The 55910-nt window shown below is 64.2% G+C and carries 54 protein-coding genes and 3 pseudogenes (1 of these 57 only partly in view); 22 read left to right on the forward strand and 35 right to left on the reverse strand.

Features of this window, described 5'->3' with window-relative positions; all coding sequences use genetic code 11:
• Positions 1-77: 77 nt before the first annotated feature.
• Together QTI17_RS29590 and QTI17_RS35255 are read left to right on the forward strand one after the other, a co-directional pair.
• Positions 78-926: a phosphoadenosine phosphosulfate reductase domain-containing protein gene (locus QTI17_RS29590; protein ID WP_286537286.1), complete on the forward strand. Its 849-nt coding sequence runs from the start codon at positions 78-80 to the stop codon at positions 924-926.
• Positions 927-1315: 389 nt separating this feature from the next.
• Positions 1316-1456 (forward strand): annotated as a pseudogene (locus tag QTI17_RS35255) (IS91 family transposase); the annotation flags it as partial.
• Positions 1457-1686: 230 nt separating this feature from the next.
• Here QTI17_RS35255 and QTI17_RS29600 read toward each other — a convergent pair.
• Positions 1687-3369, reverse strand: a complete 1683-nt coding sequence (locus QTI17_RS29600; protein ID WP_286537436.1) for an AMP-binding protein — start codon at positions 3367-3369, stop codon at positions 1687-1689.
• Positions 3370-3521: 152 nt separating this feature from the next.
• On the opposite strand from QTI17_RS29600, the gene QTI17_RS29605 reads away from it, so the two are divergent.
• On the forward strand, positions 3522-3761 hold the full coding sequence (locus QTI17_RS29605) for a fatty acid desaturase family protein (RefSeq protein WP_286537288.1): 240 nt from the start codon (positions 3522-3524) through the stop codon (positions 3759-3761).
• A 21-nt stretch (positions 3762-3782) separates the two neighbouring features.
• Here QTI17_RS29605 and QTI17_RS29610 read toward each other — a convergent pair whose 3' ends face one another.
• The 5 genes from QTI17_RS29610 to QTI17_RS29630 form a co-directional block, all read right to left on the reverse strand.
• A complete protein-coding gene (locus tag QTI17_RS29610) occupies positions 3783-4208 on the reverse strand; it encodes a Bug family tripartite tricarboxylate transporter substrate binding protein (protein ID WP_286537290.1) in 426 nt (141 codons plus the stop codon).
• A 103-nt stretch (positions 4209-4311) separates the two neighbouring features.
• On the reverse strand, positions 4312-4944 hold the full coding sequence (locus QTI17_RS29615) for a class I SAM-dependent methyltransferase (protein ID WP_286537292.1): 633 nt from the start codon (positions 4942-4944) through the stop codon (positions 4312-4314).
• A gap of 127 nt (positions 4945-5071) precedes the next feature.
• Entirely contained in the window at positions 5072-5485 is a 414-nt protein-coding gene (locus QTI17_RS29620) for a nuclear transport factor 2 family protein (RefSeq protein WP_286537295.1), read from the reverse strand.
• A gap of 125 nt (positions 5486-5610) precedes the next feature.
• Complete coding sequence (locus tag QTI17_RS29625; RefSeq protein ID WP_286537298.1) at positions 5611-6213, reverse strand: NADPH-dependent F420 reductase; 603 nt, start codon at positions 6211-6213, stop codon at positions 5611-5613.
• Positions 6214-6282: 69 nt separating this feature from the next.
• Positions 6283-7017, reverse strand: a complete 735-nt coding sequence (locus tag QTI17_RS29630) for an SDR family NAD(P)-dependent oxidoreductase (RefSeq protein WP_286537299.1) — start codon at positions 7015-7017, stop codon at positions 6283-6285.
• 110 nt (positions 7018-7127) lie between these two features.
• Here QTI17_RS29630 and QTI17_RS29635 point away from each other — a divergent pair, with 110 nt between their 5' ends.
• Positions 7128-7490: a winged helix-turn-helix transcriptional regulator gene (locus QTI17_RS29635; protein ID WP_286537300.1), complete on the forward strand. Its 363-nt coding sequence runs from the start codon at positions 7128-7130 to the stop codon at positions 7488-7490.
• A gap of 714 nt (positions 7491-8204) precedes the next feature.
• Here QTI17_RS29635 and QTI17_RS29640 read toward each other — a convergent pair.
• The 5 genes from QTI17_RS29640 to QTI17_RS29660 form a co-directional block, all read right to left on the reverse strand.
• Complete coding sequence (locus tag QTI17_RS29640) at positions 8205-8630, reverse strand: hypothetical protein (RefSeq protein WP_286537302.1); 426 nt, start codon at positions 8628-8630, stop codon at positions 8205-8207.
• An 800-nt stretch (positions 8631-9430) separates the two neighbouring features.
• Entirely contained in the window at positions 9431-11827 is a 2397-nt protein-coding gene (locus QTI17_RS29645; protein ID WP_286537303.1) for a xanthine dehydrogenase family protein molybdopterin-binding subunit, read from the reverse strand.
• Positions 11824-12894, reverse strand: coding sequence for an FAD binding domain-containing protein (locus tag QTI17_RS29650; RefSeq protein ID WP_286537306.1), 1071 nt, complete (start codon positions 12892-12894; stop codon positions 11824-11826). Before QTI17_RS29650 ends, QTI17_RS29645 begins: the two co-directional genes overlap by 4 nt.
• Complete coding sequence (locus QTI17_RS29655; RefSeq protein WP_286537309.1) at positions 12813-13310, reverse strand: (2Fe-2S)-binding protein; 498 nt, start codon at positions 13308-13310, stop codon at positions 12813-12815. The genes QTI17_RS29650 and QTI17_RS29655 overlap by 82 nt, the downstream gene beginning before the upstream one ends.
• On the reverse strand, positions 13307-14434 hold the full coding sequence (locus QTI17_RS29660) for an NADH:flavin oxidoreductase/NADH oxidase (RefSeq protein ID WP_286537311.1): 1128 nt from the start codon (positions 14432-14434) through the stop codon (positions 13307-13309). Before QTI17_RS29660 ends, QTI17_RS29655 begins: the two co-directional genes overlap by 4 nt.
• Before the next feature lie 92 nt (positions 14435-14526).
• Here QTI17_RS29660 and QTI17_RS29665 point away from each other — a divergent pair, with 92 nt between their 5' ends.
• Positions 14527-15423, forward strand: coding sequence for a LysR family transcriptional regulator (locus QTI17_RS29665; RefSeq protein ID WP_286537313.1), 897 nt, complete (start codon positions 14527-14529; stop codon positions 15421-15423).
• A 493-nt stretch (positions 15424-15916) separates the two neighbouring features.
• Here the strand turns inward: QTI17_RS29665 and QTI17_RS29670 are convergent, their stop codons facing one another.
• From QTI17_RS29670 to QTI17_RS29710, 9 genes are all read right to left on the reverse strand, one after another.
• Entirely contained in the window at positions 15917-17107 is a 1191-nt protein-coding gene (locus QTI17_RS29670) for an NHL repeat-containing protein (protein ID WP_286537437.1), read from the reverse strand.
• Between the two features lie 525 nt (positions 17108-17632).
• On the reverse strand, positions 17633-19354 hold the full coding sequence (locus QTI17_RS29675) for a serine hydrolase (RefSeq protein ID WP_286537315.1): 1722 nt from the start codon (positions 19352-19354) through the stop codon (positions 17633-17635).
• A 508-nt stretch (positions 19355-19862) separates the two neighbouring features.
• Entirely contained in the window at positions 19863-21056 is a 1194-nt protein-coding gene (locus tag QTI17_RS29680) for an IS91 family transposase (RefSeq protein ID WP_286537317.1), read from the reverse strand.
• A gap of 10 nt (positions 21057-21066) precedes the next feature.
• A complete protein-coding gene (locus QTI17_RS29685; protein ID WP_286537319.1) occupies positions 21067-21942 on the reverse strand; it encodes a tyrosine-type recombinase/integrase in 876 nt (291 codons plus the stop codon).
• A gap of 577 nt (positions 21943-22519) precedes the next feature.
• Complete coding sequence (locus QTI17_RS29690) at positions 22520-23011, reverse strand: amino acid kinase family protein (RefSeq protein ID WP_503011140.1); 492 nt, start codon at positions 23009-23011, stop codon at positions 22520-22522.
• Positions 23012-23042: 31 nt separating this feature from the next.
• On the reverse strand, positions 23043-24020 hold the full coding sequence (locus tag QTI17_RS29695) for a tripartite tricarboxylate transporter substrate binding protein (RefSeq protein WP_286537321.1): 978 nt from the start codon (positions 24018-24020) through the stop codon (positions 23043-23045).
• Between the two features lie 41 nt (positions 24021-24061).
• Positions 24062-24853 carry a class II aldolase/adducin family protein gene (locus QTI17_RS29700; protein ID WP_286537323.1) on the reverse strand — a complete coding sequence of 264 codons (792 nt, stop codon included), beginning with the start codon at positions 24851-24853 and terminating at the stop codon, positions 24062-24064.
• Positions 24854-24878: 25 nt separating this feature from the next.
• Entirely contained in the window at positions 24879-25361 is a 483-nt protein-coding gene (locus QTI17_RS29705; RefSeq protein WP_286537325.1) for a MaoC family dehydratase, read from the reverse strand.
• Positions 25358-26560: a CaiB/BaiF CoA transferase family protein gene (locus QTI17_RS29710; RefSeq protein ID WP_286537328.1), complete on the reverse strand. Its 1203-nt coding sequence runs from the start codon at positions 26558-26560 to the stop codon at positions 25358-25360. The genes QTI17_RS29705 and QTI17_RS29710 overlap by 4 nt, the downstream gene beginning before the upstream one ends.
• Before the next feature lie 116 nt (positions 26561-26676).
• Between QTI17_RS29710 and QTI17_RS29715 the strand changes: the two genes are divergently transcribed.
• Complete coding sequence (locus QTI17_RS29715; protein ID WP_286537330.1) at positions 26677-27603, forward strand: LysR family transcriptional regulator; 927 nt, start codon at positions 26677-26679, stop codon at positions 27601-27603.
• Between the two features lie 371 nt (positions 27604-27974).
• Here QTI17_RS29715 and QTI17_RS29720 read toward each other — a convergent pair whose 3' ends face one another.
• Positions 27975-28826, reverse strand: a complete 852-nt coding sequence (locus tag QTI17_RS29720; RefSeq protein WP_286537332.1) for a helix-turn-helix domain-containing protein — start codon at positions 28824-28826, stop codon at positions 27975-27977.
• A gap of 151 nt (positions 28827-28977) precedes the next feature.
• Between QTI17_RS29720 and QTI17_RS29725 the strand changes: the two genes are divergently transcribed.
• Positions 28978-30063, forward strand: coding sequence for an IS630 family transposase (locus QTI17_RS29725; protein WP_286537334.1), 1086 nt, complete (start codon positions 28978-28980; stop codon positions 30061-30063).
• A gap of 169 nt (positions 30064-30232) precedes the next feature.
• Here QTI17_RS29725 and QTI17_RS29730 read toward each other — a convergent pair whose 3' ends face one another.
• Positions 30233-30484, reverse strand: coding sequence for a DUF6429 family protein (locus QTI17_RS29730; RefSeq protein WP_286537335.1), 252 nt, complete (start codon positions 30482-30484; stop codon positions 30233-30235).
• 146 nt (positions 30485-30630) lie between these two features.
• Between QTI17_RS29730 and QTI17_RS29735 the strand changes: the two genes are divergently transcribed.
• A complete protein-coding gene (locus QTI17_RS29735) occupies positions 30631-31182 on the forward strand; it encodes a hypothetical protein (protein WP_286537336.1) in 552 nt (183 codons plus the stop codon).
• A 282-nt stretch (positions 31183-31464) separates the two neighbouring features.
• Here the strand turns inward: QTI17_RS29735 and QTI17_RS29740 are convergent, their stop codons facing one another.
• The gene (locus QTI17_RS29740) at positions 31465-31857 is read right to left on the reverse strand and encodes a hypothetical protein (RefSeq protein WP_286537337.1); all 393 of its coding nucleotides are present in this window, start codon (positions 31855-31857) and stop codon (positions 31465-31467) included.
• 515 nt (positions 31858-32372) lie between these two features.
• Between QTI17_RS29740 and QTI17_RS29745 the strand changes: the two are divergent.
• Positions 32373-33394, forward strand: a pseudogene (locus QTI17_RS29745) (IS110 family RNA-guided transposase).
• Between the two features lie 284 nt (positions 33395-33678).
• On the opposite strand, the pseudogene QTI17_RS29750 reads toward QTI17_RS29745, so the two are convergent.
• Positions 33679-33915: pseudogene (locus QTI17_RS29750) on the reverse strand (transposase); the annotation flags it as partial.
• Between the two features lie 95 nt (positions 33916-34010).
• On the reverse strand, positions 34011-35360 hold the full coding sequence (locus tag QTI17_RS29755) for a TAXI family TRAP transporter solute-binding subunit (protein ID WP_286537338.1): 1350 nt from the start codon (positions 35358-35360) through the stop codon (positions 34011-34013).
• A 226-nt stretch (positions 35361-35586) separates the two neighbouring features.
• Between QTI17_RS29755 and QTI17_RS29760 the strand changes: the two genes are divergently transcribed.
• The 5 genes from QTI17_RS29760 to QTI17_RS29780 all read left to right on the forward strand — a co-directional run bounded on the left by QTI17_RS29760 (position 35587) and on the right by QTI17_RS29780 (position 38014).
• Positions 35587-36018: a hypothetical protein gene (locus QTI17_RS29760; protein WP_286537340.1), complete on the forward strand. Its 432-nt coding sequence runs from the start codon at positions 35587-35589 to the stop codon at positions 36016-36018.
• 176 nt (positions 36019-36194) lie between these two features.
• Complete coding sequence (locus QTI17_RS29765) at positions 36195-36548, forward strand: hypothetical protein (RefSeq protein ID WP_286505169.1); 354 nt, start codon at positions 36195-36197, stop codon at positions 36546-36548.
• A 37-nt stretch (positions 36549-36585) separates the two neighbouring features.
• On the forward strand, positions 36586-36894 hold the full coding sequence (locus QTI17_RS29770) for a hypothetical protein (RefSeq protein ID WP_286537343.1): 309 nt from the start codon (positions 36586-36588) through the stop codon (positions 36892-36894).
• An 82-nt stretch (positions 36895-36976) separates the two neighbouring features.
• Complete coding sequence (locus tag QTI17_RS29775; RefSeq protein WP_286519389.1) at positions 36977-37246, forward strand: hypothetical protein; 270 nt, start codon at positions 36977-36979, stop codon at positions 37244-37246.
• Between the two features lie 27 nt (positions 37247-37273).
• Positions 37274-38014 (forward strand): DUF3047 domain-containing protein, encoded by a 741-nt coding sequence (locus QTI17_RS29780; RefSeq protein WP_286537345.1) that lies wholly within the window; start codon positions 37274-37276, stop codon positions 38012-38014.
• 101 nt (positions 38015-38115) lie between these two features.
• Here QTI17_RS29780 and QTI17_RS29785 read toward each other — a convergent pair whose 3' ends face one another.
• Together QTI17_RS29785 and QTI17_RS29790 are read right to left on the reverse strand one after the other, a co-directional pair.
• The gene (locus QTI17_RS29785; RefSeq protein ID WP_286537347.1) at positions 38116-38475 is read right to left on the reverse strand and encodes a hypothetical protein; all 360 of its coding nucleotides are present in this window, start codon (positions 38473-38475) and stop codon (positions 38116-38118) included.
• 51 nt (positions 38476-38526) lie between these two features.
• Positions 38527-39636 carry an OmpA family protein gene (locus QTI17_RS29790; protein ID WP_286537348.1) on the reverse strand — a complete coding sequence of 370 codons (1110 nt, stop codon included), beginning with the start codon at positions 39634-39636 and terminating at the stop codon, positions 38527-38529.
• A gap of 386 nt (positions 39637-40022) precedes the next feature.
• Between QTI17_RS29790 and QTI17_RS29795 the strand changes: the two genes are divergently transcribed.
• Positions 40023-40433, forward strand: coding sequence for a DUF2541 family protein (locus tag QTI17_RS29795; RefSeq protein ID WP_286505163.1), 411 nt, complete (start codon positions 40023-40025; stop codon positions 40431-40433).
• A 34-nt stretch (positions 40434-40467) separates the two neighbouring features.
• Here the strand turns inward: QTI17_RS29795 and QTI17_RS29800 are convergent, their stop codons facing one another.
• The 6 genes from QTI17_RS29800 to QTI17_RS29825 form a co-directional block, all read right to left on the reverse strand.
• Positions 40468-40905 carry an ion channel gene (locus tag QTI17_RS29800; RefSeq protein WP_286505162.1) on the reverse strand — a complete coding sequence of 146 codons (438 nt, stop codon included), beginning with the start codon at positions 40903-40905 and terminating at the stop codon, positions 40468-40470.
• 17 nt (positions 40906-40922) lie between these two features.
• The gene (locus tag QTI17_RS29805) at positions 40923-41978 is read right to left on the reverse strand and encodes a DUF2955 domain-containing protein (protein ID WP_286537351.1); all 1056 of its coding nucleotides are present in this window, start codon (positions 41976-41978) and stop codon (positions 40923-40925) included.
• Positions 41968-43083 carry an HlyD family secretion protein gene (locus tag QTI17_RS29810; RefSeq protein WP_286537354.1) on the reverse strand — a complete coding sequence of 372 codons (1116 nt, stop codon included), beginning with the start codon at positions 43081-43083 and terminating at the stop codon, positions 41968-41970. The genes QTI17_RS29805 and QTI17_RS29810 overlap by 11 nt, the downstream gene beginning before the upstream one ends.
• Positions 43080-44615: an efflux transporter outer membrane subunit gene (locus QTI17_RS29815; RefSeq protein WP_286537356.1), complete on the reverse strand. Its 1536-nt coding sequence runs from the start codon at positions 44613-44615 to the stop codon at positions 43080-43082. The genes QTI17_RS29810 and QTI17_RS29815 overlap by 4 nt, the downstream gene beginning before the upstream one ends.
• 34 nt (positions 44616-44649) lie before the next feature.
• The gene (locus QTI17_RS29820) at positions 44650-45726 is read right to left on the reverse strand and encodes an AI-2E family transporter (RefSeq protein WP_286537357.1); all 1077 of its coding nucleotides are present in this window, start codon (positions 45724-45726) and stop codon (positions 44650-44652) included.
• 112 nt (positions 45727-45838) lie between these two features.
• The gene (locus QTI17_RS29825; RefSeq protein ID WP_286537359.1) at positions 45839-46432 is read right to left on the reverse strand and encodes a hypothetical protein; all 594 of its coding nucleotides are present in this window, start codon (positions 46430-46432) and stop codon (positions 45839-45841) included.
• A 187-nt stretch (positions 46433-46619) separates the two neighbouring features.
• On the opposite strand from QTI17_RS29825, the gene QTI17_RS29830 reads away from it, so the two are divergent.
• The 4 genes from QTI17_RS29830 (at position 46620) to arcC (ending at position 49563) form a co-directional block, all read left to right on the forward strand.
• Complete coding sequence (locus QTI17_RS29830) at positions 46620-47351, forward strand: DUF2092 domain-containing protein (RefSeq protein ID WP_286537439.1); 732 nt, start codon at positions 46620-46622, stop codon at positions 47349-47351.
• A 12-nt stretch (positions 47352-47363) separates the two neighbouring features.
• The gene (locus QTI17_RS29835; protein WP_286537360.1) at positions 47364-48029 is read left to right on the forward strand and encodes a hypothetical protein; all 666 of its coding nucleotides are present in this window, start codon (positions 47364-47366) and stop codon (positions 48027-48029) included.
• Positions 48030-48097: 68 nt separating this feature from the next.
• Positions 48098-48628 (forward strand): hypothetical protein, encoded by a 531-nt coding sequence (locus QTI17_RS29840; protein ID WP_286537362.1) that lies wholly within the window; start codon positions 48098-48100, stop codon positions 48626-48628.
• A complete protein-coding gene (gene arcC / locus QTI17_RS29845) occupies positions 48622-49563 on the forward strand; it encodes a carbamate kinase (RefSeq protein WP_286537363.1) in 942 nt (313 codons plus the stop codon). The genes QTI17_RS29840 and arcC overlap by 7 nt, the downstream gene beginning before the upstream one ends.
• Here arcC and QTI17_RS29850 read toward each other — a convergent pair.
• On the reverse strand, positions 49548-52586 hold the full coding sequence (locus QTI17_RS29850) for a PAS domain-containing protein (RefSeq protein WP_286537364.1): 3039 nt from the start codon (positions 52584-52586) through the stop codon (positions 49548-49550). The genes arcC and QTI17_RS29850 overlap by 16 nt on opposite strands.
• On the opposite strand from QTI17_RS29850, the gene QTI17_RS29855 reads away from it, so the two are divergent.
• Entirely contained in the window at positions 52585-53193 is a 609-nt protein-coding gene (locus tag QTI17_RS29855; RefSeq protein ID WP_286537365.1) for a response regulator, read from the forward strand. The genes QTI17_RS29850 and QTI17_RS29855 overlap by 2 nt on opposite strands.
• Before the next feature lie 19 nt (positions 53194-53212).
• On the opposite strand, the gene QTI17_RS29860 is transcribed toward QTI17_RS29855, so the two are convergent.
• A complete protein-coding gene (locus tag QTI17_RS29860) occupies positions 53213-54049 on the reverse strand; it encodes a Crp/Fnr family transcriptional regulator (protein ID WP_286537366.1) in 837 nt (278 codons plus the stop codon).
• A gap of 270 nt (positions 54050-54319) precedes the next feature.
• Here QTI17_RS29860 and QTI17_RS29865 point away from each other — a divergent pair, with 270 nt between their 5' ends.
• Positions 54320-54982 (forward strand): response regulator, encoded by a 663-nt coding sequence (locus QTI17_RS29865; RefSeq protein WP_286537367.1) that lies wholly within the window; start codon positions 54320-54322, stop codon positions 54980-54982.
• Between the two features lie 859 nt (positions 54983-55841).
• On the forward strand, positions 55842-55910 hold the beginning of the coding sequence (locus QTI17_RS29870) for a P-loop NTPase family protein (RefSeq protein ID WP_286537369.1). It continues 795 nt past the right edge of the window; 69 of the gene's 864 nt are visible here — the first part of the coding sequence; it begins with the start codon at positions 55842-55844; its stop codon lies beyond the right edge, outside the window.

The following is a 55910-nucleotide window of genomic DNA, read 5'->3' on the forward strand; positions in this document are numbered from 1 at the left end:
GCGGCAGGAGCATGTCGCGGGCATATTTTTTCAATCTGCACTAGCGCGAGTTCGGATGCGGTCCGTATGCTGATTGCATGACCTCGCTCGCCATCGAATCCGCTGCCACCGCCGAAGACGACCTCGCCTACATCAACGATGAGGGAACTCCGGACCTCGCGTCCTACGACCGGTTCGTCTGCTTCTTCTCTACGGGCAAGGACAGCCTGGCCATGGTGCTCCACCTGCTGGAACTGGGCGTGCCGGCGAACAAGATCGAGCTGCACCACCACAACGTCGACGGCGACCCGGCAGCGGGCGAAGGCCTCATGGACTGGCCTGTGACGCTGGCCTATGGTGAGGCCGTCGCGCGTCACCTGGGCATGGGGTTCCAGACCTCCTGGAGGGAGGGCGGGATCGAGCGCGAGATGTGCAGGCAGGAGACCCGAACAGCACCGGTGGTCTTCTACAAGGACGGCCAGCGCATCCAGACCGGCGGCGTGAACGGCCCGCTCGGCACCCGGCGCAAGTTCCCGCAGAAGGCGGCCTCGTTATCGGTCAGATGGTGTTCAAGTGCTTCGAAGATAGACGTCGGAGTGGCATACCTGCGCAACGATCCCAAGTTTCAAAACCAGCGCACGCTCGTGGTCACGGGTGAGCGGGCCGAGGAATCTAGCTCGCGTGCGCGGTACGCCACGTTCGAGCAGCACCGCGCGGACGGCCGCGGCGGGAAGTTTGCCCGGCACATCGACCACTGGCGCGCAGTTCACAGCTGGTCCGAAGCGCAGGTGTGGCAGATCATCCAACGGTTTTCTCTGCAATTTCATCCCGCATATGAGTTAGGTTACGGACGCGTTTCGTGTCTTTTGTGTGTTCGGATCGAGGAACCAATGGGCGACGAATCGCGCGATCGCGCCGCGTGCCTTCGGCCGGGTCGCTGCCTATGAGCACGACTTTGGGGTGACGATCGACCGCAAGCTCACGGTCGGTGAGATGGCCGATCTGGGGGTGCCCTACCCCGCAGCGGTGGGCCTATGGGTTGAGCGCGCGATGGCTTACCTTTAGATGACTAAGGTTGTGGAAATTTTCGACTAAGGCCGTGCGAGTCATGGGTTTTTGGCGAACTTTGACATCGTGAATGTTGCTCGGGAGCCAAAGAGACATGCTGGGGCCACCCGGCGGTCTCGTAGGGTTGCCCGAAGCTTCTCCTTTCCAGCTTCAGATTGCTGGTCACAACTGCTTCGACACCGTCACCGAAAGGTGGGAAGTCCCTTCGTATTCGCGGTAGGCGCTTCGCGCACCCCCTGGACACAAGCGGTACGCGCTGGGTGGCTTGCCGGGCTTCTTCCTGCCTGTGCGGGTGCTCTCGCGTCTGTTACGACGCCCCTTCGTAGAAGAACTGCAGCGCCGACACGTCAGAGGTCATCTGCGCTACTTCGGCGAGCAGGCCCCCTTGGCCGATGCGCAGGCATTCAAGACGCACACCAGCGTCGAGTGCCGAATGCGCCAGAGTCAGGAAAGGCTCGCCAGCCCAGCATGGCCAGCATCTGGTAGCGGTAGGCTCTTGTGCTGCCGCCTGCGCGAAGGCGTCGATGCGGTCCTGGTCCACGTCATCCAGTTCGAACTGCCGAGCTCCTTACCGATTCAATCGGCAAGGACGGCCATGCCATAGGTGTTCTCGCTCATCGCTTTGTCTGCGGCGGGGCTTCATGCCACGTCGCGCAGTTCGCGGCGCAAGATCTTTCCGACCGTGGACTTGGGCAAGGCCTCGACGAAGCGCACGATCCTGGGCACCTTGTAGGCGGTGAGCTGCTCGCGGCAATGGGCGATCAGCTCGATCTCGCCGAGGGCGGCGTTCGCCGCCTTGACCACGAACAGCTTGACAGCCTCGCCCGTCTTCTCGTCCGGCACGCCCACGCATGCGCATTCGGCGACACCGGGGCAACCGGTGGCCACGGCTTCGACCTCGTTGGGGTAGACGTTGAACCCGGAGACGATGACCATGTCTTTCTTGCGGTCGACAATCTTCAGGAACCCTTGCGCGTCGAAGATGCCGATGTCGCCGGTGCGGAAGTAGCCGTCGGCGGTGAAGGCGGCCGCATTGGCCTCAGGCTGCTGCCAGTACCCGCTCATCACCTGCGGGCCCCTGGCGCAGATCTCGCCGGCCTCGCCGATGCCGACTTCGCACCCGTTGCCATCCAGCAGCTTGATGTCCGTCGAGGGCATCGGCAACCCGGTGGTGCCGGTGAATTCGTTCACTGCGGCCGGGTTGAAGGTCAGGATCGGAGAGGTTTCCGACAGGCCATAGCCTTCGCGGATGAAGGTTCCGGTGAGCGCTCTCCACTTGTCGGACACCGCACCGATCACGGCCGCGCCGCCGCCGGCGGCCAGGCGCAGGTTGGACCAGTCGACTTCCTTGCCTCGGGGGTGGGCGACAAGCCCCGCGTAGAGCGTGTTGACGCCGATGAAGATGCTCGGACGCGCTTTCTTGAGCGTGTCGAGGAAGCTGTCGAAATCGCGGGGATTGGGCACCAGCCAGTTGTCGGCGCCGACCGAGAAGTAGCTGATGAAGTTCACCATCAGCGCGAAGATGTGATACAGGGGAATCGCCGTGACGACGACCTCCTCCCCCGGGCGCAGGACGGAGGGCATGAAGGCCTTGAATTGCTCGGTGTTGGCCACCAGGTTGCGGTGCGACAGCGCCGCCCCCTTGGACAGGCCGGTTGTACCGCCGGTGTACTGCAGGAACAGCAGGTCGTCGCCATCGACATCGACCGGCGTGAAGGGCAGCCCCGCACCTTCGGCCAGCGCATCGGTGAAGGCAACGGCGCCCGTCAGGCGCCCGTCCACCGGCGGGCTCGGCAAGGAGACGCCGCTGCCGTCGCCGAGGCCGACGGTGACGATGGTCTTGAGCCGGGTCCTGGCCACGACCTCGGCCACGGTAGCGGTGACGCCGCTGAAGACCACAAGGGTCTCGACACCGGCATCGTTGAGCTGGTGCTCGAGTTCGCGCGGCGTGTACAAGGGATTGACGTTGGCCTGCGCGGCACCGGCGCGGATAATGCCGAGGAAAGCGATCGGGAAGGCCAGCAGGTTGGGGGTCATTACGGCGACGCGGTCGCCCTTCTTCACACCGAGCTTGCTCTGCAGGTAGGCTGCGAAGTCACGCGAGAGCCGATCGAGGTCGGCGTAGTTGAGCGTCTGGCCTGCGCAGCGCATCGCCGGCCGGTCGGCAAAGCGCTTCATGGCCTGGTCCATCATGTCCACCACCGAGCGATAGGCGTCGGGATTGATTTCGTTCGGCGTGCTGCCGTAGCTGGCCTGCCAATGCCGTTGGGTCGTCGTCGCGTCCTGATACGAGGGCGGTAACGAGGATGCGGCGGCGTGCACGGTGTTCTGGATGGCGTTCACCAGGTTGTCTCCTTGGCTGCAATTTCGCGGGCCGGGTCCTGTGTGTGAACGCCGGGACTCTGTGAGGTGCGATTGTTCCGGCGGGGACCGATTGAGTCCAATGCATAGTTGACCCAGAATCAATGCACTGGATGCAATTGAAGGAGAGGCTGCAGTCGAACACGCGCATGGGCGTCGCGGCGTGGTGGGAGCGCCTGCTGTTCGCACCGAACTTCGTCAACTTCCACATCGACCAGCACTTGGCGCCGACCGTTCCCGCCTACAACCTGCGGCGGATACACCAGTTGTTGAGGGACAAGGAAGTCTTTCAGCAGGCCCACGTCACCGGAGGATATGTCCAGGTCATACGGAGCCTCGCCAGCAAGCGTTGAGGGCGATAGGCCGGCCCGTCTCTATTCGGCCTGAAAGCCGGACAATTTGATGATGGGCGCCCAGCGGGCCACGTCTGCCTCGACGATGGCCGCGAACTCGTCGGGCGACGTGCCGGTCGGCTCGACCCCCAGGTTGATCAGCCTCTGCTGTGACGCCGCCGACCGCACCGTCGTGACGAGCGCCGCCGACCATTCGTCGATGATCGGCCGCGGTGTATCGGCTGGCGCGAAGATGCCAACCCAGCCGCTGGCCACGATGTGCGGAAAACCTTGCTCGGCAAACGTCGCCACTTCAGGAAGTTGGGAAAGCCGCTTCCCGCCGGATGTTGCAAGGATGCGGATGCGCCCAGCGCGGTGCAATCGATGAGATCGGAAACCACTGAGATACCGCAAGGGATGGTGCCCTCGACGAGATCCACCTTCAGCGCTGCGGCACCCTGAACTCATCCATTCGCCAACTTCAGGACCGCAAGCAGGGTTGTCTCGATGTCTTCGACGGGGCTGTTTGCACCCATCGAGGAGGTCGACTCGAAGGCGGCGCCGGAACCCGTCAGCGCTTCACGAACCGGTAGGCGAAACGATCGGTCTCGCCCTTGATCGAGGGGTCGAACACCTTGATCGAGTGCGTATCTTCCTTGTCCGCGAGCAAGGTGCTTTCCGCGTCCAGTACGAAGCCGGCCGCCTCCACCTCCTCGCGGACGGATACCGGCTCAATCCGATGCAGCGACTCAGCGTCGTTCGTGCCTACGCCGACGGCGGCGGCGTGGTCTACGATGACGTAGAACCCACCGGGCTTCAGCCTCTCAAAGACAGCTTGATTGAAGAGGGCCGCTGTCGCGCCTCTGGCCTGAATCAGGGAGGTGTGGAGGTCGTGATAGAACAGGTGCAGCCACAGGACGTCCGCTGGTTGCGTGGCCTCCGGCAGCGCCATGAGGTCCGCGGAGACGACCTCGACGTTCTCGCGGCCCGGCTCCTTCGCAAGCCTGCGCATGCGGCCGACAGGATCGTTGTTGAAGTGGGCGACCTCGGCCGGCACAAAGCTGTAGACCCGTCCTTCGGGTCCCACGATGTCGGAAAAGAGACGGGTCCAGTCGCCGTCACCTGGGTAAACATCGATGACAGTGGAGCCTGCATCTACGCATGCGAACCGAATCAACTCGGATAGCTTGGATTGGTCGTACATCGGGATCTCCGTTGCGGTTTGGGGTTTGGGGTTTGGGGTTTGGGGTTTGAAGAGTGCGCGGCGTGCGAGGGGAAATCCGCGGCTGATCCGCCGTCTAACCCCTCCCGAGTGCCGTGTATTGCGAGCACTACGCCAAGCCGGCCGCGTCCACCTGCGAGGCCCGCGCCAGTGCCTGCGTGTCGATGTACTCCCGGATGCTCGTCAGTCGGCCGTCCCGGACCGTGATGGCGAAGATCCAGTCATCCTCGAACGTTTTGTTCGTTGCTTTGATCTTGCCGCTGGCGAAGCCGATGACCAGGACCCTGTCTCCTTGCGCTACGAACTCCCGGGGTTCCGTGGACGTTTCTATCGACCTGGATGCGGTCTCAAGCAAATCCGCCAGCCCCGCGTGACCGTGGCGCGTTCCGGCCAATGGCCAGCCCTCGCCCGGGATGATCCACTCGATGTCTTCGGCGACCAGCGCCAGCAGACGTTCCCTGTCGCCGCGGCCGATCGCGGCGAAGAAATTCTTCACCGTCTGGACATTCGCTTCGATGCTCATCGTGCTCTCCGTTTCCACTAGATCGGACCTCATCCAATCTCACCGCATAGGCTGCGGACCTGCCGCCGACAACGTCGCGGCTGCCATTCGGCCGAGATCGAGTCAAGGCGGTATCTGGTGATCCATCAGTCGAACTTGATCAAGTCCTTAAAGATCAGTTGACCCCAGCTATTGCCGCGCGCCTGGACCAGCAGCCCACCTTCGGAAAGGCCGCCAAGATTGATCGGCGCGAAACCAAGTTCTTCCGCGAGCGCACTGATCTCCGCTGCTGCACCATCCTCGTCGCTCGCCAGGAACACGACTCTCCTGCCACCATGTACGGCCGGATCTTGGTCAAGGACGGCAGCGACCAAATGGTTGAAGCCCTTGACCAGTCTTCCACCAGCAAAGGCCTGCGCGACGACCTTGGCAGAAGAAGGCTGTCCTCCCAGTTGCTCAAGGGGCACGCCGTAGGCATTTGTCGCATCAACGATCGTCTTTCCCTGCCAGGTCGGCAGCGCCTTCGCGACATCCTGGTGCGACTCGAAACGGACAGCCAAAAAGATGATGTCCGCCTTGACGGCTTCCGCCAGTGTTTTGGGAATGATCGTGGGTCCGATCGCGGCCGCATCGGACGCAAAGCTCTCCGGGTCGCGCCTGGTTGCAACGGAAACTTCGATGCCCCTGCGGGCAAACGCCTTGGCAAGAGCGTGACCGATCTTACCGAAGCCGATAATTGCATAGCTCATATGTTTTCCTTTTGGCTTACCGCGCCCTGCGGGCTCCTACCGAATGGAGTGCCCGCCGGCCGTAGCGCGTTAAAGTTGCGCCAGGCCGCCGTCGACAGCGACCTCGCTGGCGGTCATGAAGCTGCTGTCCGATGACGCGAGAAAGGCCGCCGCCGCCGCGATCTCAGACGGATCGGCCATGCGCTGGAGCGGAGTCATCGCGCCGTAGGCCTTCTGTCCCTCCTCGCCCAGCGCTTCCTTCGCCAGTTCGGTCGCAGTCGCCCCAGGCGACAACACGTTGACTCGGATGCCGGTGCCCTTCAGGTCCTCCGCCCATGTGCGCGCGAGGTTGCGTACGGCCGCCTTGCTCGCGCTGTAGGCGGTGAAGCCAGGGGCACCCGTGGTGCCGGCGCTCGATCCGGTCAGGATGATCGAACCGCCTTTGCCCATCAGCGGCAGCGCCTGCTGGACAGTGAAGATCGTTCCCTTCACATTGGTGTCGAAGGCTTCGTCAATATGCTCGGCGGTGATCTTGCCAAGTGGAAGCGGGCTTCCCGCCCCGGCATTGGCGAAGACGATGTCGAGGGTCCCCCGCTCGGCCTTCACCGCTGCATAGAGTCTGTCGAGGTCGCCCAGATCGGAGACCGAGCCTTTCACCCCGCGGGCATTCGGCCCGAGGTCGGCGATAGCGGCATCGAGCGCTTCTTGCCTGCGCCCGAAGATGAAGACGAAGGCGCCCTCCTCGATGAAGCGCTTTGCCGCGGCGCGGCCGATGCCGGTCGCGCCGCCGGTGATCACGGCGGTCTTTCCATTCAGTCTGGTCATGTCCTGGTTCCTTGGTTGGAGTTGTACGGAAGCAGGCAACTGCTTACTCGAGGACAAATGCAGCTCTGATAACCTAAGGACAAGTATGCACTTTTAGGTAAGTACCAAAAATGACGACCCCCCCTGAAATCTGCGATACCGGCTGCGGGCTCAACGCCACGCTCCGCATCATCTCGGGCAAGTGGAAACCGTTGGTCCTGTTCTTCCTGCGCGACGGCCCGAGGCGCTACGGCGAGCTCAAGCGCTTGATCCCGGGCGTCAGCGACAAGGTGCTGATCCAGCAATTGAAAGATCTGGAGGCCGATCGCGTGCTGGCGCGGACCGACTACAAGGAAGTGCCGCCGCGTGTCGACTACGCGCTGACCCCGCTCGGCCGCAGCCTGGCAGATGCGATCGTCCCGTTGTGTACTTGGGGAACCGAGAACGCGGCGGAAATGGCAATCATCTTCGCCAAGCGAGACATGTTGCCCTAGCATGCGCACGGCAACCGCCGCTTCTGCTTTTCAGTCGCACACATCGTTTTGACCATCGCAGCCTCCACGCCAGACCACTCTTGACCACTCTTGGCCACTCTTGACCGGAAGATAGGGTGAACCAAGCCGGTCGTCTGTGCGGCAGCGAACGCTCGGTGCTTAAGGAAGGCGGCGAGCCATGCGGTCATCTCCCTCATTGCATCGACAGCCGGCACCCGCTGCCGTCCCAGTTCGGCATCAGCAGGGCGTATGGCGCAGCTCGCGGCCTCGTGACTGCTCGACAGCAAGAATGTCAGCTAGCAGGCGCTCAATCTCGAGATGTCGACTACCGCTTTGGGCCCGGACTACCACTTCGGCGACGTCGTTCGATCGGGCTTCGAAATTCGCTTGGTGCACCCGTGAGGGGGTGGAGCATGGGCGATGTCTGAAATACCTTGGGACCGGTCGTTGGTCCCGGGATCTTCTTGGCACCTGGGTGACCGGAATCGGCGTCACAGCGTGAGTTCGCCCTGCGGAAGGGGAGGACAGCAATCGCCTAGGAGCCGCACGATGGGCGCTCGTGGAGGGCAGGCTAGGGCCCGTTGCCGTCGTTCGAAGTTCAGGATTGCCCGACCCAAAGCTGCCATTGCGAAGTGCAAACGCAAGCGCTGAATCGCCGGCATCAGCTGATCCAGACGCAGTGAGGCGCGGCTCGGATCGACGCGCGGCATCCGATCAGTTCGACCCGGCTCCTGGCGAGAGGGTGCGCTCCGCCTGGTCCGCAGTTACGACGCTCACGGGCACGCCGAACCGCTCGATGCGGTGGGCAAGGTCGAGGTGCAACCACCGTGAGATCCGCTCTGGCAGCGTCGAGATGATGACCTCGTCGTATTTCTCGCGCTCGAGTGTCTGGCGCACGGCCTCGTACGGGTCGGTAGCCCCGACGATCCCTTGCACATGTGAGCCCGCGGCCGTGTCGAGCAGCGGAATCGCGAGCTCGAGCGTGATGGCCGCCTCCTCGGTGTCCGGGTCCCAATACGGCCGGGGAACCAAGAGCGTGAACTCGCACGGCTCGCGTGCGGCCCGCTCGGCGACCGCGGCGAGCAGTTTGGGCGAGGCCGCGGTCCGATGCGCCACGATGAGGATGCGCCGGTCACTCATGATGTGAGCCTTGCACCATGGAACTGCTCCGCACCGGAAGCATTGTTAGCTCTGCTGTGTGGATTGAGCCAAGCGGTGACCTTTGGGCGTGGCCGCACTCGCGTGAGCGACCCCAGAGCGAACGCCAATGGCAATCCGACGGACAAGTTGCGTTGAGTAATCACGGTTCTCCAGCTCTTGGCCGCTCTCAACTCTCATCGAACCCACACCGAGTCAAGTGAAACAGCCTGCCGAGCGCAACGGCTGACACCCCCGGGCGGTCAGCAACATGGTAGCCCTGTCATTCGCTTGGTGCAAACCGAGGGAACCGAGCTGCCGGACAGTTGCCGTTCACAGATACCCGCTCCTGGCCGGCAGGTTCAGTTCGAGGTCCAAGCCCGAACGTGTGCTCCAGACTGCCTGCTGCCTTTCGAAATTTGCTGTCGAATGACGGCGGTCGCCGAAACCTGACCTTGGTTCTTTTCTTAACGAACGGCCGGTGCAATCTAGAACTTGACCTCGCCGACGTCGTTGAGGAAGTTCGAGTGCGACGCTCGCGTCGGATCGCGAGCGGTAACGGACGACCAAGACGAAATCGCGCGTGGGCGGCTGCTTCCCAATGTCGAGAAATGGCGTTCAGGGCCCTTTGCCGTCGTTCGCCAAACTGTTGCGAGCTTCCGGCTCGATGCGATTGCAGTCGTTTTCATGCAGCTGGCGTGAAAGTGTGCTCGATGGCCGGGAGCAGTCGTCAAGTTCAAGAGCGGCGTCGTTTCCAACGCGTTGAAACAGCAGGCGAACTACTCTCGACCTGCTCAAAGCCTTCAAGCCCTCGCCGAATTAACCTTCTCAAGCGTGATCGGCAGACTCCGAATCCGTCTGCCCGTTGCATGGAACACGGCGTTGCCGATGGCCGGAGCCACGCCCACCACGCCGATCTCGCCGACGCCCTTGCCGCCGAGCGCGGTGGCTTGCAGGTCGGGGATGCCGACCGAGATCACCTGCATCTCCGGCACATCGGCATTCACGGGCACCGCGTAGTCCGCAAAGTTCGCGTTCACGGTCCGGCCGTCGCGCTGGTCGATGTGGCCTTCTTCGAGCAGCGTTTGCCCCAAGCCCATCACCATGCCGCCGATCCACTGGCTTTCCGAGAGCTTCGGGTTGAAGATTCGCCCGCTGTCGAACGCACCGACCATGCGCTTGACGCGGATGGTGCCGAAGTCCTCGTCGACGCGCACCTCCACGAACTGCGCGCACCAGCTGTGAGCTGACAGGCCGCCCTCGATCGCGCCTTTCAGTTGCGCGAAGCTGCGGTCGGCCGCGTTCTTCGTGGCCTCGGTCGCATCGGCGGCGAAGGTGTTTCCTTCGACTTCCAGCCTGGTCTTGCCCACGGCCTTGAGCAGGTTCGCGATGCTGACCCCACCGGTCGGGCGGCGGGTGAGGCGAAGGGTGCCGCGCTCGAAGCTCAGGTCCGCCAGCTTGGACGTCGCCAACGGCGATTTCGGGTCGCTGGCTGCCAACGTGCGCAGCGCGTCGATGGCATTGCGCGCGGCCTTGGCGACGGCGCTCGCCAGGTTGTTCGCCTGCTGCGAGCCGCCGGCCAGTGCGGATCGCGGCAGCACGGTGTCACCCAGCCGGACCACGACGTTCGCGACCGGCACACCCAACGCATCTGCAGCGGTCTGCGCGAGGATCGTGTACGTCCCGGTGCCGATGTCGGTGCCGGCGCTGAGCACTTCGATGCGTCCATCGGCATGGAAGACGATCTTCGCTTCGCTTGCGGTGCGGATCATCGGATAGGCGCCGGCGGCCATGCCGTAGCCGATGAGCTCGCGGCCCTCGCGCATCGAGCGCGGGTTCGGGTTGCGGTTCCACCAGCCGATGGCCTTGGCGCCTGCGGCATAGGCTTCGCGCAGTTGCCGCGTCGTCCAGGGAAACTGGTTGCTCGGGTCCTTGTCGGCCCAGTTGGCCAGGCGCAGGGTGATCGGGTCCATGTTGAGCGCGTAGGCCAACTCGTCCATCGCGCTTTCGAGCGCGAATGCGCTGGGGTTCTCGCCCGGGCCACGCTTCCAGCCGGGCATGACGGTGTGCACCGGCACCACGTTCAGGCGCGACACGAAGTTGGGCGTCGCGTACATGATCCTGGTCACGTTGTTGCAGGCCTCGACATGCACCTCGTCGATGGCCGTTTCGTTCCAGCTCTCGTGAACGATGGACACAATCTTTCCGTCTCTCGTGGCGCCGATCGACAGGTTCTGTTTCGTCGCCGGCCGGCCGCCCAGGCCGGTGAAAGTCTGCGGCCGCGTGAGGGACACCTTGACCGGTCGGCCGAGCTGGCGTGACGCCGAGCAGGCCAGGCCGACATGCGGATGCGCGCCAATCTTCGAGCCGAAGCCGCCGCCCACATAGGGCGAAATCACCCGCACATTCTCGATGTCGATGCCCAGCCACTCGGACACCACGCTGCGCGCGCCGCCGACCCACTGGCTTGGTTCCCAGACAGTGATCTTTCCGTTGTCCCATGACGCGATGCACGCGTGCGGTTCCAGCGGCACGTTGTATTCGCGGGCCGTGGTGTAGGTGACGGCCAGCTTGACCTCGGCCCCGGCGAGCGCAGCAGGCGCATCGCCCCATTTCGCGCCCATGTCGGCGATGTCTTGCGGCTTCGCTTTCGGGTCGTGGAGGTCAAGGATCGGCGAGGCATCTTCGTAAGTGACCTTTAGAAGGTTCGCCGCTTCCGTCGCCTGTTCAAACGTGTCCGCCACCACCAGCGCGATGTGCATGCCGTTGAAGCGCACCACGTCGTCCTGCAGCGGCGTGAAATCTTCGGTCGCGCCGCCGCCCTTGCTGTAGACGGTCGGCTTGTTCAGCTTCAACGGGTTCTGCGGCGTGTAGACATCCACCACGCCTGGCAGCGCCTTCGCGGCCGAGGTGTCGATGTTGACGATGCGCCCGGCCGGCCGCGTCGATTGCACCGTGACGCCGTAGGCCATGTTCTCGAGCTTTTGCTCGATCGCGTAACGGGCCAGTCCGGCGACCTTCAATGGGCCTTCGGCGCGCGACAGGGCAGCGCCGAGGGCCGGCCCGCGGGCCGGCGCGACTTCGCGCGCGAAGGCTTCGTCGGCCGAAAAGCCGACGCCTGCGGTGGCTACCGCGGCGGTGCCGACCCCGAGCTTCATGACGGCGCGGCGATTCAGTTCGAGTTCGTTTTGTGCGGTCATGCGATACCTCCAACAGTCATCAAAGCGCGTGCGACGACCTTGGGCGCCAGGTCGATCTTGAAGGCGTTGTGTCCGCTCGACTTCGCGCCGTCGGCGGTGGCAGCAGCGGCAGCACGCAGCGTGGCTTCGTCGAGCGTCTTGCCCTTGAGCGCCGCTTCGACCGCACGCAGCCGCCAGGGTTTGGTCGCAATGCCGCCGACGGCGATGCGCACCTCGCGGATCGTCTTGCCATCAGGCTCCATCTCAATGCCTACCGCCGCACTGGCGGCCGCGAACTCGTAAGAGGCGCGGTCCCGCACCTTGAGGTAGTGCGAGCGTTGCAGCACCGCCGAGCGCGGCACCTCGACGCCGACGATCATTTCGGCGGGTGCCAGGCGGGTTTCCAGATGCGGTGTCTGGCCGGGCAGCAGGAAGAATTCGTCGACCGGAATGCTCCGCTCGGTGGCGCCCTGCACGATGACCTTGGCATCGAAGGCGACCAGCGCCACCGCGAAGTCGCCAGGATAGATGGCGATGCAGGCCTCGCTGGTGCCCAGCACGGCGTGGTTGCGGTTGACGCCATTCAGCGCCGCGCAGCCCGAACCCGGCGTGCGCTTGTTGCAGTTCGGGTAGGCGCCCGGATCGCGAAAGTACATGCAGCGGGTGCGCTGCATCAGGTTGCCGCCGATGGAGGCCATGTTGCGCAGCTGCGCCGAGGCAGCGCGCCAGAGGCTTTCCGACAGCGCGGGCGCGGCGGCTTTGATGTCAGCGTGGTCCGCGACCTTGCTCATCTTCGCGAGCGCGCCGATGCGGATGGCGTTAGACGACACAGCGATGCCATCGAGCCCGGCGATGCGCGTGATGTCGACCACGCGCGCAGGCCGCTCGACGTTGAGCTTGATCAGATCGAGCAGGGTTGTGCCGCCGGCGAGCAAGCGGGTGTCTGCTTGGGTGGCTTCAGCGCCCGCGGCCGCGACGGTGTCGGCACGCAGATAGTCGAACGCTTTCATAGCACGGCTCCCTTCTTCACGCGGCCGGCCGCATCGCGCACCGCGACCACGATGTGCGGGTAGGCGCCGCATCGGCATATGTTGCCGCTCATGTACTCGCGGATCTCTTCGTCCGAATTGGCATGGCCCTCGCGGATGCAGGCCACGGCGGACATGATCTGACCCGGCGTGCAGTATCCGCACTGGAAGGCGTCGTGCTCGATGAACGCGGTCTGCACGACGTGCATCACGGCGTCGCTGGTCTGCAGGCCTTCGATGGTCTTGATCTGGCGGCCCTCGGCCTGGGCAGCCAGCGTGAGGCAACTGAGCACCCGCTCGCCATCGACATGCACGGTGCAGGCGCCGCATTGGCCCTGGTCGCAGCCCTTCTTGGTGCCGGGCAGAAAGGCGTGCTCGCGCAGGGCGTCGAGCAAGGTGGTGCGGGTGTCCAGGCGCAGGTCGTGGCGCTGGCCGTTGACCTCGAGCGCGAGCGGGCGGGGGGCCAAAGCGGTCATGCAAGCTCCTGGCAGCTTTCAATGGAAATCGGTTCGGGTTGCGGCGACCAGTTCTGAAGCCAGTACGCATAGGGCGTCGGCAGAACCTGTTCAACGACACCCAACTCGCGCGCGGCCTGTCGGGGCCAGTGCGGGTTGTCGAGCAGGCGCCGGGCGACCATCACAAGATCGACCTTGTTCTCGCGCACGGCGCGGTCGGCGTCCTTCGCGTCGGTGATCAGCCAGCTCGTGGTGGTCTTCAGGCCCGTTTCTCGCGCGACGCGGGCGGCGGTATCGACCAGAAGGTTGGGTGCCCACGGCACCGGCGCGAGCGTTGAAAAGCCGATGCCGACATCCACCAGGTCCACGCCTTCGGCCTGGAGCCATTGGAGGACTTGAATGGACTCGGGCAGATTCACCTCGTCGTGGCCGTCGAATTCCACGACACCGAGACGCAGGGTCAGTGGCAGGTGCGCAGGCCACACGCGCCGGACGGCGGCGACGGTTTCCACAAGAAAACGGGCCCGGTTTTCCAGGCTGCCGCCATAGGCATCGTTGCGCCGGTTCGAGTGCGTCGACAAAAAGCTTTGGGCCAGAAAGCCGTGCGCGAAGTGCAGCTCAAGCCACTGGAACCCGGCCGCCAGGGCGCGCCGGGCCGCATCGGCAAAATCCTGCTGGACCCGTTGGATGTCTTCCAGACTCATTTGCCTTGGCACATGAGGACGCTCGGCAATCAGCGGTACGGCCGACGGCGCGATGGGCTGCCAGGCTTGCAGGTCGCTGGAAGCGATGGGCCCACCGCCTTCCCATGGCGGGGTGCAGCCCGCCTTGCGACCCGCGTGGCCGAGCTGGATGCCCGGGACGGCACCTGCATCGGCAATCGCCTTGGCGATGGCCGCAGCGCCTTTGGTGTGCGCATCGCCCCACAGCCCCAGGTCGCCGGGCGTGATGCGGCCTTCCGGCGACACGGCAGTGGCCTCGACCACCACCAGGCCCACGCCGCCGCGTGCCAACGCCGCGTAGTGCGGAAGGTGCCATTCGGTGATCAGGCCATCCTTGGCCTGGTACTGGCACATCGGTGATGCAGCGATGCGATTGCGGAGGGTGATTTGCTTCAGGGTGAAGCTGTCGAAGAGGCCGGACATCGAAGTTCCTTTGTGGTGCAGCGGACTGTAAAAGTCGCCATCCAAAAGAAAAATCCCCTAATGCCGGATGCCGTTTGAAGATAATCTTCAAGATGAAGCTCAAACAGCTCGACGGATTGATCGCGTTCTGGAAGGTCGCTGAACACAAGGGGTTCAGCTCCGCGGCCGCGGAACTGGAGGTTTCGCCCTCTGCGCTGAGCCAAGCCATCCGGAGCCTGGAGACGCGGCTGGGCGTCCGCTTGCTGAACAGATCGACCCGCAGTGTGAGCCTCACCGAGGCAGGCGAGGCTTACCTGGCGCGGGTGGGCCCGGCGCTGGGCCAGGTGGTCGAAGCTGGAGAAGAGTTGAACGTGATGCAGGGCCGGCCCGCCGGCACGCTGCGGCTCAACGCGGCCCGGGTGTCGGTCGCGATGGTTCTGCAGCATCGGCTGGCCGGCTTCTTCCAGGAGAATCCGCAAGTGCACATCGAACTGACGAACGACGAAGGCTTCGTCGACATCGTCGAGCGCGGGTTCGACGCCGGCATCCGCCTGGGTGAAAGCGTTCAGCAGGACATGGTGGCTGTTCCGCTGGGCGGGCCGGTAACGATGGCCGTGGTCGGTTCACCCGACTACCTGAAGCGCGTGCCGGCGCCGCGCCATCCGAACGACCTGGTGCGCCACAACTGCGTGCGCTTTCGGGGTTCGGGTTCAGGCGCGATCTACAAATGGGAGTTCCAGATCGAGGGCCGTCCGGTCGAGTACGAGGTGCAGGGCAGCCTGACCATTTCAGACTCGCTGTTCGGCCTGGACGCCGCCCTGGAAGGTGTCGGGCTGGTCTACACCTTCGAAGCGTTGGCGGCTCCTCTTGTCAAAGCCGAGCGCCTAACGCGCGTCTTGACCAAGTTTTCGCCGACCTTTCCCGGCTTCTATTTGTACTACCCGAGCCGGCACGACCAGCCGACGAAGCTGAAGGCGTTGATCGAGTTTGTCGGGCGATCTGCGAAGTGACAGCGATTGTCGGGAATGATCGATTTGTAGAAAGGACGGACTTTGTGCTCGAAAGTGCGACTGTCGGCAATCAGTCTTGAACGAACCTTGGGCGCATCGGGTCGAACTTCGGCTGTTGCCCGGTAGGCCCAGTTCGACGGCCTGGCTCGAACGCGTGCTTCAGACTGCCTGCTGCCATTCGAAATTTGCTGTCGAATGACGGCGGTCGCCGAAACCTGACCTTGGCTCTTTTCTTAAGGAACGGCAGGTGCAATCTAGAACTTGACCTCGCCGACGTCGTTGAGGAAGTTCGCGTGCGACGCTCGCCTCGGATCGCGAGCGGTAACGGACAACCAAGACGAAATCGCGCGTGAGCGGTTGCTTCCCAATGTCGAGAAATGGCATTCAGGGCCCATTGCGGCTGTTCCCATTTCTTCGAAGCTGACATTTTGTGAGCCTGCATGCGGAGCGGAATGCGAGGAAATGTTCCAGCGCTGCGGCCTTCAAGTGCAACTCAGGGAGCAGGGATTGGCGTTATCTTGCGAATCAGGTTGCCAAAGGTATCGGCTACGTACAGATTGCCGACGACATCCACCGTCACCCCATAAGGTTGCTTGAATGTGGCGGCCGCACCGATGCCGTTCTGCGCGCCCAGCACACCGGGCTGGCCGGCGAGCGTGGAGACCACGCCTGCCGGCGTGATCTTGCGCAGCAGGCTGTTGCCTGTGTCGGCCACATAGACGTTGCCGTCGCTGTCAACTGTCAGGCCGCCTGGCATGTTGAAAGATGCGGAGCTGCCTGCCCCATCGGCCGCGCCGCTCGAGCCCGAACCGGCCAGCGTCGTGACCACGCCGCCTGGTGTTATCTTGCGGATCCGGTTGTTGCCGCTGTCGGCAACGTAGACGTTGCCGACAGCGTCGGTGGCTATGCCATAGGCCTGCCCGAAAGACGCGGCAGCCCCCGTGCCGTCGGCGAAGCCTGCAGTGCCGGAGCCGGCCAGCGTGGTGACGTCGCCGGCAGGCGTGATCTTGCGGACAACAGCGCCGATGAATTCGAGCACGTAGATGTTGCCGTCGGCGTCCATGGCCACCGACGAAGGGGTGTTGAACGTGGCAGAGGTGCCGTGGCCATCGAGCGAACCGACGGCGCCACTGCCCGCGAGTGTGGTCACGTCGGCTGCGGGCGTGATCTTGCGGATGCGGTTGCCGCCGAATTCCGCAGCATAGGCATTGCCCGCCGCATCCAGCGCAAGACCGGACAGGCCCGAGAACGAGGCTGCTGTTCCGTTGCCGTCTTGCGAAGAACCGCCGTTGCCACCGCCCGCAAATGTCGTGACATCGCCAGCGGGCGAGATCTTTCGCACAAGGTTCGTTGCCGTATCCGACACGAGCAGGCTGCCGTTCTTGTCGACGACCACGCTGTATGGGAGGTAGAACGATGCGGCCGTCCGGTTGCCGTTGACCGAGCCGATGGTGCCGGACCCGGCCAACGTGGACACCTGTGCCGCCGCCGCCGAGCAGGCGACCGCCACGTCGCTGACGGCGGCCGAGGCCTTGCCGCTGCCCTGGGTCACGGTGCAGAACTGCCACATGGGCTGGGTGCGCACGCTGACCTCGTAGACCAAGCCGTCAGTGAGCGCAGCGGCAAAGGTGAACTTGCCGTCGGCCGATAGCTTTAGGTCGTCGCCTGCATTGTTCTGGAGCACCAAGGTTCCTGTGAGACCGCTGACTGAACCTCCGACTGCGTGGGAAGCGGCTGGTTGCTGGACTGATGGAGGAGGTGTGGGCGCCGTCTGGTCTCCCGTTGTGGCGTTTCCTGATGTGGCCGCTGCCGGTGGCGGGAGAGCTGTCAAGGAGCCCCCACTGCCTCCACCGCCGCAGGCTGCGAGGGTGAGCGACACGCCCAGCACAAGTAGGCAAGCGAGACGGTGTGAGTGAAAAGTCGAAAGTGGCGCGACAGCAGCGCAGGCGCGGTGCATGAAAGGCTCGTGCATGGCTTCAGGCACCTAGAGGCGCAACGAAATGTCAATTGTGTAAGCGTAACCGCTACATTACCCCCTGTCGATCACGGAAAACCGTGAGTGACCAATGAATACCTGACGAGCTTTTGGCCGGGGTGCCGTCCTCAAACCTCGCTGTCGATGCCCGACGAGCCCTGTCTCTCTCGCTCGAGAGAGACTTTGAAATTAACGCACCCCGTGTGCTTTAGATTCTTGTGCTCGACCGGCCCATCACAACGCGACGCGCGTCAGCAGATAGACGCCGTCGGGCCCCGTGATGCGCAGACAGCACCGCCCGTCCTCGTCGGTTTCGAACGCGTAGACGCGATCCGGAAACCGCGGAATCCTGAAGCTGGAGGCCTTGTAGGGCGCCAGTTCCACATCGGGCGTTCCCGGAAAGCACAGATAGAGCCGCGCACCGTTCTTGACGCCAATCCGCCACTTGACGCCCGACACGGTTTCGAATGTGCCGCATAGGGCCAAGAGCGCGTCGGCTGTTGGGTGGGGCGCGATACGGACGAATGTCGCCTCGGCCTGGTCGAGCACCATGTGCAGCGCGCCGATGTCGCCCTGCGGGTCCGTGGTGAAGTTTAGCGACCACTTGCCTCGGAGCTCGTCGTCGGGGGTGTCAAATCGGTCGTAGTGCGCATGACCGAGTGCCAGGTCCGCAGCGCGAAACGCGAAGCGGAGCCCTTCGGATTCGTGACGGATCACGGCCCGTCCATAAGCTGGATGCTCATACTCACCGACATACGCAGGAAGTGGATGCGAAGGCACGGTGCCTGGTATGCGCTCGTTCCCCGCGCGTTGCCGTGCCTGGGTCATACCTTCGCGAAAGACTTTCTTGACGGCGAGCCAGCGTTCGTGCCACGGCGTTGGTGGCAAGCCGAGCAGGCGCTCGACGGCTTGGTAGGCGATGGTGTCCCGCAGAACTCCGAAGCTGTCACCGATCACGAACGTCACCACGCCGATGCGTTCGTGCGGCAACAGTAGAACCTGGGAAGTGACCCCATCGAGCGACCCGCCGTGGTAGCAGATGAAATGCCCGCGGTACACAGCGGTGTGCCGCCCCAGACCATAGGTCGCGTTCAGGATTTCGCGCCATCCGCGCGTCAGCGCCAGCGTGTTAGGCAGCGCCACGGCGGGCACCATGGTTTCCTGGACAACCTGTCGCGGCACGATCTGTCGCTCGGCTACGCGCCCGTCGTCCATCAGGAGCCGCAGCCACTTCGACATATCGTCCAGAGTGGAAACCATACCGCCGGCGGCGGTCGATCCGCTCAGTTGGTCTTCATCGGGCAACCGCAGAAGTTCTTCGGAATCTCGCTTCTCGATATAGGGCACGGCCCGGTCAGTGCTCGCCAGCAGTTCGGCGTGCGAGAACAGGGTTTTTCCCATCCCCGCCGGTTCCAGCAGATGGCCCCGAACAAATTCTGCCCACGGCTCCCCCGTGAGTAGATGGATGACGTGGCCGACGGCGGCATACATCAGGTTGTTGTAGATGAAGCTCTGGCGCAGCGTCTCCACCGGCCGCAGGTAGCGCAGGCGCTCAAAGATTTCAGCGGGTGTGAACGGAGCCTTGTTCCACACGCTGTCGTGCCGATGTATCCCTGTCCGATGCGAAAGCATGTCGCGCAGGGTCACCGTGTTGTTCAGCGCCTCCGTCGCAAAGCGGATGAAGGGCACTTTGTCGCGAATGGGCTCATCCCAGGTTAGCTGACCTTGCTCGACGAGCAGCCCCGCAGCCATCGAGGTGAAGAGCTTGGTATTGGACGCGATGGGAAAGAGAGTTTCCGTCGTGAACGGAGCGCGAGTCGCCCAGTCCCGGTATCCGTATCCCTGGCGCAGCACTAACTCGTCGCCGGACAGTACGCACACCGCCGCGCCCGGAACGTTCCACTCGCGCAAGGTTTGGGTCATGAAATCTTCGAAATCGTCGAGGCGAAGTGCCATCAGTCCTCCTGCTACGGCGAATAACCACGTGTGCGAGGCCTCATCGTCACGCGTGGGCGATTGTTGATGCACGGCGAGTTGGTGTGCAAGCGCTTCAGAGAACGCCGCCCTAAATGGGACAGAAATTGTTGCGTGCGAGCCGCGAAGGTCGGCTATTGTTTAGGGTTGTGAGATACCTGCCCGGAGACTGGCGCAGAGCGATGCACGACGACGTCCGGAGGGCAGGTGTCGCACAAGCCTCGAGGGAGGAGACCGCGGACCGAGTCCACAGCGGGCGTTCAGGGCGCTGACGCTATGGGGATTTGGGCGGACGCAAGATGGTCTGTGCTGACGCGCGAATGATGCGCGCATGCCGAGCGTGGCTGACAGCGAGGCCTCGCAGTTCTGCGCCGTGCATTCGGCGGCGCACGACAGCGGCCGCACTGAGCTGATCGCTGCTGCAGGCACGTGCCGACCCAGCCGATAAGCACATGTCGATCATCGGCACCGAGCTCAAGTGGAGCGTAGGTCATGACGGTGGAGGTGCGCGGATCGCGGCACCGCGAGCGAAGGTCTGCACGATGATCATCGCGTGGCCGCAGTGCCGACAGATGAAGGTGCAGCGTGCGACGTGAGGGTCGGTGCTGACGGCTTCGGCGCTGCCGGCCCCAGGGGTTGGCTCGGGCGCCGTGATCAAGAAGTCGCGCGCCGCAGTCAGACTCACCTTGCGCGTGCCATTGGCCAGCAGCCCGTAGTGACGAATGCGATGGAAGCCACAGGGCAGCACGTGCAGCAGGAACCGACGCATGAACTCCTGCGGAGACAGCGTCATGGCCTTGTAGCGCGTCCTGCCCTTGGCGCGGTAGTCTTTCCACCGGAAGCTCACGCCGCGCTCGTCCAGCGCGAGCAGCCGGCTGTTGGAGATCGCCACCCGGTGGGTGTAGCGCGACAGATACGCCAGCACGGCCTGCGGCCCGGCGAAGGGTCGCTTGGCGTAGACCACCCACTCGACCTTGCGCAACGGCGCAAGCCAGGCCTTGAAGGCCCGCGCGTCAGACAGCTGGGCATGTTCGCCGAAGAACTTCAGATGGCCACTGCCGTGCAGCCGCAGCAGTTCCTCCAGGAAGCGCCGCCGGAACAAGCGCGACAGCACTCGCACCGGCAGGAAGAAGCCCGGCCTGCACGCCACCCAGGTCTTGCCATCAGGGGCCAATCCGCCACCAGGCACGATGCCGTGCACATGCGGGTGGTGGGTCAGCGCCGAGCCCCAGGTGTGCAGGACCAGCGTGGCGCCGATCCTGGCGCCCAGGTGCTTCGGATCGGCGGCGATCGTCATCAACACTTCGGCAGCCAAGTCGAACAGCAGCCCATAGAGGGCGGCCTTGTTCTGGTAGGCGATGTCGGCGATCTGCGCGGGTAGCGTGAACACCACGTGGTAGTACTCCACCGGCAGCTGATCGGCCTGGCGTGCATCGAGCCAACGCTGCGCAGCGGCACTCTGGCACTTTGGGCAGTGGCGATTGCGGCAGGAGTTGTAGGAGATCTGATCGGCGCCGCACCCCTCGCAGCGCAAGACGTGCCCACCCAGTGCCGCGCTGCGGCACTGTTCGATGGCCGACATGACCTTGAGCTGCGTCAGGCTCAGGTGGCCGCGCTGCCCGGCTCGCCACGCTGGACCGTGCTGGCGGAAGATGTCGGCGACCTCCAGGGACGACCGACCCACGACCGGAGCCTCAGCTTGGCGGCAACGCTTCCAAAGGGCTGAGCACCTCGTGCAGCAGGTCGGTCGCGACGTGGGTATAGACCGAGGTCGTCTCCAGTCGCTTGTGGCCCAGCAGCACCTGGATGACGCGGATGTCGACCTTGCGTTCCAGCAGGTGGGTGGCGAAGCTGTGCCGCAGACTGTGCGCGGATACGCGCTTGTCGATGCCGGCCGCCTCGGCGGCGGCGTGCACGGCGCGGTTGAGTTGCCGCGCGGTGAGCGGATCCGTCGGATTCATGCCCGGGAACAGCCAGCCACCCGGCAGCATGCGACCCTGTGCGTGGGCGATGCGCCACCATGTGCGAAGGCGCTGCAGCAGCACTGGGCTGAGCATGGCGTAGCGGTCCTTACGGCCCTTGCCTTGTTCCACCCGAAGCGTCATGCGCTGGCTGTCCACGTCGGTGACCTTCAGGCCGATGACTTCGCTGGCTCGCAGGCCTGCGCCGTAGGCCACTGACAGTGCGGCCTGATGCTTCACGTTGCGCGCCGCGGCGATCAGGCGTGCGACCTCCTGCGGGCTGAGCACCACCGGCAGGGTGCGCGGCAGCTTGACCGCCTGCATCTTGGCCATCAGCTCGGCGCGGCCCACGGTGACATCGAAGAAGAACCGCAGGCCGGTCAGTGTGGCGTTCAGCGTGATGGGTGAAGTGCCCGAGTCGACGAGGTGGAGTTGGAAGTTGCGCAGGTCCTCCACGGTTGCGCTGTCGGGCGAGCGGTGCAGGTATGCAGCGAGCTTGCGCACGGCGCGGATGTAGGCCTCCTGGGTGCGCGCCTCAAGCTTGCGAATGCGCATGTCCTCGAGCATGCGTTGACGCAGCGGCGTAACCGCCGGGATGATCGTGTCCATGGTTGATGCTCCGTTGATGAGCGAGGCGGGATTGCCTCGCCGTCAACGGTGGCGGCAGCTCGGTCACGACGTGTCCATAGGGTGCGCGAAGCGCCTACCGCGAGAGCGGTTTCGTCCGGCGGGCGAATTGAGCGCCTTCGCCCAAAGGCGGGTTATGGCCGGGACTGTTGAGGGTTGTCCGATACCTGCCCATGCGACGCACTGCGCCAAACACGACAGCAACCTGAGGGCAGGTGTTGGACAAGCCTCAACATGAGCAGTCGGCCGCTCCGCCACCGACCTATGTCCGCTTCAGGTCATACCGGTCGTTGCCCGGCTTGACGGCTGCACTCGGGGCCGGAAGCTGGACAAAGTGAAAGCACCTTTGATGAATCGACAGCCGGGTCCGCATCGTGCGCTAGTTCGACTGAGCATCTTGAGCAGACCGAATGGCAGGTCTGAGATCCGATTCGACCGCACTGAGGACCGGCTCGCGAGCAGCTTGCGTAGCGATCGTTCTCTCGCCTATCGGAATCTCGGCCCAAACGCAGCTACCAGCTCCGCGATGGCAAGAGTGGCTTGGGCAAGTCCCCCGTGCCTATGTGAAAACGATTCCAGCTTCTGCCGTAGAAATCGTGGTGCCCGCTTCACCGGAGATGATGCGACCGAGATCCTCGAGCGCACCTATCACGGCTGGCTTGCCCGTCGACTTTGCGAAGCGACATGCCGCATCGACCTTCGGCCCCATGGAACCCGACGCAAAGCTCATTGCAGCCAACGCATCGGGCGAAGCGCGTCGGATCGCCCGTTGCGTCGGCTTTCCCCAATCCACATAGACTGCATCGGCATCGGTCAGCATGACGTAGAGGTCGGCACCGAGTTCGCGCGCGAGCAGTTCGCTCGCAAAGTCCTTGTCGATGACGCACTCGATGCCGCCAAGTCTTCGTCTGTCACCCGGCGCGTAGGCGGCTGGAATGCCTCCGCCGCCGGCTGCGATCACGATCGTGTTGTGCTCGAGCAGCCAGCGTACGGGCCGCAGTTCGAAGATGCGCTTCGGTTCGGGTGAAGCGACCACACGACGCCAGCGCAACTGTCCGTCTTCACAGCCTGGGCCGGCAATATCAGTCGACCTTGACGTTCGCGCCTTTAACGATGGCACCCCACTTGGGCACTTCCTTAGCGAGGTAGCTGCCGAAGTCAGCCGGCTTCATCCACTCGGCGGCAAAACCCTGCGCCGCCAGCTTGTCCTTGATTTCCGGCATCGCGAGGATCTTCTGCATGTCCGCGTTGATCTTGTCGATGATCGGCTTGGGTGTCGCGGCCGGCGCCATCATGCCGATGAACGCAACCGCTTCGAAGTTGGGGTAGCCCTGTTCGGCCACGGTCGGGACGTTGGGTAGAACAGGCGAGCGCTTCTTGCCCGTGACGGCCAATGCCTTGAGCTTGCCCGACGTCACGAAGGGCGTGGCCGAGATCATGGTGTCGAGCATGTAAGTGGTCTGGCCGCCCATCACGTCGGTGAGGCCGGGGCCGCTGCCTTTGTAGGGCACATGAATGGTCTTGATGCCGGCCGCGCTGTTGAGCATTTCGCCACCGAGATGCGTCGACGAACCGTTGCCCGAAGAGGCGAACGACAACTCACCGGGCTTTGCCTTGGCCGCTGCGACGAGCTCTTTCAGGTTGCGGGCCGGGAAGTCAGGCCGCGTTACCAACACCAGCGGACCGGTCATGATCATCGAGACCGGCGCAAGGTCCTTCAGCAGGTCGTACTTCAGCTGCTCCTTCGGGAACAACGTCATGTTGATGGCATGCGAGGTCGCAGCGATCAAGAAGGTGTAGCCGTCGGCCGGCGCCTTGGCGACGAAATCGGCGCCGATGTTGGAGCCGCCGCCCGGCTTGTTCTCGACGATGAAGGACTGTTTCTCGATCTCTCCGAGCCTGGCTGCGAGCAACCGGGCCACGATGTCGTTGGGACCGCCCGGCGCATAGGGCACGATGATCTTCACCGCCTTGGACGGGTATTTGTCTTCGGCATGCGAAAGCAGAGGCGTGGCGAAAACGGCCGTGGCGGCCAGGGCGAGGGCGAGGGGCTTGAACATGGTTGTCTCCGGTTTATTGAATGGGGTGAGCGTTCAGCCGCTCAGGTCTTGTACGAAGGGTCTTCGCGATCGAGCTGGCGCAGCAGCGCAGGCCATTCCATCGGCGAAAAGTTGACCTTGCCTTGCGGGCCGTAGCGCTTCGCCATCTGGGCGGCCAGTTCGGCGCTGGGCATGCTGACTTCGGCGCCACTGGCCAGCACGTCGACCTGCACTTGGCACGCGGTCTCGAGCCAGTACATGAGGTTCCACGTGTCCTGCACGCTCGGGCCGCAGGCCACCAGTCCGTGATTGCGCAAGACCAGCGTGCTGTGCGGGCCAAGGTCGCGCGCGATGCGGTCGCGCTCGCTCATGTCAACCGTGGGCTGCTCGTAGTCGTGGAAGCCGATCGCGCCGTAGAAGCGCATGGCCGATTGCGTGAGCGGCAGCAATCCTTGCTTCATCGCGGAGACCGCCATGCCAGCACGGGTATGCGTGTGCATGACGCACTTCAGATCGGGCCGTGCGCCATGCACGGCGCTGTGGATCATGAAGCCCGCGCGGTTCACGGGGAACTCGCCGAACTCGCCGTCGGGCTTGTCGACGACGTTGCCGTCGAGGTCCAGCGTGTAGAAGCACGAGGCCGTGATCTCCGTATAGAGCAAGCCGAACGGGTTGATCAGGAAGTGCTTGGCATCGCCCGGCACCTTGGCCGTGATGTGGTTGTAGATGAGGTCGCTCATGCCGTACTTGGCCACCAAGCGGTAGCAGGCGGCAAGGTCGGTGCGAACCTTCCATTCCGCATCGCTCACGCGATCACGAACGGAGGCAGGGCGGGTCTGGACAGCAGCGGTCATGGTGAGTGGGCCTTGCATTGAAAGGTCAGTGGGATTCGGGGCGGCCAGCGAGCATGCGGCGCGCCGTGTAGCGCAGCACGGCTTCGCCGCGCTGGTTGAAGACGTCGATGTTCGAATCGACGATGGCGCGGTTGCCCTTGGAGGTGGGCTTGACGCCGGCGACCTCGACCACCGCGTGGATGGTGTCGTTGACGCGCACCGGGCCCAGCACTTTCTGCGTGCATTCGAGCATCGCCATGCCCGTGCCCTGGATCATGGTTTGCAGGATGAAGCCTTCGATGAGCGAATAGGTCAGCGCTGCGGGCACCGGGCGTCCGCCGATGGCGCTGGCCGCACCTTCGGCATCGATGAAGATGATCTCCAGCATGCCAGTGCACGAGATGAAATTGACCAGGTCGGTCTCGGTCACGGTGCGGTTGAAGGTCTGGAATCTCTGGCCGACCTCGAGGTCTTGCCAGAAGAAGCCATGGCCCAGCAGCGGGTACTTGGCTGTTGTGGGTGCGGTCATATCGGTGCTCCTTGCAAGGCGGGTTGTTCGGTGCCAATGGGTGCGATGCCGGCTTCGCTCAGCACCTGGTGGGTGTGCTCGCCCAGTCGCGGGGCCATGCGCACCGGCAGTTGTTGTCGATCGATGCGCACCGGCGCACCGGGGAAGTTCAGCTTGCCCATCTTCGGGTCGTCGATGGTCTTGAAGAAGCCGGTCGCCTTCAGGTGCTTGTCCTCGGGCAGGTCTTCGAGGCGGTTCATGCGCGAGGCCGGCACTTCGAGGCGGGCGAACACTTCAAGCCATTCATCGGTGCCGCGCGTTTCGATGACCTGCGCGGCCAGCGTGTAGAGCGCGTCGATGTTGCGTGTGCGCTCCGTGATGTTGGCAAAGCGCGGATCGGCTGCGGCCTCGGGCATGCCGCCTTCGGTGAAGAAGCGCTTCCAGTGCATGTCGGTGTAGGGCATCGCGCAGAGGTAGCCATCGGCCGTGCGGTAGGGCCGGCGATGCTTGGCGAACAGGCGCGGGTAGCCGGTGTCGGCCAGCGGCGGCGAGAAGTGATGTCCGTAGAAGTGCTCGACCAGGTTGAACGACACCATCGATTCGAGCATCGGAACCTCGACGTACCCGCCCTTGCCGGTGCGCTCGCGCCGGAACAATGCGGCGAGGATGGCGTGAGTGGCGACCAGACCGGAGGTCTTGTCGGCGGCGATCGTCGGAAAGTACTGCGGGGCGCCGGACTGGCGCTCCATCAGGGCCGCGCAACCCGAGAGGCCCTGGATGATGTCGTCGTATGCGGGCATGCCGCCGTAGGGACCGTCCTCCGCGAAGCCGTGCAGGCCGACATAGACCAGGCGCGGGTTACGCGCCAGCAGGGTGTCGGGGTCCAGGCCGATGGCCGCGAGCTTTTGCGGGCGAATGCTGTGCATCAGCACGTCGGCGGTGTCGACCAGCGTGAGCAGCGCGGCGCGGGCATCGGCCCGCTTGAGGTCCAGCACCACGCTGCGCTTGCCGCGGTTGACGCCGAGGAAGATCGCGCCCATGCCGGGCTCGGTGCTGGGGCCGGTGCGCCGGGTGGAGTCGCCTTCGGGCGGTTCGATCTTGATGACGTCGGCGCCGTACTCGGCCAAATTCTGGCTGGCGTAGGGCCCGAGCACGACCGCGCTCAGGTCGAGGACGCGGACGCCTTCGAGTGGCAGGTTCGACGCAGGAGGCTTGGTCATGGGGCTGGCGGTGTCTCGGGCCGCTCGTCTGTTGGGGTATGCACGAATCGTAGAAGTGGAGCCTTAACGCGTCCAATACCGTTCATGTCATTTGCCATACATGAAAGGTAAGCCTCATGGAGCTGCGCCAGTTGCACCAGTTCATTGCCGTGGCCGAGACGCTCAACTTCGGCCGCGCTGCCGAGCGCCTGCACATGGCGCAGCCGCCGCTGTCGGTGGCGATCCGCAAGCTGGAGGAGGAGGTGGGCGCGCCGCTGTTCACTCGCCAAGCGCGCGGCGTCGCGTTGACGGCGGCCGGCATTGCCGCACTGGCCTTGGCCCGACGCTGCGTGAACGATGCGAAAGCCTTGCGTGACGCAGCGCTCGCCGCAGCCGGCGGCGAGCGGGGGACGCTGCGGGTGGGCTTTGTAGGCTCGGCCACCTACGCGCTGCTGCCAAGGCTGCTGCCCGCGTTTCGCGCCCGCTATCCGCAGGTCGAATTGGTGCTGCGCGAGTCCGCCAACCTGGAACTGCTTGCAATGGTTGAAAGCGGCGAATTAGACGTAGGGCTGGTCCGCTATCCGACCGGATCGGCCAGCACCCTGCTGTTCGAGATCGTGGAGCGTGACGTGTTCTGTGCGGTCATGCCGTCAACGCACGCGCTGGCGCGAAAGAAGCGCCTCACGCTGCGAGAATTGGCGCGCGAGCCTTTCGTGGACTACGCCTCGACGCAGGTTCCGGGCCTGCACGCCATGGTGATGCTGGTGTTCCAGCAGGCCGGGTTGACGCCGCACGTCGCCCAGGAAGCGACCCAGGTTCAAACGGTGATTAGTCTGGTGCAAAGCGGAATGGGGGTGGCCCTGGTGCCTTCAGTCAGTGCGCGACTGGCTGCACGGGATGTGGTGTTCCGGCCCGTTCAGGGGCTTCCGGCTTCAGCGGGCATCTCATTGGCGATGGCAACGCGAGTTGACACTCATAACCCTGCGGCGCTTCGGTTTCGTGAACTGGCGTTGCATCAAGCATTTACGAGCCGAAGTGTGTCCGCGGGCGGCGAGCATTCGTGAGCTTCCTTAGCCTTTCACCGATCAGACGCTTCTTGAGCAGTTCCACCTCCGTGGCTATTCCTGAGGGAAGTGGGAACACGCCGCAAGGTCAAACTTCTTAGCGACGCGGCGTTAGATGAAGCGTCATCTCACCGAGCAGATGGGCAGGCAATGCGGCCGCGCTTATGGCGTTGGCCAGCTCGCTGCACAACAGCGAATTCCCAACACGGGCTGCAGCATGCCTCCCAGTGTCCGAAGTCGGGCACGGGCGCTGCGTCCAAGGCCAGTCTATCAAAACAGAAGGAATGGAACTCAGGGCTCGGTGCTGCCGGTCGTCATCGACTGGCGTGTGGCCGGTATGCCGGCGAACGCAGTCACCGCAAGCCCTGGTACTACTCCCTGGGGATACCGGTAACGGTCACAGGCGACGGATCGCGCGCCGCCCGCTTGAAGATCGACGGCGAGACACCGGTGTGCTCCTTGAAGAAGCGCGAAAAATTGCCTGGCGCTGAAAAACCGAGATCCATCGCCACTTCGGTCAGCGCGCCGCCTTCGGCAACGCGGCGCATGGCTTCCTCGACCCGCACGCCGCTCCAGAACACCTGAGGCGTCGTGTTGAGCTGGTCGCGAAAAAGAGCGAAGAAGTGCGCGCGCGACAGTCCGACCTTCGCCGCGATCTCGTCAATGGTCGTGATTTCGGAAACGTGTTCACGCATGTGGGCAATGGCGCTGCGCAGCCGATGATCAAGCATCACGCCCACGGAACTCGCAGGCAGTTCGGCGCCGCCGGTGGTCGAAGCCGCAATGGCCGCCTCCAGAAGCCGCTCTACTTCGTCGTCGATGGCCGGGCGCGACTTGTCGGCAGAGATGATCAGGTCGAGCACCCGCCAGCACGATCGGCGCATTGCGGAACTGATGGGAACGCGCGGCGAAGGAAATCGAAAGTTGCGTCCCGTTGCGTTGCCCAGCGCATCCAGCCACTGCTTGGAGATCATGAAGACGAGGAAGAGGCACGTGCCCTTGCCCTCCATCACCATGTCATGCGCCTCGAAGGCGTTGACGCCGAGCGCGACGTTCTCGCCGTAGGGCACGACCTCGGTGCCCACGTTGGCGACCGCGCGGTTCCCGCCGAGCCAAAGCGCCAGTTGCGATTCGGAATGAGCGTGCGACACCAGGTTGGCGCGCGATTCGAGAACGATCGCCGTGCCAAAAGCTCCCTCGTGCAGCGCGTACGCCTCCGCCATCTTTCAGATCCTTCCCACATGGGTTGACGGTGCGATTGTTCGCCTTGGCGGGCCCTGATTCGAGGGCATCCCGGGTAAGTACCTAGTGCTGTGCGCTTGAAATAGTGGAACTTATTTGATGCGGCACACTCCGACCTCGACGGAGGTCGTCATGCGCATTGCCCCAAGGATCGAACTGGATGCTGCTGTTCAACGGGAGTTGACAGCCCTGGCGCGGCGAGGCCGCGTCGAGGCGCGTGTGCAGCAACGCGCCAAGATCGTGTTGTTGGCCGCCCAGGGCTGGCAGAACAAGGACATCGCCTCCGAGGTCGATCTGGATCGACGCCAGGTGGCCTTGTGGCGCCAGCGCTTCCTGGAAGGCGGGGTGGACGCCCTGATGCACGATGCGCCGCGCCCCGGGCGTACCCCCAGCGTGACCACCGCCGAGTTTGAATCGACGATCGTGGACAAGACGCTGCATGACAGGCCTATTGCTGCCACGCACTGGAGCACGCGCACGCTGGCCGCGCAGCTCGGTGTGGGGCCGACGACGATTCGCCGCGTGTGGAAGCGCAACGGCCTGAAACCGCATCGGCAGAGCAGCTTCAAGCTCTCGCGCGACCCGCGCTTCGAGGACAAGTTGCTGGACGTCGTGGGGCTGTACCTCAATCCTCCCGAGCGCGCCCTGGTTCTGAGCTGCGACGAGAAAAGCCAGATCCAGGCGCTCAATCGCACCCAGCCGGGCTTGCCGATGAAGAAGGGCCGCGCCGGCACCGTCACCCACGACTACAAGCGCCACGGCACGACCACCCTGTTCGCGGCGCTCAACACCCTGGACGGCACCGTGATTTCCATGTGCCAGCAGCAACACCGACACGCGGAGTGGCTGCAGTTCCTGCGCCTGATCCAGCGCAAGACGCCCAAGCACCTGCAGCTGCACCTGATCGTGGACAACTACGGCACGCACACCCACCCCGACGTGCAGGCTTGGCTCGCCAAGCACCCGCGGTTCGTCATGCACTTCACGCCCACGAGTGCGTCGTGGCTGAACATGGTCGAACGCTTCTTCCGCGACATCTCGGAAAACCGCATCCGGCGCGACAGCTTCACCAGCGTGCCCGAACTGGAACTGGCCATCGATCTGTATGTGGCCCACCACAACGCCAACCCAAAACCCTTCATCTGGACCAAGAGCGCCAACGACATCCTGGCCAAGGTCACGCGAGCCAAGGCCGCACTGGCAAGGAGCACAAGCTAAGTACATATTTAAGTGGCGCACAACACTAGCCGCGACGGCCCGACCCTGACCGACCGAAGGCGCCGAACAACTTCAGCGGTCAGCGAGCAACAAACCGGCAAGGAACCGTACCGCGACGTTCTTCAATCGTTGCGCGCGTGCCGCCGTGCCGCCAAGCATTCTGCCGTACCTACCGGCGCTCCGGCGCCGCCGTCCCGCTGGACCCGAAGTGTCTGTCGGCGAGCTCCTTGGCACGGCGCAGCCCCTCGTCCGTCAGGAACACCGACTCTTGCCGGCCGCGAGGTTCGGTGATGAGCCCCTTTTCATGCAGCGCATCCATCATCGCGAAGTCATAGCGCTTCCACACGCGTCCGCTCTCGAACTCGAAGACGCCGAGCAACGCCAGAAGCGTTTCTTCGACCTTGACCATGTCGTATTTCATGGCATCTCCTCTCAACGTTCAGCATGACGGGCTGCACGGCGGTAGTTGGAACCAGGATGGTATTTTCGGCATTTGGCCTTCCCTCCGTACGGACTGCCCTCCGGGCAGGGCCTACTGGCTTCAAACCCGGCAGCAAACACACAAAGATGAAAGCAAGCAATACGAAGAAGGCCGCGTCCTGGAGCGACGTCAAGGCCAGACTGACCCACTTCGACAACGACGGCCTGGTCGGCCTGCTGCACGACCTCTACACGGCCAGCAAGGACAACCGAGTGTTCCTTCACGCCCGCTTCGGGCTGGGCAAAGATGTCCTGGCGCCGTACAAGGCCACCATCAACCGTTGGCTCTGGCCCGACATGTTCAAGAACCAGAATGCCTCCGTCGCAGAGGCCAAGAAATCCATCGCGAACTACAAGAAGGCGATTGGCCACTCAGATGGCATGGCAGAACTGATGGTCTTCTACTGCGAGTGTGCGTCGGGCTTCAGCGTTGAAGTCGGCCTGCAGGATGAAGGCTTCTTCGTCCCGCTGGTGCGGATGTTCGAGCAAGCGCTGCAGGCCATTGCGCGGCTGCCGCAAGGCCAGCGACCACTGCTCATGGAACGCCTGAAACTCGTGCATCACATCAGCCAAAACATCGGCTATGGAGTCGACGATGCCATGAGCGACCTGCTGGTCGAGTACGGCACCTACGATTGACGACGATTTTCAGGGTCGGCTTCCGGGCCGCATTCTGCCGCATGGGCATCGGCTTCAGCGGGCCAGTTGCGGTCCTAGCGACTTCTCCGAAGCAGCCGCCGCGCTCGCGTCACCGATGCTGCTTCCGGCAGAATGCGGTCCCCGCTACCCTGTGCTCGACGAAGTGCCGCCTGCCATGCGCGAGGAGGTTTGGGGCCTGCGCGACACCGAGGCAGGGCGATTCGTACTCCGCCTGTACTCGGAAGAGCGCGTCCGCGTTCCGCGCGGTGCCCGAGAGCCTTCTCAGGTCTTTGCCGACTTCTTCGGCGCTCTACTCGCAGCCTGCAGGGCCGCCGCCTGCGCAGCGTGCTTCTCGGCACGCGAGGGCCTGTGGGCCGTGCCAGCCTTGGTCTTCTTGGCCTCCTTGGGCTCCTTTTTTTCCTTTGGCTTCTCCTTGGCCTGCGCGTGGTGCGTCCTCACCAGCTTGTCGACGGCCTTCGCCCTCGGCTGCTGCGCTTGCGCTTGGCGCTTCGCACGCTCCTCCTTGAGCAGGCGGCGCTCCTCGGCCAGCACCTGTTCGGCTTCGGATGGCTCATGGTCTGCCCCCAGCGAGTGGACGCGGTCCATCGTCGCCTTGTGAAGCATCGCGCCGTTCTTCGCGATGCGGCGGGTCAGCGATGCGATGCGGATGGGCATGTTGCGCTCCTCGTGTGGGTGGAAGACCAATGTAGGCCAGCCCGCCGCGTCCTGCCAATCGATTTGTATGGCTTCGCCCTGCTGCAGTCAATTTCTGCTGCCGGAGAACGGACTGTCGCCAATACCTGCTTCTGGCCGCGAGCACCAGTTCGCGGCCGTGCGTGGCAGCTGACCTTCGGCGTGATCGCCCGGTTGGCCAAGGACTGCTATCGGCGGGCTTGGCGAACAGGCAGTCCCGGCCACCAACCCTCAGTCAGCTCGCGCGGACCGACGACTGCAAAGCGCCCATCAGCGGCCGCTCGCGAGCGCCGCGAAATTGCTGCCTAAAACCTCTCCGCATCCGTTTGTCAATCGAATCTCGGCAGACCACGAAGGCGGCCTGGAGCGGTGGCTCAAGCGCGTGTTCGAGCGCCTCGTCGGCCAGGCCGTACCACTGCCAATGAGATGGACCCGACGCCACCGTTCGTGGAGACTCAGCGCTTCTTCAACGACATGCTGTTGGCTGGAGGTTCATCATGGAGATCGACATTCTCGGGATTGACTTGGCCAAGCGCGTGTTCCAACTGCACGGCGCTGACCGACACGGCCATGCCGTGCATCGCGCAAACGTCGGACGGCCTGCCCTCGTTGGGGCTGTGCAAGCGCTCCGACCCCGTGTCGTAGCCATGGAGGCATGTAGTTCGGCTCACCACTGGGCTCGACGTTGCCAGGACTTGGGTGTGGGTGTGCGCCTCATCAGCCCGCAGTACGTCAAGCCGTTCGTCAAGACGAACAAGAACGATCGCAACGATGCAGAGGCGATCGTCGAGGCGGCTTCTCGGCCTGCGATGCGCTTCGTCACGGTAAAGTCGGTCGAGCAACAGGACATACAGGCGGTGCATCGCGTTCGCGAATCACTGGTCCATCAAGGCACGGCGCTCATCAACCAGCTCCGGGGCTTGCTCGGCGAGCGCGGCATTGCGATCGCCAGGTCGCCCGCCGCGTTCAGGCAGGCCGTGCCTGCCATCCTCAGGGAGTGCGAAGGTGAACTCACCTGCTTCTGTCAGACGCTCATGATGGCGCTCTTCCAGGAGTTCCACACGCTCGAGAGGCGGATCGACCTCGCGGAGACCCGTATCAAATCTTTCATGAAGCAATCGGCTCTGTGCAAGAAGGTCGCTGCAGTGGCCGGCATCGGACCGATCCCGACTACCGCCCTCGTTGCGGCCGTCGGTGAGGCCAAGGAGTTCAAAAACGGCCGGCACCTGGCGGCTTGGCTCGGTCTTGTGCCCAAGCAATATTCGTCGGGCGGAAAGTCGTGCCTTAGGGGCATCAGCAAGCGTGGCAACACCTACTTCGCAAGCTACTGATCCAAGGAGCGGGCGCGGTGCTGATCTATGTTGCCGGGAAGAACGACGCGCGTAGCCGTTGGCTGCAGGAGCTGATCATCAGACGTGGCTACAACCGCGCGGCGGTGGCCCTGGCAAACAGGAATGCGCGGGTGGTGCAAGCATTGCTGGGCAGCAACGCGCGATACGGAGACGCCGGCACGTCCTGAACCGACAATCGCTTGCGCAACTCCATCACTTGGAGAACGGAGGGAGAAGAGCCCAGCACTGGTTTGCGATGCTTCTCGAGCGTGATGACGAAACTAGTCGGACCAGCGCCCCGGGATCCTGGACTGTCTATCGGCTGAATATCTCAAGCCGTACTGCTGATAAGGACGGGGCGCGCGGATTTCATCAAGGCTGCGGGCGTGTATCGGTCGCCCATCAAGCAAGCCGAATACACGTGTGCAGACCGTTTCTCATTGACAACGAGAACTTGCAAAAGGCGTCGGGTCCATACATGAAGACAGTACATGCGCAGCATTTTCGGCAAGCTAATCGGTTGCCGACCGACGCGCCCGCTCCTGCGGTACAGCGGTTCCACCACCGCCATCTAACGTGCCGTGGGCACGATGCGTTCCATCTCGGCGAGAAACCTCTCGCGCCGCGTGCGCTTCTTCTTTATCGCGAACCCGGCACTGGCAAAGCTGCGCTGACTCGTCGTCGTTACTGGTCCCCTCGGGCGTTTGATCAACAGATCAACCACGCATCGCTCGCCGGCTGAGTGGACGACGTTGAAAAAATCAGCGTCTCCCTAGCTCCACCCACTGGGGGCGCGGCAAGTCCTCAGCCCGCGGCGTTTTCCGGATCACCATTCGCGTTCGCGGCAGCGTCGTGTGCCTTGGCCATCACGGCCCGGCGAACCAGGCCGATGTGCTCGCGCAGCGTGTAGGCTTCGCTGGCATAGCTCAACGGAGCCCGAATCCGCGCGGCCGCCTGCTCGATGCGGTTCAGGTCGCCCAGCCATTGTTCGACGGGCAAGACGCCGGTGCGCGTACCGACCTCGCGTTCAAGCAGCGCCAGTTCCCCGTACCAGCGGTAGATGCGCGACCGCGTGCGCCAGCGGAGCAGTTGCGGCAGGAGCTTGGACAACGGAACGATCACGAACAACACGGGCACCAGCAGCACGATCAGGCGCTCGAGGTAGGCCGCGACGCCGAACGGCAGGTAGCGGTGAAGTAAGCTGGGGCCGAAGCGGTGGTGGCGATCCGCATCGGCCGAGACAGGCAGGTCCACCATGGCCGTGTTCGGAAACTCGTCGAGGGCTTCGAAATAGCCCTGCGATCCATGCAATTCACGCGCCGCTCCGAGGAGCAGGTTGACGATCGGCGTCGACAAGTCATCGCGCGAAACCAGCATCGCCTTTGTGCCAATCAGTTTCACCTCCTGCCCCGGAATATGCTGCGCGAGATCGATCGTGCCTGGCGGCAAGGTCAACTTCGTGATGTATGGGAATCTGCGCGGATAGGCTTCTGAGCGCGCCAGGCTCATCAGTTTCAACTCCGGGTCGTGCAGAGCCTGCCAGATCGCCGGGAACTCCGCGGGCCCGAGCAGGAACGCGGCGTCGACCTGGCCCGCCTGCAGCGCGCGCAGGGCCTCCAGATTGACAAGGGGTACCAGATCGGAGTTCAAGCTGGTGATGCTGTTCACCGCGAGCAAGGGCTCCATGAACGCGCGCACGCCGCTGTCCGCGGACCCCACAGCGAGCCGCCGGTGGCGCAATTCATCGAAGTGCTCGTGCACGACGTTGTCGCGATAGAAGATCCACAGTGGTTCGTAGTACAGGGTGGCCAGCATGACCAGCTTCTCCCGGTCCGCCGGGCGCACCACACCACCATGTACGAAAGCCACATCCACGCCGGAATGGGGATCCCGCAGCAAGCGCTCGTTCTCTTCCGCGCCACCCGTCATGCGTTCCTCGACGGTCACTCCGTCGCGTGCCAGAATCTCCTTGTAACGCTGCGCGTACTGGTGGTACATGCCGTCGCGCAGGCCGGACGCGAGAACGATGTGACGCGGAATCGCGCTTCGCAGCGACCAGGCGCCAACCAAGGCAAGGGCAATGCTTGCCACCACGAGCAAAGTCCAGCGCACACGTTCGCGTCGCGCTCCGACGGGCAAATCACCGAGTTGCATACCAAGTCGAGTGTGCAGGAAATGCCGGAAGTTGACGCCGCGGTCTTGAGAGTTGTCAAGTCATAGAGACAGTGTCGGGGCAGATATATCTCGACGTCATACAGGGGCGGCCCACGACCTCGTTCGCTTGGCAGAACGCGCGCCCGCACGCGTTCTTTGTGCGTTAGTTGACGGGGCGATGTGCGGGGGCCGATCTTTTCAGTGCGTTGCGCTATACAGGATCGTCATGATTTCCATCGCGCAGTTGATCGAATATCGACAGCATGTGGAAATGCCCACGGCCGACGGCCGACCTCCAGCCTTAAGCCCGCTGGCGCTCGGTGCCGCCAAGAAAGGGGCGCGCCTGCCACCGCTGCTCATGCGACCGCTCACCTCACGCGAAGCCTGCTCAGGATTCACGAGCTACACCAGTTCGGCCGCCCGATCCGGCGGCAATTCGATGGTTGGCGTCGAAGCGACGGTGCCCGTTCCACTCTCTTGCGAGAGTCAACTACATGAACGGCCTGATGCAGACGGAACCACTGCTCATTTCAAACCTGCTTTCCTTTGCAAACCTTTCGCTCCGCGGCAAGGCTATGTGAGACCCGAGAAAGCGGCCGCAACCGCGGCCGCTCTTCTTTGGGTTGACCAAAGCGTGGATTTCGCCCCGGGAAGTTGATATTCGTCAATTCGGAGCGCGCCATCTTCCTTAAGGTCGATGCACCCGACTCAGGAACTCAGCCATTGGTGAAGTCGGGCTGCATGAATTCGCCGAGGGGCGTCGAACCGGCCGATTCATGTCCCACGGGATCGTGGGTAACTTCTTGCCGCATGAATTTTCTTGGAGGATCGACCATGAAACTCGCTCTCGCCGCGATGGCCATTGCAGTCTCCGGCTGCGCCAGCCAGCCCACATCAGCGCCTTCAGCACCACTGCCCCCAGACGCCCGTCCCGTCGGCCAAAGTCAGCTTGCCCCGAAGGCGGCGGCCACATGTATTTCGCAGAAATGGGCGAACAGTACCGGGCAGACGGTCTATATCGAGTACGTCTTTGCCAACGACACAGCCTTCAACGTCTACGCTCCGGGCCAGCAACCGCCCAGCGGCTCGGCGGCCCTCATCCGTCCGGCCCCTGCGGGCACCGGCTCAGCAGTGGCCTTCCGCGGTCCCGAGTCCACGATCGGCGGCGTTGTTGGCCAATGCGCGTGACGTCGGCCTGCTGCGAACGCCAACGCACCCGACTGACGTGGCTGCTCGAAACGCGGTCGACCAACGTGCCGCGGCGGCATCGTATGACCGACGCAAGCTGCCATCCGTGAGGTTCCTGTTCGCAACGCTGCCGGCGGCCAAAGTCCTCAAAGTCAAGGCGCAGATTCTCGCAATTCGCGACAAGACGCTCGTAACATGGGGCGTCGGACGATGCCACGGCTTCGGCGCCGAGTTTGCGGAACTGGTCGAACACTTCCGCGTTGTTGAAGATCAAGACCTCGCTGAAATCCTTGTAGCCGATTCCCGGGCCGGTACGGGCCGCACGCCCGCCGACCGAAGAGCATGACGTTGATCTGGTAGGAATTCGCGAGTCGGTGATCGGCAGACAATCTGTCCGCACAGCCGGCCATTCGAAAAGGAGAATGCAAATGATAGATTCGGGATACGGACTTGGTCGCCGGACTGTTGGCCTTCTGGCCTCCACTGCTGTCTTGGTGTTTTCGGGCGTGGCCCTGGCCACCGACCAGTCGCAGCAACGGCAGCAAGGCAGGGACGCAAACCAAGCGGCCAAACAGGACGCGCGTTCGGAAAAGATCGATTGCCGGGCCGAAAATCAAAAAAGCAACGCCGCGTGCCGGCAAGACAAGCGCGACACGAAGCAAGACGGTCGCCAGGAGAAGCGAAGTATCAAGTATTGATGGCGCCGATCGACTGGCCGCCACCTCATGAGCAGATCGCCGCGCTTCCTTGTAGCATTCCTATCGGTCCTTGTCGGGACCGCGTTCGCCGCTGCTCCGGATCCCGGATCGCCTTGTCGGTCCCGTAGTCTCGCCTTCGATGGCAAAAGTGCAGCCTGGACACACGTGCCCCTATCGAAGCTCAAGCGTGACACGGTATACCGCGTCGTTCAGGAGGGGGACCGATCGGCGGTGCTGCACGCGACAGCGGATCGGTCAGCCTCGCTTTTCGTGGCCGCACTGAAGCCTTCGCAGCGCCCGCCCATGACTCTCAGTTGGGAATGGAAGACTGATGCGCTGGTCGCGAACGCTGACAATCGCGACAGGGACCGCGAGGATGCTCCGCTGCGCGTGTTGGTGGCGTTCGACGGCGACGTCGCCACCCTGCCTGATGCGGAGCGGAAGCGATTCAGCCGAGCTAAGAAGCTGGCCGGGCGCGATCTGCCCTACGCAGTACTGATGTACATCTGGACCGATCATGTCCCAGTGGGCACGTTGATTCCCTCGGCGCACACCAGCCAGGTCAAGATGCTTGCCGTGGCCTCGGGCGCAGCCGGCCTGGGCCGTTGGCAGTCGGTGCGGCGCAATCTCGCTGACGACTACAGAAAGGCCTACGGCGCGGAACCGGGCCCGGTCCTGGCTGTCGCCGTGATGACCGACACCGACAACACCGGCGGGACGGCGCAGGGAAGCTACCACGGCATCCACATCGACTGCGAAGGCGGCTGATTCGGCGGCCGGGCAGGAAGGCCCGGTCTGATTGCGGAACATATCACTGCGCTCGTCCGACGGCGTGCGAGGCGCGTCGTACCCCATCCACGCGCTGGCGGTCATCGTCGGCTGGAAGCTCGCGAACCATGTGACGATCGATCGGCCTCCACACCGGCTCCGCCCTTGACGACGCTCTGCAGCAGCGCATCCACGATGAAGGCGTTGCGTCTCGGCAAGTTCGAATAGGCGGCCACGTGTGCAGCTAAGACGACGAACGGCAAGCCCAGCGCCCCGGCCAGGGCCAGCCCAGTCAACCAGCACACGGCACGCAGAAGCCAAGATCGCCAGGACTTGGAGACCGGCTTGACGGCGTCGTGTGTCCCGAAAATGCGATCGGTCGGCCATGGCAGCAAGCAGTGCTCGACGGCCAAGTGTCGCCGAATCGCCGCTGAAACGCCCGCGGTGTTGACGAGAACCACGCCAACCCCGACGGGTTGGGAGTGGTCTTCTGGTGAGGCTAGGGAATGAACTTAGCCCGGCTGCTCGCCCGTGGCGCGGATCTCCACGCGGCGGTTCGGCTCGAAGCAGGCGATGAGCGCGGTGCGGGTCTTCGCCTTGCCCTGGGCCCTGCAATCGGCTTCGGTGACCTTCAACTCCGAGAAGCTGCGGCCTTCGGTCGTGATGATGTTGGCCGGGACGCCTTGGGCGACCAGGTAGTCGCGCACGGAGTTGGCCCGCGCCAGCGACAGGCGCTGGTTGAACTCGTTGCTGCCGATCGGGTCGGTGTGGCCGACGATGGAGATCGCGCGCAACCGGATGCCCGAGGACTTGAGCTCCGCGAGCGTGTTGTCGATGCGGGTGCGGCCGGTGGGCGTCAGGTCCGACTTGGCGAAGGCGAAGGTGCCGTCGGCCTTGAGCTCGAAGTTGCGCGCAGCCGGCGGCGGCGGGGGCGGCGGCGGCATCGGTGCCGGCATCGCCGCCGGCGGAGCGGCTCGCGCCACCTGCGGGGGCGGCCCGAACGGAATCTGCAGGCCCACCGAGAACAGCCAGTCGTTCATGCTCTGCCGGTTGCCAGTCAAGCTGTTGTTGGCGTTGTCGACATAGCGATAGCGTGCGTCTGCCACCAGGCGGCCCCAGGAGGAAAACGGCCAGACGATGCCGACCCCCGCATTGGCCATGAAACTCGTGTGGCTGTCGTTGATGCCGAACGCCCGCTCCACCTTGTTGTCGATGGCGCCGATGCCGCCCACGAGATAGGGATGCACCCGGTTCGACTGCCAGCGGTCGATCCCCAGGCGACTCCAGGGGAACCACTGCGCGTCGAGCGTGCCGCTCCAGTTCTTGTACTTGTTCGTGCTGTTGAAGACGCCGAAGTTGGTGCCGACGTTGCCGTCCAGTTCCTCGTACTGGCCACGCAGCTCGATGTTCCAACTCGGGCTGATCGGCTTGCCGATGGAGACGCCTCCGCCCCAGCCGTTGTCGGCGTTCCGGTCACCGTCGGGATGGATGTAGCTGCCGAAGGGCGTGATGTACCAGCGGTTGTCGTAGTACTGGTCCGGTGCGAAGGTGGTCTGCGCCAGGCAGGCACCATACGGAAGGGCCAGCGCGCAGCAAGCTGCGAAAGTGCGTCGGTGAAACATGAATTCTCCTCACTGTGTTGATGAGAGAGCCTCGGCGCGAGCCTTCGGGACAGTCAATCACTCGAGCCAGTCGAAGTCGACAATAGATTGATCATGTCCGCTGGAATGCATGAATGCAACCGAATGTGTCGTTGTCACAGTGAGCGAACAAACTTGCCGTTTCAATTGGGGTGACGGTTGCATGGCCTGAGTTGGGTTTCGGCAACGTTAATTGGCTTCGTCATGCTTCTCCATTTTCGAAGCGACAAACTCTGTGTCCGTTCCCATCAACACTCCAAGACTCGCATTCAATGACAAACGTCAATGCAGGCATTCGCGAGGGACAGACAATTGGCGTCCGCTGGCCTTGCCCAGAACCGGCTTCGCGGGATTCGAAGGAGAACTTCATGACGACGAACATTCGTACCCTGATGGCCGCATTGGCCTTCGCGTCCACCGCCCTCATGGGCGCGGGCACCGCAACGGCGGCTGACCAGTGGTTCGTGCTCGGTGAGCAGACGATCAAGGCCTCCGATCCCAGCGCGCAGATCAAGAGCACAGGCAATCGATGGGAAAAAGACGTCAAGCAGGTGAAGTTGTCGGCCGAAGGCGCAGACGTGCAGATCACTCAACTCGTGCTCAACTGGGACAACCGCAGGGATGACACGCTGAAGGACGTCGGCGTCTTGAAGGCGGGTGGACAGACCGCTCCGGCGGACGCCCCGGGGCGCAAGGGGCGCCTGACGTCCGTGACGGTCCAGTACAAGATCCTCGGCAACGCGTCGGCGGCCACCCTCAAGGTCTGGGGCCTGGACTGAGCGCGAGCGCGGGGCGAAGATGGTGAGGAGCCGGTTACCCGGTGCTGCCCTTCTCCGCTTGCGCCTTGATCATCTGTTGCAGCATCGCCATCAACGCGGCGCCGGTCAGGCCGAACATCAACACCCCGTTTCCGGCCTCGAGCGGACCCAGCAGCTTCCAGGGCTTGGTCATCACCACGTCACCATAGCCCAGCGAACTGAAATTCACTGCAGAGTGATACACCGCCTCGTACAACTCGTCGAACTCGCCCAGCACCATGAACAGCGATCCCCAGATCATGATCTGGAGGAAGTTGCCTAGTACCAGCACGAGCATTGCGACCAGCAGCGAGCGGATCTGAACGAGCGGACGTGCGAAGCCGACGCGCATCGATCGGTCGATGTAGTAGCGAACGCTCCAGAACGTAAACGCCGCCTGGAGCACCAGGCACAGCAGGATGGTCGGCAGCCCGATCGCGAGATTGATCAACATGGTGTGAATCCCTCCGTTCAGCCTTGTCTGTAGAACATCGCATCGGGCCGGGTGGCTCGCCAGCGTTCCAGCGCCCATACCGCCGCCCACGCATAGAGCGCCACGGCAACGAACAGAGCGACGCGCATGGCCGACGCCTTGAGCACGTCCTTGCCTCCACTGCCGCCGCTGTCTTCGATGGCCGGGCCCACCAGGAGCAGCATGGTCACCAGCGACTGGACCCAGAACGACGGCGACAAGGCGTTGGGCCGAACCCGGAAGAGCCGCGTTCCGACCCAGAGTGCGGCCGCCGCCATCCACAGCATCAGCATCCACAGGTTGGGGCGCAGCGACAGGCCGACCCAGAGGCATCCGGCGATCACGGCGCCCAAGATCGTAGACCCCAGGAGCTCCTGTCCGGCCGCCCGGGCGCTGGCGGAGCCGGCCTGTTGGCCCAGAGCCACCGACTTCATGATGGCTGCGACATAGAAGGATGGGTTGGTCAGCGCCAGCACGAAGACCGGCATGACGACCACGACGGCGCGCAACGCGGTCCAACTCGCCGACTCTCGCGAGCTGGGCTCAGGCGCCGCCCTTTTGCCCGCGGGCACGGGCGAATCAGGGAACAGCGCATGCGAAGCACCGCTGACCAGCACCCCGATGCACAGGCCTACCGTGAGTGTCGCGCCGATCTGGAAGGCCAGGACCTGCGCCGCCACCCCGACCACCGGAATCAGGGCAATGGCCATCACGAGAATCGTCGTCAGCGGATTGGCGTTGCGAGCGCCAGAATAGAACACCGCGTAGAGCAACGCGCCTGTCAGCAGCACCCCGGCCAGCGCGTAGTGTTGCAGTATCGGAACCACAAGCACCCCTGCGGCCATCAGGGCGAGCACAACGATGGCGAAGACGATGCCTTTGAAAAGCGGGATCGGCGGACCCGGCTTGCACAGGATCAGGACGGCGACCACGCACACTGCGTAGGGTGCCTTCAGCGCGAAACCGTAGGCCACCAGCACCGCGAGGCCCAGGCCGATGGCCAGCCGCAGCACGGCCTTGTCGGCCCGTCCCATGCGACGGCGTTCAATAGACATAGGACAGCATGCTCATCATGCGGACGATGGCCGCTCCAAGCCAGTTCATCAGGCCGTGATCGCCGGTGTAGACCAGCACTTCGGCCTGCCCCCCGACCCGGACGGCGCGCAGCTTCTCGCGCTCGGACGGATCGAATTCGATGGCCACCGGAAATCGCTGCGCCTGCCGCAGCCAGTCACGGCTGTTCTCGATCGTCGGCAGTGTTCCGGGCTGCGCTGGCTGGCCGCTGGCGACACCGGTCCCGATGCTGCGCACGCGGCCCTTCAGCACGTGGCCCGGCATCACGTCGAGCACGATGGCCACCGCATTGCCGGGCTCGATGTTGCCAAGATTGTTCTCGGTCATGTCCGCGCTGATCCAGAGGTCGCGGACGGTGATCAGCGTCATGACAGGCGCGCCGGCCTGCACGAACTGCCCGACGTCGGTGCGCAGGTCGGTCACGAGACCGCCACCGGGCGCGACCACCTCGGTGCGCTGCAGGTCCAACTCGGCTTTTTCGACGCCCGATCGCGCGCTGATCAGCTGCGCGTTCTTGTCGCCGTTGTCTCCCGCGGCTTCCTGGGCACGAATCAGGTCCACCCGGGCGGCCTGCTCCTGGCTGAGTGCCTTGACCCGGCTGGCCTGCGCGCTCTGGACCCGGCGGATGGAGATCGCGCCAGGGTCTTCGGCAAAGATCTGCTCCAGCCGCGTTGCATCCTGCTGAGCGTAGAGGTAGTTGGCCGTGGCTGCACGCAGGCCGGCCCGGGCGGCTTCGACCGACGCCACCGAGGCATTGACCGAGCGCCGAACCGACTCATAGTCGGAACGGCTGCGTTGCAGCGCGATGCGGTATTGCGTCGGGTCGATCTCGAAGAGCCGTTGTCCGGGTTCCACACTGTCATTGTTCTTGACATGCACCTTCAGCACCCGGCCCGACACCTCCGCCGCTACCGGCACCACGAAGGCCTGCACCCGGGCCTGCGACGTGTAGGGCGTCAGGCGGTCCGAAACGAAGTACCAGACCAGGCTGGCCACGATCAGCACCAGCACGACGATCGCACCGATGCGCGCGCTTTGGCCGCTGTCGGGCGGCGGTTCCGGGGGCTGCTTGACTTCGTCGCTCATGGGCTTGTTCCTTCCAGAGGGGGCCACGCAGCGTCGCCGGGCGCCGGCAACGGGGCGGCCAGCAGTCCCTTCCAATCGCTGCGACGGCCCATGGTCTCTTGCGTCGCATCGTCGAGCACGGGCCGGCTGCGGGCCGCCTCCCAACCTCCTCCCATGGCCTTGTAGAGGGTGATCAGGCTCTGCGACTGGCTGCCACGGCTGGCCACCAGCTGGTCCTGTTCGCTGAACAAGGTGCGCTGCGAGTCGAGCACGCGCTGGAAGTCGACCAGGCCCTCGTTGTACTGCCGGTCGGCGATTTCCAGCGAACGCTGCGCGGCCTTCACCGCATCTGCCAGCAGCACGATCTGCTCGCCCGTCTTGGCAAAGCCGACCGACGCATCGTCGACCTCGCGAGCCGCTTGCAGCACCGTGTTCTGGTACTGCTCATAGAGTTGCTGAAACCGCGCATCCTGGACCAGGACGGTGTTGGTCAGCCGTCCGTGGTCGAACACGTTCCAGACCAGGCCGGGCCCGATGGCGCCACTCAAGACCCGTGATGCCCCCTCGACCGTGGAACCCGACAGGCCCAGCGCGCCCAGCAGCGAGATGGAGGGATAGAGATCGGCCACGCTCACGCCGATCAGGGCGGACTGTGCAGCCAGCTGCATTTCCGCCGCCCGCACATCCGGACGGCGCCGCAGCAGGTCGGCCGGCATGTCGACGATCACGTCCAGGCCGGCCTGCGGGATCCTTTCTTTCCCCTCTTCCATCTCGGGCAAGGGGCCCGGCGGGCGGGCCAGCAGGATGCTCAAGGCGTTTTGCGCCTGGCGCAGCGCGATCTCCAGCGGGGGCACGGTCGAGAGCGTGCCCAGGTACTGGGCCCTGGCCTGCTGGACGTCCAGCTCGGACTCGTTGCCGCTCTTGAAGTGAAGCTCGGCGATCTGGAGGCTGCGCCTTTGCAGCCGCGCATTCTCGCGAGAGATCCGAAGCCGCAGCTCCACCGTGCGGATCGTGCAGTACAGACCGGCGACCTGGGCCGCCATCAGCACCTGGACATCGTCGTACTGGGCGATGCTGGCGAGATAGGCGGCGTCCGCCGACTCGATGCTGCGCCTGAACTTGCCCCAGAAATCGACCTCCCAACCCAGGCTGAAGCCGACATTCGCAGTCCACGCACTGTTGTCGCGGCCGCCAGAACGCTGCTCGCCGACGCCGAGCACCTGGGCCGTTGCCTGCTGCACCTGCGGATAGCGCGTGCTGTCGGCAATGCCGAGCTGAGCCCGGGCCTCCATGATGCGCATGCCGGCGATTCGCACATTGGGATTGACGCGCTGCGCCTCGGCGACGAACTGGTCCAGCACAGGATCGTTGAAATTGCGCCACCACGCCTGCATCAAGCCATTGCGCGGGCGCCGCGCATCGGCGGCGAGAGTTTCCAGCGAACCGCCGCTCCACCCCGACAGCCACGGCACGCGGGGCCGCTCGAAATCGGGGCCCACCGTGGTGCATCCCCCGAGCGTCGCGGCGGCGCCGGCGAGGACAAAGATTCGCAAGCTCGACCCCATCGAAGGCATCTCGGGCATCGGTTCAGGACACGACCGGTGGCTCGCCCTCCAGTTCGTCCAGGTCGACGACGTCCGGATCCGTCACGACCCACCGCATGAGGATCTGATAGCCGAGGCTCAGCGCGGTCGCGCCGAGGAACATGCCCAGGATGCCGGCGCCCGCCAGACCGCCCAGGGCACCGATCAGAACCACCGGCATGGGCGCATCCACGCCCCGGCCCAGCAAGAGCGGCTTCAGCACGTTGTCGAGCATGCCGGCGACCACGAGAAGCACCGAATCGACGACGGCCGGCACGGTCTCATAGTCCTTGCTGAGCCAGATGTAGGCGATGACCGGCACGGTGACCAGCAGTGCCGGCACCTGCGCGATGCCCAGCACCAGCACGATCACGGCCAGCACGCCAGCGAAGGGAATCTGGGCGAGGATCAGGATGATGCCCACCGCCATCGCCTGGATGAAGGCCACGCCGACCACGCCCAGGGCGACTGCGCGGATGGTCGAGGTGGCGAGCGCAGCGAAATCCTCGCCTCGTCGGCTGCCGACAAGGCGCCCGAGGATGGACCTGGCGGCGTCGGCCCCCGACGCTCCGAAGGCCATGATGATGCCGGCAATGATGAACGAGACCAGGAAGAGAAGTATGGTTCCGCCAATGCTCGCCACCATCGCCAGCGCCTTGGCGGCCAGTTCGCCGAGCTCCGGCTGCATCCTCTGAATCACCGTCGGCATGTCCGTATGCGCGAGCGACCAGAAGCCGTACACCTTCGCGCCAATGATTGGCAAATCGGCAACGCGCGCCGGGGGCGCGGGAATCGCAAACTGGTTGTCTTTCACCCGCTCGATCGTCCCGTGGACCGAATCGCCCATCGAACCCAGGACCACGGCCATGGGCACCACGATCAGCGCAATGCCGCCCACCACGAGCAAAGTGGCAGCCAGGCCCTGTTTACCGCCCAACCGTCCGGCCAGCGCCTGGTGGCCTGGATACATGGTCACTGCAAGGATCAGCGCCCAGGCCATCATGGTGATGAAGGGCGAAAAGATCTTGTAGCAGAGCAGCGTCAGGGCCAGGACCAGTCCGGCCCGGATGAAGACATCCATCAGCTTCCTGGACATCCGCGTCTCGCGTACGAGATCGGGCTGGAGAAGCGTTCTCATGGGTCGACCCTCCGAAAGTAGACGGGGTCTGCGCTAGGCAGGCCCCCGCCCCACCCTACTTCTTCGCCGGCTCGACCGACAGCGCCACCGCCTCGGTGTAGACGGCATGAACCTGATCGCCCACCTTGATCATCTTCAGCTGATCGGGATCGCGGACCGTCAGGTCGACCTCGTATTCCGTCCCGCGCAGGGTGATCATGTGGGTTTTCCGGTTGACGGCCACCACGTCTGCGGTGACCTCGACCTTTTCTCCGACCACACCGCCGGGGCGATCGCCGGCCTTGGCCCTGTCGCCGCTCATGGTCTCGACCCTGCTGCGCAGCTCCTTGCCATCCTTCATCAAGGTCAGCGTGAGTGCCTGCGCGTATCGGACGGTCACCTTGTCGCCGACCTTGAGCTGCTCAAGGTTTCGTGCCTCGGGGCCGATTCCGAACACATGCACCTTGCCATTGGAATCCTTGATGGTGACATGGTGCTTTTCGAGGTCCACGGCCTGGATGACGCCCGTGGCCCTGATCACCTCCTTGAGCGTCCCGGTGCCGGGGCTCGTCGAGGCCGCGACCTCCCGGGCCGGCTTGTCCTGCGAGACGGCGGGCGTCATCAGCGTACCCAGCATGGCCATTGCGGTGAGCGAAGTTGCGATCTTCATGTGAATCCCTTTCACGATGGTTGGGGAGGGTGCTGAGCATGATCCATTTCGGACGCGTGAAGTTGACGTTCGTCAATGAGTGGGCGCGCAGTACGCGCATGCTCACGCTTCTCATTCCTGATTGATGTTCTCGTAACACCAAAGGAGGCGTATGAAGCTCGCAGGACTCACAGCGGCCGTGTTGGCCATGGCATTGGCCTCGCCACTCGTCGTCGCCCAAACGGCAGCGGCAGGCTCGACCGCTCCCGCAAGTGCCGTCGACACGGCTTCGATTCAGGCTCTCAAAGACATGGGAACCTTCTTGCAGACCCTCAAGCGCTTCCGGGCGTCGACCTCGCTGACGGGCGAACGTGTTCTGGCGGACGGCCAGAAGCTGCTGCACACGGCGTCGGCCACGGTCGACGTGCAGCGTCCGGACCGGCTGCGCGCCCGCATGTGGAGCATTCGCTCCGAGCGCGAGATCATCTACGACGGCAAGACGGTCACTCTCTTCTTCCCTGAGCAGAAGTACTACTCGTCGGTCGAGTTCTCGGGGTCGAACGGCGAACTCGTCAAGAAGCTCGAGGAGCGCTATGGGTTCGAGGTTCCGTTGTCCGATCTGTTCCTCTGGGGCACTCCGGCTGCGCCGGTCGACAAGATCGAATCGGCCATGAACGCCGGCCAGGATCTGGTCGGGGGCGACCTCTGCGACCACTACGTCTTTCGCCAGGGAGACTTCGACTGGCAGATTTGGATCGCGACCGGCGCCAAGCCCTTGCCGCGCAAGCTGGTGATCGTCAATCGCTCCGACGAGGCGCGGCCTCAATCGGTCAGCGTCATGGACTGGAACCTGAGCCCGGCCTTCAAGGAGTCCGCGTTCAGGTTCTCGCCACCCAAGGGCGCGACAAAGATCGAATTCGTTCCGGCGAAGACCAACTAGAGGAGAACGACCATGAAAGGAACATTCGGCAGGTTGCTCGCGGCCGCTCTGACCGCTGTCGCTCTGGTTGGTTACACCTGGACTCCCGTGGCCGAGGCCGCCGGCCGGGACGGTGGTGGCGGTGCTCGCGCCGGAGGGGGTGGGGGCGGTGGTGGTGCTCGCGCCGGAGGGGGTGGGGGCGGCGCACGCGCGGGCGCGGCGGCGGGCGGAGGCGGTGGGACTCGCGCCGGGGCGGCTGCCGGTGGTTCCCGCACCGGCGCGGGCGGAGGCGCAAGCGGAAGGCAAACCGCCCAGGCCGGCGGCAACAGGGCCGACGCGCGGACCAATGATGTTCGCAACGCCAGCGTCAACAGCGTCAACAACACCAACCGCAACACCAACGTCAACCGCAATACCAACGTCAACACGAACGTCAATGCCAACCGGAATACCAACGTGGTTGTCGCCGGCAACAACAACTGCTGTGGCGGTTGGGACAATGACTACCACCCGGTCGCCGGCGCCGTCGCCGTCGGCGCCGCGGTCGCGGTGACCTCCGCAGCGATCGGCTCGATGGTGCACTCGGTGCCGGCCAACTGTGTCCCGGTCAACTACGGCGGCATGGTCTACCAGCAATGCGGAAGCACCTGGTACCAGCCTCAGGGATCGCAGTACATCGTGGTCAACGCCCCGTATTAGCCGCCCTCCAGGCGGCGGCCGTGCAGCGACGTCGAGATGTCCCTCGGATGGTGGTGGAAGGAGCCAAGATGCAGAGGCTTGTGGCCGTCGCGGACGCCACGCTCGCCATGTGCGGGGCTGCTCGCACTCAGTCCAACAAGGCACTTGAGTGGCTGCCCGAGCGGGCCATGAGGACGATCCCGGGCCCAGGCGGCGCGACCGTCCTCAGCATCCGCCACTCCAGACTCGACGACAACTCCTTCATTCCCACCAGCTACGCGCAGATCAAGACCGACCTCAGGGTGGAACTGGGTATGTACGGCGCCGCACAGACCTCCTCGAATTTCATTGACATTGATGCGTTCCCAAGCACCATCAACCACCCGGGGCCAAGCTGCTTGGTCTTCGTGCGCACCCCCGAGTTGCGCATCGCGCCCTACGACAAGGACGGCCTGGGAATGGCGTTCTCCCCCGAGGCACCCAGTTCGGCGCTCGATACCGGGCGGATCAACCGCATCGATCCGGCGGTAGGCACGAGAATCACGCGCTGGCACCAGGCAATGGATGCGGTCACCTCGCTGCGGCTCGACCGCGCCTACCTGGGAGACAGGGGGTGCTGATCGTCATCGCCCTCGGGGGCAATGCACTTCTTCGGCGCGGGCAGCCCATGACGGTCGAGAACCAGCGTGAGAACGTGCGCATCGCCGCGCAGTCGCTGGCACCGATCGCGCGGCAGCACGACCTGGTCGTCGGCCACGGCAATGGGCCCCAGGTCGGCCTGCTGGCGCTGCAAGGTTCGGCCTATGCCGAGGTCGAGAGCGACCCCCTCGAGGTCTTCGGAGCAGAGACCGAGGGCATGATCGGGTACATGATCGAGCAGGAGCTCGGCAACCTGCTGCCCTCCGAGAGGCCGCTCGCGACGCTGCTGACCATGATCGAGGTCGACCCGAATGACCCGGCCTTCGCCAACCCGACCCACTTCATCGGCCCCGTCTATGCCAAGGACGACGCCGACCGGCTCACGCGGGCCAGGGGCTGGATCTTCAAGCGGGACGTCGACCAGTGGCGCCGCGTGGTCGCGTCCCCTGAGCCAAAACGAATTTTTGAGTCGCGGCCGATCCGGTGGCTGCTCGAGCGCGACACCATCGTGATCGCCGCGGGCGGCGGCGGCATCCCGGCCGCCCATGTGGCAGGCCAAAAGAGAAAGCTGACCGGCATCGAATGCGTGATCGACAAGGACCTGGCCACCGGGTTGCTGGCCCGCGAACTGGGAGCAGACTTGTACGTGATGCTGACCGATACGGACGCGGTGTATGCCGAGTGGGGCAAGCCCGGTCAACGAGCGATCCGCAGCGCAGCGCCAGATGCCTTGTCGGCCCTGCCCTTCGCGGCGAACTCGATGGGACCGAAGGTCCAGGCGGCCTGCCGCTTTGTGCGCGCGACTGGCAAGCGGGCCGCCATTGGTGAGCTGGTCGACCTGCGCCGCATCATCGCCGGCGAAGCGGGCACCACGATCGCCGCTGATGCCAGGGGCATCGTCTACGCCAGACCGTGACGATCCTTTGGGCTCCTCACGATGGCCGGCGAGCTCGGCGTCACTTTGGGGCCGCTGTCTTCGCGGCGGGTCAGCACATGTCGCTCGGCCCTCACGAGGAAGTGGGCGACCATCGCGTCGCCCCTGATCATCCGCGTGGCATGCATGCGGAACCAGCGCTTCTCGATCTCCGAATGACACGGATATTCGCAGCTGAACGCCGTCCGGGTCTCCGAAAGCACCGCTTCGAGGCCTCTGAGAACCCTGAGCGCCGACAGGTCGTCCAGGGAACTGCGCCGGCAAACCTCCAGATAGCTCGCACCGGGTCCGACCGACGAGGCGTCGGGATCTCCGTTGTTGTGCGCGAACTGCCTCCACTCGCGATTGACGAACCGGATCGTGCCGTGCTTGTCGATAACGGCCACGTTGCCAGAAATGGCGTCGATCACGTCCTGCAGCGTATGGTCCGTCGCCCGGCCCAGGAGCCTCGGCAGCACCTGATCGTCAAGCCTGGCCTCTGCCGCATCATCGGGGCTGTCCGCCTCGCCGTCCGACTCGAACAGGCATGCGTTCGACGGCGCGCCGGCCAGCGGAAGGAGCACGTCCAACACGGTCCCAGCCCCGGGCATGCTATCGATATGCATGACGCCACCATGGGCCCGGACGCGTTCCCGCATGCCCAGGATGCCGAACGATTCAGGCTTGCGCCGGTTCACGGATTCCATGCCCCGGCCGTTGTCCCGCAGACGCAGGGAAATCGAATTCGCAGGCACGTTCCCCAGCTGGATGCGCACCGCGCTGGCACGGGAGTGCTTGGCTACGTTGTTCAGCGCCTCCTGGACGACGCGGTAGAGGCAAATGGCGACCGCAGGGGATTCCAGCAACTCGTCGGTCCGTCCGCCAGCGACATCGATGTCGCACGCAATGCCGGACTGCTGGCTGAACTGGCTGGCCATGGCCTCCAGCGCAGGCAGCAGCCCCAGGTCCTCGAGCATGGGCGGTCGCAGGTCGTTCACGATGCGCCGCGTCGACACGACCGCTTCCGCCGCAAGGCCATCGATGCCGGCCAGCAATCCCGACAGTTCGGGCTGGCCGGCGGAATATTGTTCGGTGACCAGCCGCAAACCCATGCGAATGGCCGCCAACCTTTGTTGCAGATCGTCGTGCAGCTCGCGTGCGATGCGCTTGCGCTCCTCTTCCTGCACATGGTCCCGCGATGCAATGAGTCTTTGCAGCGCCAAATGCGAGGATTCCAGGTCGAGCTGCACCTCCCGCATGGCGCTGACGTCGCGCGCGGTCATGACCGCACCCGCAATCGCGCCGTCGTCCGTGAGGACGGGCGCGTAACTGTAGATTCCGATCCGTTGGGCACCAGTGTCGCGGCGCCGCAGCAGGTACTCGACGTTGGTCGCCGCGTCGCCGCGCAGGGCCCTCGAAAGCGGCCATTGCGCCAACGCCTCGAGACACCCTGCGCGGTCGAAGAGGTCCAGGAGCTCAGGGTAGTCGGCGAGCCGCCGGCTGCAGTCCGATCGCTTCTCGAAACCGTGAAACGAGGCGAAGGCATCGTTGATCTCGACCAGCCGGCCATCGACATCGCAGATGCAGACGGCGTCGCTCATGCTGGCGAGCGCCGCCTGAAGTTTCAAGGCGCTCGCGCGAAGATCTTCCTCGGCCTTCTTGCCCTGCGAGATGTCGCGCAGGATCGCCGTGTAGGTCGCAGGGCCATCGATGGAAATGCGGGAGACCCAAGCTTCGCATGGGAATTCAACGCCATCCAGCCGCAACGCCGTCACATCGCGCTTCGCTGGCGTCGCCGGCGGTGCGACCGGCGCCTCGACGAACACGGCGGCCTGCTCGGCGCGGCCGCGTCGGAGCAACTCGGGGACGAAGCGCTTCAGAGACACGCCGATCAATTGGTCTAGCGGGCAACCGAACATGCGCGCCGCCGCCGGATTGGCCTGTACGATGATCCGGTCCTCGTCGACAGTGAGGATGGCATCGAGCGCTGAAGCGAATACAGCCTCGCGCCTGGCTTCGCTCAAGGCACGCGCGTCGAGCATCCGGTTGAACTGCTGCGCGACCGACCGGATCTCCGGCGGTCCGGTGAGTCGCGCACCCGTCAACCTCTTGCCAGCGATGACTTCGCCTGCAGCTTGCTGCAGCTGTGCGACAGGACCCGAAATGGCCGCACTCAGACGCCACGCAAGGACCATCACCAACAGGCACAGCCCCAGGCCGATAGCGATGGTTCGCCGGACGGCGCCCCCGAAGTCGGCAAGGACTGCGGCTTCGGGCAAACCCGCAGCCACACGCCATTCGACGCCGGGGAGCGTCATGGAGGCCACGAGCCAAGGCTCGCCATCGCTTCCCTTCGCTAAAGCCAGGCCATCGGACATGCCCCAGGGGCCCGGCTCATCGGAGGCAAGCCGTGAGCCGACAGAGTCGCTGGGATCGGTCGACCGCAGCAGCACCGCCCTCGTGCGGTCCGTCACCGTGACAACCGCGTGCCCCTTTGCCGCAGTCCGCAGTTGGTGGTTCAGGGACGCCAAGTCGATGGTCATGACCAGCAGACCGACGTTCCTTCCCGTCTCGTCACGAATCGGATAGCTCAGCGCGGCGAGGTTGCGGCCCCGGCCGTCGTCGACCCGGACGCCGCTGGCGGCGAACGCGCCCGAAGACAAGGCAGCCACGGCCTCTTCGAGTCGATCCGAGCCCCTCGCAAGGGGAACGAGGCCCGGTCCGTATTGGCAAACGGACTTCCCGCGCGCATCCCACACCCCAAAGCCGAGCGCATCCGAGCTGGGCGACGGGTTTTCGGAGAGCAGCAGCTCACAGCTCGCCGGGTCGAGCGCTCGGACCATCGGCCGGGCCGACACCTGCGCCAACACCGACTCGTATAGGCCCAGCACGCGCCCCAGCTCCACCGCCGTCCCAGCGGCGAGATTCCGGACCTGGTCATAGGCGCCGTTGCGGGCACGACGGACGTCGTCATGGAGCACCCATGCCAGCAGCGCGGCGACCGGAAGCAAGACGGCCACCATCATGAGGATGATCCGGCTGCGGATCGAAAGCCTGTCAAGCCACGCGTGCATGGAATCTCGCCATCCGGGCAATTGCGGCAAATTGCGCCAAGTCGCACAGCATGCCGCAGAACGTCGAATTCTTTGCCGTGAGATTGATTTTGCGCATCTCGTTCATCCCCAATCGGGGGCACCATCGCCGCAGGACCGCGAAAACATGCGCAAGGTGCAGGTAGTGAAGGTGCTCTTGGTCGACGATTCCGAGGCCATTCGGGAGAGCTTCGGTGCACTGCTGGCGACGGCGCCAGGGGTCGAGGTCGTCGGCTGCGCAGAGGATGTGGCCTCCGCGCTGGCGGCAATCGCCTCGACTCGACCAGATCTCATCGTGCTGGACGCCAGGTTGCGAGGGCTCGACAAGGGGATCGACGTGCTGCGGCATGTCCGGCAGAACTATTCGGACATCCAGGTCGTCGTCCTGTCGGCGTTTAGCTGGGCGTCCATGCGCAAAAGGCATCTGGACGCCGGCGCCGTCGCCTATTTCGACAAGAGCACCGAGTTCTCGCAGGCACGGGACTGTATCGTGGCGCTGTCGTCCGCCCGATCCATCAAGGCGTCGACCGACCGCAGCTGACGGCGCCCCGCAGCACTTCTCAGGCCGCAACCGCCAGCCTCTGGTCGGGCCACGATACGGCGGCCGACATGGGGCAGTGCGCACTGGCGGGGGCGCGCGCGCCGTGGCCGTAGCGCCGCAGTGCATCGAAGTCGAGGATCTCGACACTGCGTTTATCTACGGTGATCAACGCCGCATCCGCCAGGGCCTTGAACGAGCGGCTGACGGTCTCGTGCGCCACGCCGAGGTAGCTCCCGATGTCGCGGCGTGTCATCGGCAAGTGGAGGTATTCGGCCGGATGGCCATGGTCCGAGGAGCGCCGGGAAAGATACACCAAGAATCTCGCAAGCCGGATTTCGGCTGCGACGGCCGCCATCATGTCGGAAAGCCGTGTCAGGTCGATCATCGCGTTGCTTACGGCGCGCATCGCACCGCGATAGAACGATGGCACGCTTTGTGCGAGGGCGAAGAAATCCGCAAGCGAAAGGGACAGGACGCTCGAATCCTCCAGTGCGACCGCCGCCATCAGGTGGCGATCGCCGCACAGTGCGTCGCAACCCAGCATATCGCCACGAGTGGCGAAGGCAAAGACCTGCTCGCAGCCACCCTCGTCGGTGCGAAAGACCTTGAAGCTCCCGCGGCGAACGACGCAGAGCGAGCTCGCCCGACCGCCTTCGATGAAGAGGGGCTCACGAGTGCGGAGGCGGCGAAGAGTGGGCTGGACGAAGGCGACCGCGCTGCCGCCGACGCCGGGGATGCCGACGAGATCGAGCATTTCGTCCAGGCCGGTCCGGCCGCCACCGCCAGGGCCGCGCATGCGTCCCGTCTCGCCCGGGGTCAAGGGCGATGATCGGGCGGATATAGGCAATGTGTTCACCGGATAGTCTCCGTCCTTGCTCGCCGCCCAAGAGGGATGGCGGCAGCCGGCAGGAAGTCTGCGACGAACGGCCTTTGCTGAACATCGGCTCGATGCGCTTCCAACCGGAGGAGATTTCCGGGTCGATTCGGAATATTCCGAACGAAGCCCGGGACGTGCGTTCGCTGGCTGGGCCCTGCTTGACTTGCGGAGATGCGCATTTGCGGTCAAAGTCCCGAGGCTGAGGCAATGAGCACGGTGGCAGTATTGCTGCCGGCCGAGGAGGGACCCTTGACAGCCTTGACCGTCACCGACCCGGCACTTCGACTGCTTCTGGTCGACGACCACACGATCGTCCGGGAGGGGCTGAAGCGTGTCCTCGATTCGGCCGGAAGCGGCTGGACGCTGGCCGAAGCGGTCACGGGTTTCCAGGCGCTGGAAATCCTGCGGGCACACGAAACTGACCTTGCACTCGTCGACCTGTCGATGCCCGGAATGAACGGCCTGGAATTGGTGCGGCGCATCAAGACCGAGTTCCCCGCTGTTCGGGTCCTGGTGTTGAGCATGCACTCGGAGGAACAATATGCACTGCGCGCCTTCAAGGCCGGGGCCGACGGCTATGTCACCAAGGACGTCGCCGCCATCGAACTCGTGGGTGCCGTGCGCCGAGTGGCGGCGGGAGGATGCTACGTCACCGAGAGTCTGGCCGAACAGGTCGTGCGACAGCTCTACGGGCCTGGCGATGCGCCGCTGCACTCACGGCTGACAGACCGCGAATTGGATGTGCTGCAACGCATCGCTGCCGGACAGCGGCTTACCGAGATCGGCGATGAACTCCATCTGTCCGTGAAGACGGTGAGTTCCCACAAGACGCGTATCCAGGAAAAGCTGCACGTCTCGAATTCTGCCGAGTTGGTTCGCTACGCGTTTGAGAACCGGATTGCGGATCCCTAAGGGCCGATAGCCCCCGGATCGCACGGCCTGACGATCTACTGCCCGCAGCGCGACGCCGGACTGGGAGTCGTCCTTCAGCCGCCGACGCCAGGCACAGACGACACGGGAGCCGGTGCTCAGTCCGCTGGACCCTGGCGATGTTCTTCGGCCCTCTATGGCGCTCAGCCTAGTTGAGTCCGCCATCTTCCGAATCCTCACGGCAATCCGCGTGAGCACATGGGCTCACTCCCTGCTTCACGCATTGACGCGGCTGAAATCTCCTCAAAATTGTGGAGGCCGTCGCGATTGTCCGTTGACAACCGGGCGTTCGTATAGGGTGCGCCAACGGCACCCGGACCGCAATCAGCCAACTGAATACGGTGACTGGACCGTGCGCCGGTGCGCAGTCTGATTCTTACCAGCACCACAAGAATGAGCCGTTGCACTCCGCCTTGGCTTACAAACGCGCGCAGCCTGCTCCAACTACCATTGAGCGAAGGATTGAAGTGGTCACGGCTGTGACTCCCCAGGGTTCAATCAGTGCCAGATTGAGGAAGGTCAGTCGTCGGGACGAAGGGGCTCGTCGCTTGCCGGGCTTTGGATCGACCGGTTGGCAAGCACGGGCAACGCGGACCTTGCGATCCATCGCCCCGATCCCTGCTCTACCCCGATCGTCCTCACGATGTAGCCGAAGGTCAGGTTCTGAAGTGGACGAGTCGGTCGCGAAGGGATCGGCTTTCAATGGTCGCCGTCGTTCGCCCCAGAAATTCGACCGGCGGCAACCAGTCTGGAGCACGCGTTCGAACCAGGCCGTCGAACTGGGCGTAGCGGCCACGAGCGGACACTCATGACCGCCGACTGAATCGGATACAACATCCGTATGAATCAAGTCGCACAGCCAGACCACCGGTCGTCCGAGCATCATGGGCTCGTCATCATCGAGGGCATC

It is taken from the genome of Variovorax sp. J31P179, assembly GCF_030316985.1.
Lineage (GTDB): Bacteria > Pseudomonadota > Gammaproteobacteria > Burkholderiales > Burkholderiaceae_C > Variovorax > Variovorax ginsengisoli_B.

What these genes read in the sequence shown, in the direction of transcription:
- QTI17_RS29590 (WP_286537286.1), top strand. Translation starts at nt 78, where the DNA reads ATGACCTCGCTCGCCATCGAATCCGCTGCCACCGCCGAAGACGACCTC.
- QTI17_RS29605 (WP_286537288.1), top strand. Translation starts at nt 3,522, where the DNA reads ATGCAATTGAAGGAGAGGCTGCAGTCGAACACGCGCATGGGCGTCGCG.
- QTI17_RS29610 (WP_286537290.1), bottom strand. Translation starts at nt 4,208, where the DNA reads ATGAGTTCAGGGTGCCGCAGCGCTGAAGGTGGATCTCGTCGAGGGCAC.
- QTI17_RS29615 (WP_286537292.1), bottom strand. Translation starts at nt 4,944, where the DNA reads ATGTACGACCAATCCAAGCTATCCGAGTTGATTCGGTTCGCATGCGTA.
- QTI17_RS29620 (WP_286537295.1), bottom strand. Translation starts at nt 5,485, where the DNA reads ATGAGCATCGAAGCGAATGTCCAGACGGTGAAGAATTTCTTCGCCGCG.
- QTI17_RS29625 (WP_286537298.1), bottom strand. Translation starts at nt 6,213, where the DNA reads ATGAGCTATGCAATTATCGGCTTCGGTAAGATCGGTCACGCTCTTGCC.
- QTI17_RS29630 (WP_286537299.1), bottom strand. Translation starts at nt 7,017, where the DNA reads ATGACCAGACTGAATGGAAAGACCGCCGTGATCACCGGCGGCGCGACC.
- QTI17_RS29635 (WP_286537300.1), top strand. Translation starts at nt 7,128, where the DNA reads ATGACGACCCCCCCTGAAATCTGCGATACCGGCTGCGGGCTCAACGCC.
- QTI17_RS29640 (WP_286537302.1), bottom strand. Translation starts at nt 8,630, where the DNA reads ATGAGTGACCGGCGCATCCTCATCGTGGCGCATCGGACCGCGGCCTCG.
- QTI17_RS29645 (WP_286537303.1), bottom strand. Translation starts at nt 11,827, where the DNA reads ATGACCGCACAAAACGAACTCGAACTGAATCGCCGCGCCGTCATGAAG.
- QTI17_RS29650 (WP_286537306.1), bottom strand. Translation starts at nt 12,894, where the DNA reads ATGCCGATGCGGCGCCTACCCGCACATCGTGGTCGCGGTGCGCGATGC.
- QTI17_RS29655 (WP_286537309.1), bottom strand. Translation starts at nt 13,310, where the DNA reads ATGACCGCTTTGGCCCCCCGCCCGCTCGCGCTCGAGGTCAACGGCCAG.
- QTI17_RS29660 (WP_286537311.1), bottom strand. Translation starts at nt 14,434, where the DNA reads ATGTCCGGCCTCTTCGACAGCTTCACCCTGAAGCAAATCACCCTCCGC.
- QTI17_RS29665 (WP_286537313.1), top strand. Translation starts at nt 14,527, where the DNA reads ATGAAGCTCAAACAGCTCGACGGATTGATCGCGTTCTGGAAGGTCGCT.
- QTI17_RS29675 (WP_286537315.1), bottom strand. Translation starts at nt 19,354, where the DNA reads ATGGCACTTCGCCTCGACGATTTCGAAGATTTCATGACCCAAACCTTG.
- QTI17_RS29685 (WP_286537319.1), bottom strand. Translation starts at nt 21,942, where the DNA reads ATGGACACGATCATCCCGGCGGTTACGCCGCTGCGTCAACGCATGCTC.
- QTI17_RS29695 (WP_286537321.1), bottom strand. Translation starts at nt 24,020, where the DNA reads ATGTTCAAGCCCCTCGCCCTCGCCCTGGCCGCCACGGCCGTTTTCGCC.
- QTI17_RS29700 (WP_286537323.1), bottom strand. Translation starts at nt 24,853, where the DNA reads ATGACCGCTGCTGTCCAGACCCGCCCTGCCTCCGTTCGTGATCGCGTG.
- QTI17_RS29705 (WP_286537325.1), bottom strand. Translation starts at nt 25,361, where the DNA reads ATGACCGCACCCACAACAGCCAAGTACCCGCTGCTGGGCCATGGCTTC.
- QTI17_RS29710 (WP_286537328.1), bottom strand. Translation starts at nt 26,560, where the DNA reads ATGACCAAGCCTCCTGCGTCGAACCTGCCACTCGAAGGCGTCCGCGTC.
- QTI17_RS29715 (WP_286537330.1), top strand. Translation starts at nt 26,677, where the DNA reads ATGGAGCTGCGCCAGTTGCACCAGTTCATTGCCGTGGCCGAGACGCTC.
- QTI17_RS29720 (WP_286537332.1), bottom strand. Translation starts at nt 28,826, where the DNA reads ATGGCGGAGGCGTACGCGCTGCACGAGGGAGCTTTTGGCACGGCGATC.
- QTI17_RS29725 (WP_286537334.1), top strand. Translation starts at nt 28,978, where the DNA reads ATGCGCATTGCCCCAAGGATCGAACTGGATGCTGCTGTTCAACGGGAG.
- QTI17_RS29730 (WP_286537335.1), bottom strand. Translation starts at nt 30,484, where the DNA reads ATGAAATACGACATGGTCAAGGTCGAAGAAACGCTTCTGGCGTTGCTC.
- QTI17_RS29735 (WP_286537336.1), top strand. Translation starts at nt 30,631, where the DNA reads ATGAAAGCAAGCAATACGAAGAAGGCCGCGTCCTGGAGCGACGTCAAG.
- QTI17_RS29740 (WP_286537337.1), bottom strand. Translation starts at nt 31,857, where the DNA reads ATGCCCATCCGCATCGCATCGCTGACCCGCCGCATCGCGAAGAACGGC.
- QTI17_RS29755 (WP_286537338.1), bottom strand. Translation starts at nt 35,360, where the DNA reads ATGCAACTCGGTGATTTGCCCGTCGGAGCGCGACGCGAACGTGTGCGC.
- QTI17_RS29760 (WP_286537340.1), top strand. Translation starts at nt 35,587, where the DNA reads ATGATTTCCATCGCGCAGTTGATCGAATATCGACAGCATGTGGAAATG.
- QTI17_RS29765 (WP_286505169.1), top strand. Translation starts at nt 36,195, where the DNA reads ATGAAACTCGCTCTCGCCGCGATGGCCATTGCAGTCTCCGGCTGCGCC.
- QTI17_RS29775 (WP_286519389.1), top strand. Translation starts at nt 36,977, where the DNA reads ATGATAGATTCGGGATACGGACTTGGTCGCCGGACTGTTGGCCTTCTG.
- QTI17_RS29780 (WP_286537345.1), top strand. Translation starts at nt 37,274, where the DNA reads ATGAGCAGATCGCCGCGCTTCCTTGTAGCATTCCTATCGGTCCTTGTC.
- QTI17_RS29790 (WP_286537348.1), bottom strand. Translation starts at nt 39,636, where the DNA reads ATGTTTCACCGACGCACTTTCGCAGCTTGCTGCGCGCTGGCCCTTCCG.
- QTI17_RS29795 (WP_286505163.1), top strand. Translation starts at nt 40,023, where the DNA reads ATGACGACGAACATTCGTACCCTGATGGCCGCATTGGCCTTCGCGTCC.
- QTI17_RS29800 (WP_286505162.1), bottom strand. Translation starts at nt 40,905, where the DNA reads ATGTTGATCAATCTCGCGATCGGGCTGCCGACCATCCTGCTGTGCCTG.
- QTI17_RS29805 (WP_286537351.1), bottom strand. Translation starts at nt 41,978, where the DNA reads ATGTCTATTGAACGCCGTCGCATGGGACGGGCCGACAAGGCCGTGCTG.
- QTI17_RS29810 (WP_286537354.1), bottom strand. Translation starts at nt 43,083, where the DNA reads ATGAGCGACGAAGTCAAGCAGCCCCCGGAACCGCCGCCCGACAGCGGC.
- QTI17_RS29820 (WP_286537357.1), bottom strand. Translation starts at nt 45,726, where the DNA reads ATGGATGTCTTCATCCGGGCCGGACTGGTCCTGGCCCTGACGCTGCTC.
- QTI17_RS29825 (WP_286537359.1), bottom strand. Translation starts at nt 46,432, where the DNA reads ATGAAGATCGCAACTTCGCTCACCGCAATGGCCATGCTGGGTACGCTG.
- QTI17_RS29830 (WP_286537439.1), top strand. Translation starts at nt 46,620, where the DNA reads ATGGCATTGGCCTCGCCACTCGTCGTCGCCCAAACGGCAGCGGCAGGC.
- QTI17_RS29835 (WP_286537360.1), top strand. Translation starts at nt 47,364, where the DNA reads ATGAAAGGAACATTCGGCAGGTTGCTCGCGGCCGCTCTGACCGCTGTC.
- QTI17_RS29840 (WP_286537362.1), top strand. Translation starts at nt 48,098, where the DNA reads ATGCAGAGGCTTGTGGCCGTCGCGGACGCCACGCTCGCCATGTGCGGG.
- QTI17_RS29855 (WP_286537365.1), top strand. Translation starts at nt 52,585, where the DNA reads ATGAGGATGATCCGGCTGCGGATCGAAAGCCTGTCAAGCCACGCGTGC.
- QTI17_RS29850 (WP_286537364.1), bottom strand. Translation starts at nt 52,586, where the DNA reads ATGATGGTGGCCGTCTTGCTTCCGGTCGCCGCGCTGCTGGCATGGGTG.